The sequence below is a fragment of the Gordonibacter sp. 28C genome (assembly GCF_003339845.1).
GTDB lineage: Bacteria > Actinomycetota > Coriobacteriia > Coriobacteriales > Eggerthellaceae > Gordonibacter.
Genome location: NZ_PPTR01000003.1, coordinates 286016 through 343686, shown reverse-complemented (window position 1 = coordinate 343686; position 57671 = coordinate 286016). Strand labels below are relative to the sequence as shown.

Genomic DNA, 57671 nt, shown 5'->3' with positions numbered 1-57671 from the left:
GGCTCCCTCGATCACGGGGACGTCCTCGCCCGCGGCCCAGGCGCGCAGCGTGTCGCGGCGGCGCGCGTACTCGGCCGCGGGCGCGATGTTCGAGTTCAGATAGGCTATCGTCAGGTCGTGGCCCGCCGCGCGCAGGATGCGCGTCGGCTCGAGCGAGCACGGTCCGCAACAGGCGTGAAGTAACAATTTCATCGGGTTCGCACGCTCCTTCGTCGCGTCGTTTATACTACCACGTTGAGAGACGCGCATCTTCGACCTAAGGAAACAACGCAATGGACGAACGCAACGAGGCATCCTCCGCCCCTGCCGACACGGAGGAATTGCTGGACACCTGGAACGCATGGGCGGCTTCGAACGCCCCCACGTCGGCGGACGAAGGCGGCATCCGCGCCTACCGCGCCGTGTTCTTCGATTTGGACGGCACGCTGCTGCCCATGGAGATCGAGGAGTTCTTAGGCACGTACTTCAAGGCCATCGGGCACTACGTGGCGGAACAGGGCCTCGACGCCCAGGCGTTCTCGGCCGGCTTCAAGGCGGGCATCGGCGCCATGGCGGCCCACGACGACGGCCGCACGAACGCCGAGGCGTACTGGGAGGCGTTCTTCGAGCACGTCGAAGGCGGCGAAGACGCGTGGATGCCCCTGCTGAACGAGTTCTACGACCATGATTTCGGCGCCATCGGCAAGGGGGTGGAGGCGAACCCCGCCTGCGCCCGCGCCATCGAGACGCTGGCGGCGAAGGGCTACCCGCTCGTGCTGGCCACCATGCCCATGTTCCCGCATCGCGCCGTTGAGTGGCGCTTGAGCTGGGCGGGCGTCGACTCGGCGCGGTTCTCGCGCTTGACCTCGTTCGAGAACTCCACCTCGGTGAAGCCGAAGCTTGCCTACTACGCCGAGAACCTGGCCGCCTGCGGCCTGCGCGGCGCCGACGTGCTCATGGTGGGCAACAACACGGTGGAGGATTTGGCGGCCTGCGGCTTGGGCGTCGACGCGTTCCTCGTCACGGACCATCTGCTGGACCCGACGGACGGCTTCGACCTCGCGTCCGTGAAGCACGGCGCCATGGAAGAGTTCGCCGCTTGGGTGGAGACGCTGCCGCCCTGCGCTAATCCGGCGACCGACATCGAGGCGGGCGCCGTTCCCGCCGAGGCACGCGAGGCGGTCCTGGCGGCCGACGCCTCCGGAGCCGTCGACGCGGCCGAGGCCTCCCGCATCGCCGCACGCGCCGCGCTGGGCGGCGACGCCGACGAGACGAGGGCGTAACGTGGCCCTGTTCGACTGCGCCTGCCAGGCGCGAAGCGGCCATGCCCGCGCGCTTTCCTACGAGACGGCGCACGGTTCCTTCCACACCCCCATGTTCATGCCGGTGGGCACGAGCGCCAGCGTGAAGGGCGTCACCACGGGCCAGCTGCGCGAGCTGGACGCCCAGGTGGTGCTGGCGAACACGTACCACCTGTCGCTGCGACCCGGCGCCGACGTGGTGGCCGAGGCCGGCGGCGTTCACCGCTTCATGAACTACGACGGCCCCATGCTCACCGACTCGGGCGGCTTCCAGGTGTTCAGCCTGGCCGACACGCTCAAGCTTGACGACGAGGGCCTCACGTTCCGCTCCATATACGACGGCACGAAAGTGCGCTGGACGCCCGAGAGCAACATGGCCATCCAGGAGCAGCTGGGCGCCGACATAGCCATGCAGCTGGACCAGTGCACGCCGTATCCGGCCGAGCGCTCTTTCGTGGCGAAGGCCGTGGACCTGTCTGCCAACTGGGCGCGCCGCTGCCTCGCTGCGCACCAGCGCCCCGACCAGACGCTGTTCGGCATCGTGCAGGGCGGCATGGAACTGGATCTGCGCTTGGAGAGCGTGCGCCGGCTGCGCGAGGTGGAGGACGAGAGCCTGGCCGCGGGCGGGCGCCGCTTCGGCGGCTTCGGCATCGGCGGCTATTCGGTGGGCGAGGAGCACGACGTGATGTTCGAGACGCTGGGCCAGGTGGCCCGCGCGCTGCCGGAGGACCGGCCGCGCTACCTCATGGGCGTGGGCAACCCCACCACGCTCGTGCGCGCGGTGCGCGAGGGCGTGGACATGTTCGACTGCGTGCTGCCCACCCGCACGGCCCGCATGGGCACGGCGTTCAGCTCCACCGGCCGCATGAACATGCGCAACGCGAAATTCACGCGCGACTTCGGCCCGCTCGACGCCGCCTGCACGTGCCCCACCTGCCAGAACCACAGCCGTGCCTACATCCGCCATCTGGTGAAGCAGAACGAGATGCTGGGCGGCATTCTGCTGTCCGTGCACAACCTGCACTACCTCATCGACCTCATGCGCCGCGCGCGCGAAGCCGTTCTGGCCGACGCGTACGAGGAGTTCTACCAAGCGTGGATGGCGAGCCCGGCAGCGAAGGACTACTAGAGCGCCCTGTTCGACGGATGCTGGCAGGTTGATGCGTGGAGGCGGGCGATGCCTTCGTTTGCGCTTGAAATGTTCGCGGTCAAGTATAATTTAATGACAAGTAGTGTTCGCTGGTCGGGATTTGTGGCACAATAGGACAGTTGACGTGTCGCGGGGCTCTCCGCGCATGCGCAAGACGATGAAACGAACGAGGAGAACCTCCATGGCGACAGCCCAGAAACCGAAGAAGAAGCCCGGCCGCTCGGTCGACCGGCGCAACGTCTGGCTCCTTATTGTCACGACCCTGCTGGTGGTGGGGTCGATATTCATGTTCGCGCCTCCGCAGGAGAAGATCAACCAGGGTCTGGACATCCAAGGCGGCCTGTCGGTGGTCCTCACGGCGAAGGGCACCGACGGCCAGGCCGTCTCCGCCGACGACATGGAGAAGAGCCGCGCCATCATCGAGAGCCGCGTGAACGCGCTGGGCGCCTCGGAGGCCGTGGTTCAGGTGCAGGGCACCGACCAGATACTCGTGCAGATCCCCGGCCTCACCAACACCGAGGACGCGCTCAACACCATCGGCAAGACCGGCAAGCTGGAGTTCGCGCGCCTCGACTCGTTCACCGACAACGACGTGAAGACGAAGATCGAGAACGGCCAGTTCGGCAACGAGGCCACCGTCACCGACGAGCTGGGCAACTCGCTGCCCTCGGGCACCACCGAGCACTTGAAGGTGGAGAGCGGCACCTACACCCCGCTCGTCACCGGCAGCAACATCACGAACGTGTCCGTCGGCCAAGCGAGCCAGACGTCGACTGACTACGGCGTGAACATCCAGCTTGACGGCGAGGGCACCGCCGCGTTCGCCGAGGCCACGAAGGACCTGGTTTCCACGAAGGGCAAGATCGTCATCATCCTGGACGGCGAGGTGCAATCGGCGCCCGCCGTGCAGTCCGAGATCCCGAACGGCGACGTGCAGATCACGGGCAACTACTCGCTCGACGAGGCCAAATCGCTGCAGACCGTGCTGGAGAGCGGCTCGCTTCCCGTGAGCTTCGAGTACGCGCAGAGCCAGGTGGTGGGCCCGACGCTCGGCCAGGACGCGCTGGCGTCCGGCGTGCTCGTTGCGCTCATCGGCTTGGCCGTGGTCATGCTGTACCTGCTGTTCTTCTACCGGGGCCTGGGCATCATCACGGCGGCGGCCATGGGCATCTTCGCCGTGCTGTATCTGGGCATTCTGGCCACGCTGTCCGCGTTCGGGCTGTTCAGCTTGTCGCTCGCGGGCATCGCGGGCGTCGTGCTCACCATCGGCATGGCGGCCGACTCGTCCATCCTCACCATGGAGCGCTTCCGCGAGGAGATACGCATGGGCCGCAGCGTTCGCGCCGCGTCCATCACGGGCGTGCGGCACGCCATCGTCACGTCCATCGACGCCGACTTGGTGACGCTGGTGTCGGCGCTGTCGCTGTTCTTCCTGGCCACGGCCAGCGTCAAGGGCTTCGGCCTGACGCTCGCGCTGGGCATCGTGTGCGACATCGTCATGATGCTGCTGTTCAAGGCGCCGCTCATCCGCCTGCTGGCGCCGAAGGTCATCGCGAAGCACCCCGGCTTCTGGGGTGTGAAGGACGCCGAAGCCGCCGCCAAGGACTACGAGGCGTTGGCTCTGGCCGAGGGCACGAGCACGGCCGCGGCGGAGGCCGGCGAGGCCATGGACGCGTCCGCCAGCGAGCGCTTGGCCGAGAAGCGTTCGGGCGAGGCCGGCGAGGCCGCCGCGGAGGCGGCGCGCAAGCCGCGCGGACGCTTCATCAAGCACGACATCAACTTCCTGGGCCATCGGCGCATCTTCCTCACCGTGGCGGCGGTGCTCGTGTGCGCGTCGTTCGCCGTCGTGGGCTTCAAGGGCCTGAACTTCGGCATCGAGTTCGTGGGCGGCACGTCCATCTCGTTCCACGGCACGGGCGACGTGACCACCGAGCAGCTGCGCACCGCCTTCGACCAGGCCGGCGAGCCCGACGCCGTCATCCAGACGACGAACGCCGACGGCCAGGAGGGCTTCCTCGTGCGCACCACCACCACGAGCGCCGAGGACGCCACGACGCGCGCGAACCAGGTGGCCGACGATTTGGGCCTGTCCACCGAGAGCTTCGAGGTCACCACCATCGGGCCCGACTGGGGCGCGAGCGTCATCCAGTCGTCGCTCATCGCGTTCCTGGTGTCCATCGTGCTCATCATCATCTACATCGCCATCCGGTTCGACTACAAGATGGGCGTCACGGCCATCGTGGCGCTGTTGCACGACCTGGTGCTGGTCATGGGCATCTACGCCCTGGTGGGACGCGAGGTGAACCCCAACACCATCGCCGCGCTGCTCACCATTTTGGGCTACTCGCTCTACGACACGGTGGTCGTGTTCCACCGCATCAACGACAACATGCAGGGCGACGACATCAAGTGCACGTTCATGACGATGGCGAACCACTCCATCAACCAGGTGCTCGTGCGCACCATCAACACCACGCTCACCTCGCTCATCCCGGTGCTAGCCATGCTGTTCTTCGGCGGCGAGACGCTGAAGGACTTCGCGTTCGCCATGGCCATCGGCCTGATCTGCGGCTCCTACTCGTCGGTGGCGGTGGCCACGCCGCTGTACTCCATGTGGAAGACCCGCGAGCCGCGCTACGCGAAGCTGCAGAAGAAGTACGGTTCGCAGGTGGGCCGTTTCGAGTTCGCGAACCCGAACGCCATGGTTCCGGCCGCCGCGAAGGCGGGTAATGCCATGCCGGCCGCGAATGCGGGAAGCGCCCAGGGTACCGCGACGGCTCAGGCCCCGAACGCTGCTGCCGGGTATGCGGCTTCCGGCGACAAGCCGCACGGCGCGAGCGCTTCCAAGGCGGCGCCCAAGCCGCCCAAGGCGAAGCGCAAGAAACGCCCCGACAAGAAGTAACGCGCAGGAATCGGGGAAGGCTCCGATCGTGGGAGCCTTCCCTGCGTTGCGGGCGGAAGCGCCTGCGGTAAACGAGGAAAGCCCCGGCGAGCCGGGGCTTTCCTCGTTTATGCCTATGGGGCGTTTTCGCGGTTCGCCGCGCGGACGCTAGCTGGACTTCCTGCGGGAGGCCAGCACGCCGCCGGCGCCGAGGGCGGCCAGGGCTCCCAGGGCGACGAACGGGGCGGTGTCGCCGGTCTTCGGCAGACCGCCCTTGGACACCTGCACGAGCGGCGGCCGCTTGTCCGTCGGATCGGTCGGGTTGACGGGGTTCACGGGATCGACCGGGCGTGCCTTCACCGTGAAGCTCTGCGAGAGCGTTTCGAAGGCTCCCGTGCGCTGCCAGCCCGTGCCGGCGACGTAGCGCTCCTGGGCGTAGGATGCCGTGACGGCATAGTTGCCGGGATCGCTCATGGTCGCGCTGGAGCGATGGGGGGACGCGGCGGGGAAGTCGCCGTGGATGGACGAAGTGACCTCCCAGGACACGGGCACGTAACGCGTTTCGCCGTCAATGCTCCCTGGCTCGTCCTGGCGATGGCCTGTGGCCAGGAACGACACGTCGTCACCGGCGAGCAGGTTGTCGTTGTCGAGCTCGAGCGCGTTCTGGTGCGCGTCGGCCTGCGGGGCCCAACGAGCGACCAGGCGGGCGCCTCCGTCGGGCATGGTGAACGTCTCGCCGGCCCGGTACACGCCGCCGTCGTTCTCGTTCAGCCATCCGGCGAACGCGTAGCCGGTCCTGGTGGGCTCGTCGGGCGCCACCGTAACCGGGTCTCCCGCTGCGTAGCCGTTGGTGTCCACGGGCACCGTGCCGCCGTCCGCGCCGTTGCCGTCGTAGGTCACCGTGTACTGGGCCGCCCAGAGGGCGCGCAGCGACGCGTCTCCGTATGGCATGGCGTACGTCTCGCCGGCTTGGTAGACGGCGCCGGTTGCCATGTCCATCCAGCCTACGAACTGGTAGCCGGGTCGGGACCAGTCGACGCCGGCTCCACCTTCGGGGCCCACCGACGTGATGGCGCTCAAGCGAAGGTAGTGGCCCCCGTCGAGCATTCCTCCTGATGCGATAGTCGTGTCGCCGGGGTAGTAATTGCGGTAGTAAGACAGCTGGTAGAGCTTGTCGGGCGTCGTCGCACTGGCTATGTCGGACAGGTCGCTGCGGTTGCCGCTGCCGTCCACGGCTGCGACGCGATAGTAGTAGGTCGTGTTCGAATTGAGGCCGACGTCCATGAACTCTGCCGACGCCGAGGTGCCTATGAGCTCGTAAGGGCCCGGCTCGCTGGTGCTGCGGTACACCTCGTAGGCTTGGGCGTCGGCGACGGGGCTCCAGCTTGTTACGATGGCGTCGGACCACAGCGCGTCCGCCCTCAGGTTCACGGGCTTCTCGACGGTCGCATCCGCTCCTGCGGACGGTTCGGCATATGCGGCGGGAACGAGCATCGAAAGCGCCAGGAACAGCGCGAGGGCGAGCGCCAATGCGGCGCGCGCCGGCGAGGGGGCGGGCAGGGTGCGAATGTTGTGCATGAGGGTCTCCTTCGTGGGACGGCTGCGAATGGGGTGCAAATTCATTATCATGAATACGCCTTCCCTGGTCGCAAGCCGTTTCCGTCACGTGATGGCGGTTTATGGGACCGTTGCCGCAGCGTTGCCCGTTCGTGGACGAGCTTCGCGACGTCGGTGCGCTTTAAAGCGCGCGGGCGCTAGGAGCCTGCGCCGGAAAAGGAGAAGGCTCCGACGAATCGGAGCCTTCCTCGTGATTGCGGATGCGCACGGCGCGTCTCTGCGAGAGGGCTTTACCCTTGCTTTTTACGCAGAGCGTGCACGCCCGCTGCCCCCAAGGCGGCCACGACGCCCAGAAGGACGAACGGCACGGCCTCGTCGCCGGTCTTGGGCAGGAAGCCCGCCTTGGACAAGGCGGTCGGAACGCCCGGCTTCGCGGCTTGGTTGTTGTCCGGCGCCGGTCCCGCCTGAGGGGTCCAGCGGGCAACGAGGCGCGTGCCGCCCTCCGGCATGGAGAACGTGTCGCCGGCGCGGTATGCCTTGCCGTCGTGGTCGGCCGTCCAGCCGTCGAACGTGTAGCCGGTCCGCGTGGGTTCGTCGGAGGCCACGGTCACGGTGTCCCCCTTGGCGTAGGCGAGCGCGTCCACGGGCACGGTGCCGCCGTCCGCGCCGTTGCCGTCGTAGGTCACCGCGTAGGCGCCCGGCGCCCGCACCGTGAAGGGAACCGATATCATCTCGAGGTCGCCCACGGGGTGCCATGCCTTTATGTTCGCGTCGTACACCCGCATGACGAAGGTCGCCGTCAGAACGTAGTTGCCCGGCATGTTCATTACCATGCTGTCGGTGAAGGGATGCTGGTTCGCGAAGGGCATGTGGTTCGAGAGGAGCGGGACGATGGTCCACGAGACGGGATCGTAGCGCGTTTCCCCGTTCACGTCGCCGGTGGCCTCCTGCCTGTCGCCCGTGGCCGTGAACCGCAGCGTGTCGCCCACGGTCAGGTCGTCGTCCTCGACCACGAGCGTGTTCTTGCCCTTGTCGGCCTGCTCGGCCCACAGGGCGACGAGGGTGATGCCGTTTTCGGGCATGGCGAAGCGGTCGCCGGGCAGGTACACCTTGCCGCCCGCAGGGTTCTGCCATCCGCCGAACGTGTACCCGGTGCCGGCCCTCGTGGGCGTTTCGACGGGGATGTTCACCGGATCTCCCGCCAGGTACGTGTTGTTGTCGACGGGCACCGTGCCGGGGTCCGCCCCGTTGCCGTCGTAGGTTACCGCGTAGGCGGGCGCCCAGATGGCGTACAGCGACGTGTTTTCGTTCGGCATGGTGTAGCTGTACACCTGCCCCCAGTTGGCAGATCGGTCGGTGTTCCAACCTATGAGCTTGTAGCCGGCGCGGGTGTAATCATCGTGCGTGGTGCCCACCGAGGACACGTCGCTCAAAGGGATGGAAGTACCCGCCGGGTATTCCCCGCCGGGCGAGAAGAACGCGTCCTCGGGCGAGTGGTTGCGCAGATAGGTGAGCGTGTAGGTGCGCTCCTTCACGGTGAAATCGGTTGCGAGAGTCGCGGTGTCGCCCGTGCGCTGCCAGCCCATGCTGTGCGAGTAGTGCTCGAGGGCGTAGGTTGCCGTCAAAGTGTAGTCGCCGGGTTGGTCGATGATCGCGCTTTCCTCGCGGGGGGACGTGCTGGGAAAGTCGCCGGAAAGGCCCGACCTGATGGTCCACGACGTGGGGACGTAGCGCGTCTCGCCGTCGACGGTGCCGGGCTCGTCCTGTCGGTCGCCCGTGGCCGTGAAGGTGAACACCTCGTGCGCGTACGGCTCGTTGTTGTCCAGTTCGAGCGTGTTTTTGCCCGCATCCGCCTGTGCCCCCCAAAGGGCGGTGAGGCTCATGCCCCCCTTCACCATGCGGAACTGTTCGCCGGGGTAGTACAAGTTGCCGCTGTCCTTGTCCAGCCAACCGCCGAAGACGTAGCCGTCGACGCGAGCCCAGTTGTCGCCTGGAACGCCTACCGACGTGATGTCGCTGGCGGATACGAGGGCGTCTTCTTCGAAGCTGCCGCCGGGCGAGAAGAACGCATCATCGGGCGTGTAGTTGCGCAGGTAGGTGAGCTCGAAGGTGCGCGCCTTGACGGTGAAGTCGACCGAGAGCGTTGCGGTGCTGTCCATGGGCAGCCAACCAACGCTCGGGATGTATCGCTGCAAGGTGTAAGTGGCCGTCAAAGTGTAGTTGCCGGGCTGGTCGATGATCACGCTGTCTTTGTAGGGGGCCGGGCCGGAGAAGAAACCTGAAAGATCCGACCTGATGGTCCACGACGTGGGGACGTAGCGCGTCTCGCCGTTCACGGTACCTGCGGCGTCCTGGCGGTCGCCCGTGGCCGTGAACCCGAATCCCTCGTGCGCGTACGGCTCGTAGTTGTCCATCACGAGCGTGTTCAGGCCCGGGTCGGCCTGCTGCGCGGGGAGCGATTCCGTTCTGGCGCTGACGGGACCGCCGAAGGAGCTCGTCTCGCTGGCGTTGTAGGCGGCGACCATATAGTAGTAGGTCGTGTCCGGACTGAGCCCGGTGTTGGTGTAGCTCGTCGATGTCGTGTTTGCTATCTGCTCGTAGCTCCCCGACTCCGAGGTGCTGCGAAGCACCCGGTAGCCTTCGGCGCCGGAGGTGGCGGCCCAGCTTATCTCGATGGAGCTCGACGATGTGGCGTTGGCGCCGAGTCCTGCGGGAGGGTCGAGGGTCGCCCGAGCGGACGACTCGGCGAACGCGGCCAGGGGAAGCATGGACAGCCCCAGCAGCAGCGCGAGCAGGAAAGCCAGCGCGCGGCGTGCCGGGGGCGAAGTGGGCAAGGTGCGAAGGTGCGGCATGGGAACTCCTTCATCCATCGGGTACGGATTGGTAATGCGAGTGTCACCACCCCATTATCCAGATCGCGTAGCCGTTCTAGTTGAGCCGTTGCCGCTATGTCACGACGATTGCCAGATCGTTTCCTTGTCGTTGCCGTGGCGTTGAAAAACGGGTCGTCGAGGGACTTCTGCCGACACCGCGCAGGACCGGGCAAGGGAAGGGCCCCGGCATGCCGGGGCCCTTCCCTTGTGTAAAGATTGCCGCTGCCGTCTAGGCGCGACCCTTGCAGGAGATGGCGCTACCCCTGCTTTTTCCTGCGCAGGGACCGCACGCCCAGCGCGCCGGTGGCCGCGAGCGCGCCCAAGGCCACGAACGGCACGGCCTCGTCGCCGGTCTTGGGCAGGAAGCCCGCCTTGGACAGGGCGGCCGGCGTGCCCTTCGAGCCGCCTCCGTTCGGGCCCGGGGCCGCCTGCGGGGTCCACTGGGCCACCAGGCGCGCGCCGCCCTCGGGCATGGCGAACGCGTCGCCGGCGCGGTAGACCTTGCCGTCGTGGTCGGCCTTCCAGCCGGCGAAGACGTGCCCGGACTTCACGGGCTCGCCCGAGGCCACCGTCACGGCATCGTCCTTAGCGTAGGCGAGCGCGTCGGTGGGCACGGTGCCGCCGTCGTGGCCGTTGCCGTCGTAGACCACGGCGTAGGCGCCCGGAGCCCGCACGGTGAAGGGGACCGAGAGCGACACGCAATTGCCCGTGGGGTCCCACGTGTCGCAGCAGATGTTGTAGAACTCCTCGACGTACACCGCCGTCAAGGTGTAGGTGCCGGGGGTGCTCGTCACGTAGCTGCCCGTGAAGGGATACTGGTTTGCGAACGGCAGGTAGGGCAGGACCGATTCGACGGTCCACGAGACGGGGATGAAGCGCGTCTCCCCGCCGGCAGAGCCCTCAACGTCTTGGCGGTGGCCCGTGGCCGTGAATGTCATCGTGTCGCCCACGATGAGGTCGTCGTCATCTATCACGAGCGTGTTCTGCCCCTGGTCGGCGTGCTCGGCCCACAGGGCCTTGAGGTTGGCTCCCTCTTCCGGCATGAAGAAGATACGTTCGGGCTGGTACACCTGGCCGTTCAGCGTATTCAGCCAGCCGCCGAACGTGTACCCGGTCTTCGTAGGCATGTCGCTGGGCACAGGCACCTCTTCGCCCGTAACGTACTCGTTGTTGTCCACGGGCACGATGCCGCCGTCGGCACCGTCGCCGTCGTACGTGACCGTGTGCAGGGCACCCCAGGTGGCGTATAGATTCAAGGGCCCATCGGGCATGGGGTACTGTACCGTGAAGCCCCATGGGCTCCTGGGGTCGTCGCTCCAGCCCATGAACCGGTAGCCGCTGCGAGCCCAGTTGTCGCCGTCGGTTCCCACCGACGTGATGTCGCTCAAGGGGATGGAGACATTTGGCGCGAAGTCTCCGCCGCTTGCGGAGGCGGTGTCGCCGGAGTCGTAGTTGCGGTGGTACGTGAGCGGACTCACCCGTTCCTTTACGGTGAAAGGCTTCGAAAGGGTTGTGGTTTCCGGTGTGGAAACCCAATCGCCGACGAAGACGTCGTACACCTGCTTTTCGTAGGTGACCGTCACCGACTGGGCGCCGAGGTTCAGCGTTACAGCGCCGGCCGTGAAGGGGTACGTGTCGATGAAGGGGACGTCGGAAAACGGGTCGACGGTCCACTTGACGGGGATGTAGCGCGTGTCGCCGTCGGAAGTGCCCGTCGCGTCTTGGCGGTCGCCCGTGGCGGTGAACGAAATCGGTTCGCCCAAGTACAAATCGTCGTTGTCCAGCACGAGCGTGTTGTTGGCCGCGTCGGCCCGCTCGGGCCACTGGGCAAGGAGAATGGCGCCGTTTTCCGGCATGGGGAACGTGTCGCCCGGCTGGAGCACTTGGCCGGTGAACAAGTTGTGCCATCCGCCGAACGTGTGTCCCGGCCATACGGGCACCATGGAAGACACGGTCACGAGGTCGCCCGGAAAGTAGCCCCGGTTGTCCACGGGTACGGTGTTCTCTTCGGCGCCGTCGCTGATGTAGATTGCCTTGCGCTGGGTTTCCCAAATGGCGGAGAGGGCTAGAGGCCGATCGGGCATGAGGACCACGGTGCCGGCTGAGATCACTTGGCCGTCTCCATCCATCCAACCCATGAACTTGAGATCGGGGCGAGACCAGTTCGCGCCGGCGGTGCCAACCGACGTGATGTCGCTCAGAGGGACGCTGGCGCTGGCGAGAAAGTTTCTGCCAGATACGAATTCCGTATCGCCTTCGGGGTAGTTGCGATAGTACGTGACCGCGTGGACCTCTCCGTTCGTCGTTGCGGAGACGATGCCCGAAGGGGCGCTCGGCTCGACGCCTTTGTAGGCGACGACGTAATAGTAGTAGGTCGTGCCCGGCGCGAGGCCGTCGCTCACGTAGTTCGGAACGCTTCGAACGCCTACGAGGGAGAAGTCGTTCGAGCCTGAATCGCGGCAGTACACCCAATAAGAGTCAGCGCCGTCGACCGGATCCCAGTCAACCAAGATGGCATTTTGCATCGAAACTTCTGCGTGAACGTTGCCGGGAGGGTTGACGGTCGCGTCCGGGCCTGTGCCCTGGTCGGCGAACGCGGCCAAAGGGATCATCGAGAGCCCCAGCAGCAGCGCGAGCAGGAATGCCAGCGCGCGCCGCGCCGGGGGCGAGGTGGGCAAGGTGCGGATAGTGTGCATGGGAACTCCTTCTCGTCAGGTAACGACAAAAACACGGCGTGGTTTTTCTGTCCAAACCGTTTCTTAAGTATTTATTAATTGTTTTCGCTGTGTCACTGAGATCGTCGGATCGTTACCTCGACGTTGTCGGATCGTTGAAAAAAGAGGCTCGCGTTCTCAGAAACGATTCAATCAGCGATGCTGCGTATGGGCATGCCCTCAAGCACTCGTGCGGGTGCCGTTTTCTCAAAGGGCCATGGGTATTCTGGCGCGTTGCTCGCAAAAACGAGGAAGCCCTCGGCGAACCGGGGCTTCCTCGTGCTTAGGAGTTGTCTGCAACGTGCCTCAACAGAACGCTATTCCTGCTTCTTCCTGCGCAGAGAGCGCACGCCCAGCGCGCCGGCGGCCGCGAGCGCGCCCAGGGCCACGAACGGCACGGCCTCGTCGCCGGTCTTGGGCAGGAAGCCCGCCTTGGAAAGGGCCTTCGGTACGCTGGGCTTCGCGGCCTGGTTGTTGTTCGGGCCCGGGGCCGCCTGCGGGGTCCATTTGGCCACCAGGCGCGCGCCGCCCTCGGGCATGGCGAACTTCTCGCCGGCGCGGTAGACCTTGCCGTCGTGGTCGGCCGTCCAGCCGGCGAACTTGTAGCCGGCCCTCGTGGGCTCGTCGGACGCCACGGTCACCGCGTCGCCCTTGACGTAGGCGAACTCGTTCACGGGCACGGTGCCGCCGTCGTGGCCGTTGCCGTCGTAGACCACGGCGCACGTGGGCGCCCAGATGGCGTAGAGGTCCGTCTTGCCGTTCGGCATGGCGAAGTTCCCGGTGACGCTCCAGTCGGCGGTGCGGTCGGTGTTCCAGCCCATGAAGCGGTAGCCCTCGCGGGTGTAGTCGTCCTGCGTGACGCCCACCGAGTCGATGCTGCTCAAAGCCACGGTATCGCCTGCGGCGAAGGCGCCGCCGGGTGCGACGAACGCGTCCTCGGGCGTGTAGTTGCGGAAGTAGGACAGCTCGTAGGTGCGCGCCTTCACCGTGAAGGGTTTCGAGAGCGTCGCGGTGTTGCCCGTGGGCTCCCAGCTGTCGCAGCAGATGTTGAAGAACTGCTCGACGTAAGTTGCCGTCACGATGTAGGATCCGGGCTCGTCGATTATCGCGCTGCCCCGATAGGGAGCGTCGGGGGAGAAGGGCAGGTCGTGGAAGTTCGACTCGATGGTCCATGACACGGGGACGAAGCGCGCCTCCCCGCCGGTGGAGCCCGTCTCGCTCTGGCGGTCGCCCGTGGCCGTGAACCACACGGCGTCGCCTGCGGTTAGGTCGTCGTCGTCCAGCACGAGCGTGTTCTTGCCCGCGTCGGCACGCTCGGCCCAGAGGGCGACGAGGTAGGCGCCGCCCCGCGTTATGGGAAAGTCCTCATTCGGCTGGTGTACCGCGCCGTCCGCGCGGTTCTTCCAGCCGACGAACGTGTATCCGGTTTTCGTTGGCGTGTCGAGGGGGATATGCACCAGGTCGCGCGAGAAGTACATGCCGTTATCGACGGGCACGATGCCGCCGTCCGCGCCGTTGCCGTCGTAGGTGATTCCGAAGGGGCTATCCCATGCAGCAGACAGGAGCAGGAACGGCTCTTGCATGGGAAGGGTAGTGCCCGGGTTGTATACCGTGCCGTCGCTGCTGTTCAGCCATCCCATGAACTTGAAGTTGGGGTTGGACCAGTCTTCGCCATCGGGGTCCACCGACGTGATGTCGCTCAGGGTGACGGGGGTGCCCGAGGCGAATTGTCCGGCAATCGATGTGAGAGAGTCGCTGCCGTCGGGGTAATCGCAGGTGTAGATCAGGGGGTAGGTTTGTGCGGATGGGCTCGGGTCGGGTATCATGGCGCTGGCGACGGCGGACATGTCGCTTGCTTCTTCATTCCAAAACGTGGAGAGGCGGTAGAAATATGTCTTGCCTGGTTGAGCGTCTGCATTCGTGTACGGGGAACGTTCCGGATGGGCGATTTCTCTCCAAGGCCCCGTTAGTGAATCACCTTTGTACAGAATGTAAGAATTGGCTTGCGCGGCAGGGTCCCAAGATATCTCGATGCCGTAATTTGTGTCCCTCGCCTGGATGTTGCTCGGCGGTTCGGGGATCGCATACGGCTCTGCGGACGGCCCGGCGAACGCGGCCAGAGGGATCATCGACAGCCCCAGCAGCAGCGCGAGCAGAAACGCGAGCGCGCGGCGTGCCGGGGGCGAGGTGGGTGCGGTGCGGATAGTGTGCATGGGGTTTCTCCTTCACTTGTCGGTAGACGACAAAAGACACGGCTTGGATTTGATACCCAAACCGTGTCTCAAGTATTGACGAAACGTTTTCCCCGTGTCACAGAACTTCCGTACCGTTACCCCGGTGTCATCGTGTTGTTGAAAAGCGACCTTTTTGGGTCGATTCGCCCCCGAAAGCTTAAAAGGGCGCTCCTCGGGCGCGGACGCCGGCAAGGACCAAAATCGTTGCCGGCTCGGGCACCCGAACGCAAGCAGCCCCGGTTCGCCGGGGCTGCTTTTCTGCGGAGTTGCTAGGGAAGGGCGCAGGTTTTTGCGGGGATCGGCGCTACTCCTGCTTCTTCTTGCGCAGCACGTGCACGCCCGAGGCTCCCAGAGCGGCCACGATGCCCAAGAGCGCGAACGGCGCGGCCTCGTCGCCGGTCTTGGGCAGGAAGCCCATCTTCGATGCGCTGGCCTGCGTGCCCTTCGGCGTGTTCGCGGGCGTGCCCGGTTTCGCGGCTTGGTTGTTGTCCGGGCCCGGGGCCGCCTGTGGGGTCCAGCGGGCTACCAGGCGCGCGTCGCCCTCGGGCATGGCGAACGTGTCGCCGGCGCGGTAGACATTGCCGTCGTGGTCGGCCGTCCAGCCGGCGAACTTGTAGCCGGCCCTCGTGGGCTCGTCGGACGCCACGGTCACCGCGTCGTCCTTGACGTAGGCGAGCGGGTCCGTAGGAACCGTTCCGCCGTCCGCGCCGTTGCCGTCGTAGGTGACCGCGTGCTCGCGTGCCCATATGGCGTACAATGCGGTCTCTTCGCTCGGCATGAGGTAGTCGCCTACGACACCCTGGCTGGCGAAGCGATCGGCGCTCCAGCCCATGAACCTATAGCCGTCGCGGGTGTAGTCGTCCTGTAGGATGCCCACCGACCCGATGTCGCTCAAAGGAACCTCGGTTCCTGCTGCGAAGTTGCCCGCTGGCGAGAAAAACGCGTCCTCGGGCGTGTAGTTGCGCAGGTAGGTGAGGCTGTGGACCTGAGCCCTCACCGAGAAGGGAACCGCGATAATATCGTGATTGTCGGGGCCCATGGATTCCCACTCGTTGCAACAGATGTTGAAGTACTGCATGTCGTAGGTCACCATCACGTAGTAGCGGCCGGGCTCTCCCATTATCGCACCGCCCCGATAGGGGGAGGTGGGAGGATCGAAGGGAAGTTCGACACCGTCGAGCAGCGGCAAGATGGTCCAGGAGATGGGGATGTAGCGCGTCTCCCCGCCGGCGGTGCCTGCGACGTCCTGGCGGTCGCCCGTGGCCGTGAACCGCACCGTGTCGCCCGCAGTCAGGGTCTCGTCGTCCAGCACGAGCCTGTTGTTGCCGGGGACGGCGTGCTCGGCCCACAGCGCAGTGAGGGTGATGCCGCCTTCGGGCATTGTGAACGGGTCTCCAGGCTGGTACACCTCGCCGGTCGCGAAGTCCTTCCAACCGCCGAACGTGTACTCGGATCCGATGCGCGTGGGCGTCTCGGTAGGCACGGTGACCAGGTCCCCTGCGAGGTATGTGTTGTAGTCCACGGGCACCGTGCCCGCGTCGGCGCCGGCACCGTCGTAAGTCACATGGAACTGCCCGTACGGGGGCAAGGTAACGCTGGCGACGTTCGACGGGAGGCTCTTCATATCGGGCCCCATGGAAATAACGATATAGTAGTACGTTCCGCCAGGGGCGGCATCTTGGTCTAAACAAGAAAGGTTTTGAGCGTTCAAGTCGAAGATTATTTCAAAGGGACCGTTTTTAGCGACGCTGCGGAATACGGAGTATCCATCGACATCGGCCACGGCATCCCATGTTACGTGGACGCCGTCGCTTTCGAGAAACGCTTGAACGTTGCCCGGTGCATCGGGGCGCTGGGTTCCCCTTTCTTCCAGGTCGGCGAACGCAGTCAAGGGGAGCATTGAAGCCCCCAGCAACACTGCGAGCAGAATTGCCAGTGCGCGGTGTGGCAGGGTCGAGGCGGGTAGGGCACGAATATCGTGCATAGGAGACTCCTCCATTCGTCAGGTAACGACAAAACAATTGGGATTTGCTGTTTAAACCGTATCCTTAGTATTTACGAATTGTCTTTTACGTGTCACGCAGAGATCCGATCGTTACCTCGGTGTTATCGGATCGTTGAAAAGCGCTCCCCGTGCTGCTCGGATCGATCCTAAGAGCGCCTATTCGGTGCATTCGTTGGGCTTTGGTGCATGTGTGCGCCGAAACGCCGCCTTCTTCCGTAACCCACGGCGCGAGGCACGGGGCTCTGCAAACAACGAGGAAGGACCCGGCCCGGGTCCTTCCTCGTTGTTTGCGGGCTTGCATGTCCGCCTGTCTTCATGCGCTTCTACGAATGCTGCTTGGCCCGCCTGCGCAGGGAGTGCGCGCCCGGCGCAGGCGGGCGGCCACGACGCCCGTTATCCCGTCTATCCCGTCGTTGAAAAGCAAGCTCTTTACCGTTTGAACCGTTCTTGGGCGGCCAGCTCGCCGTACCAGCGGGCGTAGACACCGGGGCGGAAGTCCGGCTCCGCGTCGGCCCATTGCTTGGCCAAAAACGGCTTGTCCACGTAGGACAAATCGACGGTGCCCAGGTGCAGCTCCTGCTCGTCGGAGCCGGGCGCTCCGCAGGGGCCGCCGGTGTAGTAGCAGATGGCGGGAACGTTCTTGCCGGGGCCTATCACGCTGCTGCCGCCCACGAAGTCGTCGGACACGGCGCAGCCGGTGCAGTTCGCCGAGGCTATGTACACGTCGTTGTTCGCGGCCAGGTACTCGAGCGAGTCTTTTATGTTGCGGGCCGTGACACCCGTGTTCACGGCGAACGGGTTCGCTATCAGGCGGCACCCGCTCGCGCGGTAGTAGCGCATGATCTCGGAGAACACGAACGTGTCGTAGCAGATGCTCACGCCCACGGGTCCCCACGGCGTGCCGAACATGAACGGCTCGTCGCCGCGGCCGGCCCAGGTGGACTCGGCCCCCGGCAGGTGCATCTTGCGGTAGCGGCCCAGCACGCCGTCGGGCCCGCAGGCCACGGCGGCGTTGTAGACGGTGCCGTCTTCGGCGCGCTCGGCCAGGCCGAACACGGCGTACACGCCCAAGCGGTGCGTGACCTCGGCCACGGCCTCCGTCGACGGCCCCGGGATGGGCTCGGCCAGGCGGTGGTGCATGCATTCCTCGCCTTCCGGGACGGCGACCACGTCGTAGCCGGTGAGCGCCGTCTCGGGCAGCACCACCAGGTTCGCCCCGCGCGCGGCGGCGCACTCGATATAGCCCACGATGCGGTTCAGGTTCCGTTCCTTGTCGCCCCAGCGCGGCTCGAACGTGACCACGGCGACGTTAATGATGTCCTTCATGGATGTTCCTCCTTCGTTTTGGCGTTGTGTCCCAAATGGGGACTGTCCCCATTTGGGACATTTTGCGGCGAACGCGCGTTGCGAACGCCGTTTTGCGCGGCCTTGCGTTCTAGCGCAGCTTCGGCGTGACGAACGTGCACACGGCGCCCACCACGGCCAGCGGCACCATGAGGTAGAACATCACGTCCCAGCCGAACGCCTCGATGAGCAGGCCCACCAGGCTGGAGCTGAGGAAGATGCCCACCCACTGGAACGTGTTGAGCAACGCCACCGCCATGTCGCCCTGCGCGGGCGGCACGAGCTCGGCCACGGCCGAGAAGCACAGCCCCACGATGCCCATGACCGCGATGCCGAACAGCACCACCAGCACTACGAACACGCCGGTGGGGAACGTGGGCATGAGCGCGTAGGTCACGGCGCTCGCCAGCATGAGCACGCCGAGCGGCTTCTTGCGCGAGCCCATCTTGTCGGACACCATGCCCGCCACGATGCCCACGGGAATGCCCACGAGCGGCGCGATGCTCACGATGGAGCTGGCGGCCGCGGCGTCCATGCCGCGCACCTCGGCCAGGTACGTGGGCAGGAACGAGATGACGCCCTGCTCGGCGATGAGGTACACCATGAGCGTGATGCCGATAAGCCACACGCCCTTGTTCAGGAACACGTCCTTCGAGAACAGCTTGGCCGGCGCGGCCGCCGGCTCCGCTGCTTCGCCGCTCGGCGCGCCCGCCGCCGCGAGCGACGCGTCCAGGTTGCGCAGCGCGATGATCCAAACCACTAGGAACACGACGGCGTACGCGGCCGTGAACCACCACACGTTCTCCCACGCCCCGGCTTCGGCGATACGCGGTGCCAGGTTGAACATGGCTATCTGGCCGAAGGCCATGAAGCACATGAGCAGGCCCATGGCGCTGCCGCGCCGCTTGTCGTCGAACGAGCTGGCCACGGCCGCCGGCCCCAGCGTCATGAGCAGGATAAGCCCCACGCCCTCCACGATGCGGCTGCCCAACATGACGGCGTACCCCAGGTTGAGCGCGCCCACCACCGAGCCCGCCAAGATGGCCGCCAGCGCGATGATGCCGGTTTTGTAGTAGCCCAGCTTCGCGATGATCACGCCGCTGGGTATGGCCAGGAAGATGCCCGAGAACACGAACACCGACATGAGCAGCCCCGCCTGCCCGGCGCCCGAAAGCCCCATGCTCTCCGTGAGCACCGGCACGATGGGCGCCACCTTGTTCAGGCACATCGCCCCTGCCGTCATGGACATGAGCATCATGAACAGCACGAGGCCGGGAGAAATCTTCTTCCGTTCCATTCGCCTCACCCCTTTCCTCGCGGCCCGTAGGCCGGACCGCGTTCGCTTCGCGGCGGCTCCGCCTTCGCGTCCCCGAAGCGGCCGCTCTCATACCTCCCGTACTGCTTCCAGCCTACGCGGGCGTGCTCTATAGCGGAATGAACGATGCGGAGAGGGGTATCAATAGTCACGTGAGGCCGATTCTAAACGCACGCCCTGGTGCGTAGAATGAAGGAACGGAACCGACGTGCCGACGGAGAGGGCAGCGCGCTGTGCGCTTTGTCATCCTGAGCGTAGGCGGCGAAGTCGCCGTAGTCGAAGGATCCCGCGCGGCGTCAGCCGGGAGAGCTGCAAATGTCCCAATTGGGGACTGTCCCCTTTTGGGACATTACAGGGAAGGGAGGCGGCCATGGACACGCGCGATCTCAAGGTGTTCGTGGCCGTCTACGAGACGAAGAGCATCACGCGGGCCGCGAAGGAGCAGTTCCTCAGCCCGCAGGGTTGCAGCAAGATCATCCAGAAGATCGAGGGGGAACTGGGCACGTCGCTGTTCGCCCGCAACCACTTCGGCGTGAGGCCCACGCCGCAGGGCGACGCGCTCTACCGCCGCGCGCAGATGGTCATCCGCCTGCTCGAGGGCGTGAAAGACGAGGTGGAGGCCGCCCGCGCGCTCAAGTACACGCTCAACATCGCCTCGACGCAGGGGGTGTCGGAGTACCTCTCGCTCGCGTTCTTTCGCGCTTTCGCCGAAAGCCATCCGCTGGTCAGTCCGCGCGTCATGGAGAGCCCCGACGCCATCGCGAAGCAGCGTCTGGCCGACAACACGGTGGAGATCGGGGTGCTGGGCGGGCCTATCGACCTGTCGGTGTTCCATGCCGTGCCGTTCACCGTCCACCGGCCGTGCCTCGTCATCAACGAGGAGAACCCCCTCGCGCGCAAGGCGGCCGTCGACTACGCGGACCTTGACTGCCAGCCTCTCGCCATGGTCAGCCGCGAGTTCGCCTCGCACCATCTGGTGGTGAACCGCCTGTTGAACGCCGGCGTGCACGTGGACATCGTCGTGGAGGCCACCGAGCTGGACCTGTGCCATCGGCTGGCCGAGCAGGGCGACGCCATCGCCGTGTCGTTCGACTTCGCCGCCTGGGGCGGCAAGCGCGCGCATACGGTCATCCGCCCGTTTGCCGATCGGAGCTTCCTCTGGGAAACCTTCATCGTGCGCAAGGCCGGCGTCGAGCTGTCGCCCCAGGCGCAGGAGTTCTGCGACTTCGCGCTCGCCTGGGTGGGCGACCACCGCGACGACCTGTTCCAATGGCCGGGAGCGTGAGGTGCGGAAGACGTGCTAGCCGGCGGGCGTCACATGCTCGCGCAAAAGACGTTCGAGACGATCGGTACTCACATGCATTGACTCGATGTATGCCTCGCAAAGTTCCGCCGCTTCGACGTTGCGGAAGTTCAACTCCCAGCCGGCGTTTCGCGCAAGCTGGTTCGCGAAGGCCCTCTGCGCCCTTCCGTTGCCTTCCCGGAAAGGGTGGAGGGCGTTGATTTCTGCGATGAAATAGGCGAGGCGTACGATAAATGAGTCTCGGTCGAGATTCTGCAGGTAGCGTTCGGACTTGAGCTTGCCGAACAGTTCGTTGGAATAAGGGACGATGAACTCGGGCGAGCAGAAGAGGCTGGCACCCTTTGCGATGAAGCTTTTCGTGCGTATCACGCCCGCCCAAGGATACAGGTCGCCAAAGATTGCCCGGTGGATTGCGCAGAGGTGGTCGAGGTCGAACGAGCCCGGTACCGGGCTGATGTCGATTTCAGCGATTCTCGCACCGGAGAGGGCGCGCTCTATTTCCCACAGCTCTTCGCGGGATCTGATGCCGAAACGGTTTGCCAGCACATCGGTTCCGGCATAAAGGTAAGCATCCTCGGCATCGTACGCGTAGCCATACTCCCGATCAGGCATAGCGCAGGCCCGTGGTTTTCGCTTCTTCGACGTATTGCGCAATCAGATCCGAGAATGACAGTTCGCCGCGACCGATCCTGCGCAGGTTCTCCTTTTCGCGCTCGGTCATGTGTAGCCCCTCGACGGCGAGCGAGCTGGCGGCCTCTTCGATATGGATTTCCATTTGGCGGTCGGTCATGATTCACCTCGATTCCTTTCCCTCAGTTTAGCACACGCTTATGAGCGCCGTGTGGGCGGCGTAACGCGAAGGAAGCCGACCTGATGTCGGCTTCCTTCGCGTTCTCTGAGGCGCTTTGGTGCCGCTACATGATGAGCATCGCCACGGTCAGCACCACCACCAGCACGATGCCGGTGACCACGATCACCTTCATGACCCACTTGAGCATGGTGGCGTACTGCACCTTCGCCAGCGCGAGGCCCGCCAGCACGGCGCCGTTCAGCGGGGTGATGATGGCCACCAAGCCGTGAGCGGCCACGTAGATCATCACCATGACCTCGGCGGAGAAGCCCAGGCCGTTGGTCAGCGGTCCCATGATGGGCATCGCCAGCGTGGCCATGCCGGAGCTCGAGGGGATGGCGAACGACAGCACGAAGTAGAACAGGAACGTGGCGGGGGCGAAGACGAAGGCCGGCACGCCGGACAGCGCGTTCGCCGCGTTCGTGAGGATGAACGTGTCGAGCTGCGTCTCGCCCATGATGACGGCGACGGAGCGCGCCAGCGCGATGACCAGCGCGACGCTCACCATCTCGGCGCAGCCGCCGAGGAACGTCTTCACGATGTCCTTGCCCGCGAAGCGCGCGAAGACGCCGATGACGATGGCCATGAGCAAAAACCACGCCGTGGCCTCGTTGAAGTACCACATGCCCAGCGGCACGCCGGTCAGAAACGCGCTCCAGGCGCCGGACGGATCGTCCACCGTTCCGCCGGCCATGAAGAGGTCGATGCCGAAGTTCTGCCACGGCACGAAGCCCACGATCATGACGACGAACGTGAGCGCGAACAGCACGAGCACGACCTTCTGCTTGCCGGAGAGCACGGCCGAGAACGCCGGGTTCTCCGCATCCTCATCCATCTGGCCGTACTCTTTCTCGGACTCCTCCTGCTCCTGCAGCGACAGGAACGTGGAGCCCTTGTCGGCCTTGACCTTCTTGGCGTAGCGCATGACGAAGAAGATGGAGATGGCCTCGGCGATGACGAACAGCACCAGGCCGAAGCCGATGATGACGCCCTGGTCGACGGCGATGCCCATGTCGGTGAGGGCGGCCGAGGCCACGCCCACGGAGAACGGGTTCACCGTGGAGCCGATGCAGCCAGTGCCCGCGCCCAGCAGCACCACGAGCGCGCCGGTGAGCGTGTCGAAGCCCGCGGCGTACATGGTGGCGGCCAGCAGGATGTAGAACGGCACCGTCTCCTCCATCATGCCGTAGGTGGAGCCGCAGATGCCGAACAGCAGCATGAGGATGGGGATGAGCACCAGCTCGCGCCCCTTGAGCGCGCGCACGAGCGTGGCGACGCCGGTGTCGAGCGCGCCGGTCTTGTTCACCATGGCCAGAAAGCCGCCCAGCACCAGCACGAACACGCACACCTGCATGGCGCTGGCGAAGCCGAGCACCGGGGAGGTGAGGACGTCGGCGAACGAAGCTCCCGTGACCTCGCTCGTGAAGAACGACATCGCCACGGTTACCAGCGCCACGCCGATGAGGCACGCCATCAGGATGATGAAGGAGTCGGGCGCGCCCTTCTTCTTGCGCTTCTTCTTGCCGCCGGGCTCGGGGGCCGCGGCGACGGGCGCGGCTTCGGCGGCTTCGGTCGCCAGCTTCTCGTTCTCGGCCATGCTAGTTCTCCTTGTCGTCGTTCGCGCGGGCTTCCAGCCAGCGCAGGGCCATCGTCGCGGTCATCGCCGCGCCTTCCGCGAACACGCTCTCGTCGAACACCACGCGGGAGTTGTGCACGGGGTAGCGCACGCCTTCGGCTTCGGAGCCGGTGCCCAGCACGAAGTAGACGGTGGGCACGGCCTGGGAGATGACGCTCATGTCGTCGGAGCCCGAGATGGGCTTCTCGAGGATGGTGACGGGGCGGCCGGTGAGGTCCTCCACGTAGTCGATCAGCTCGTCGGTGAGCACAGGGTCGTTGTGCACACTGGGCACGCCGCGGAGGAACTGCACGTCGGCGCTTCCGCCGAAGCCTTCCGCGATGCTGCGGCACAGGGCCTCCATGCGCTCTTTGAGGTGCGCGCGGGTGCCCTCGTCGATGGTGCGCAGGGTGCCCAGCAGATGCACGTCGTCGGGCACGATGTTGGCGGCCGTGCCGCCGTTCATGGCGCCGAACGTGATGACGGCCTGGTCGTTGGGATCGAGCTCGCGCGCGATGAGGTTCTACGCGCCGAGGAAGATGTGGCAGGCGATGTTGAACGGGTCGACCAGCTGGTGCGGGCGCGAGCCGTGCCCGCCTTTGCCGTGCACGACGATGTCGATGTCGTCGATGGAGGAGAAGCCGGTGCCCGGGCGCGTGGCGATCTCGCCCCGGCGGTAGTCGAACGGCATGAGGTGGATGGCCGTGGCGGCGTCGACGTGCGGGTTCTCCAGCACGCCGGCGTTGATCATGGCCTCGTTGCCGCAGATCTCGTCGGGTGCTGTGCCCTCCTCGTCGGGTTGGAACATGAGCTTCACGCAGCCGGGCAGCTCGGCCTCGCGCGCTTTCAGGATGCGCGCGGCTCCCAGCAGCATGGCGGTGTGCGCATCGTGCCCGCAGGCGTGCATGTAATCGTTCCGAGAGGAGAAGGGCAGCCCCGTCTCCTCGCGCAAGGGCAGGGCGTCCATGTCGGCGCGCAGCATGAAGCAGCGGCCTTTCGACGGGTCGCCGACGGTGGCCACCAGGCCGCCCGGCACGATCTCTTCCGGCTCGAGTCCGATTTCCCGCAGACGTTCGGCCACGTAGGCCGTCGTTTGAGGGAGGTCGAACCCGATCTCGGGGTGTTCGTGCAGCCAGCGGCGGTCGGCGACGATGTCGCCTTCCAACGCTCGCGCTTCTTCCAAGATGGTCATACGGTGGTACCTCCTTGGTTCGTGGGGGTTGGTCGGCGCTCGCTTGCGAAGGGAGGCGCCGTTCCGCGTTCGCGCCCGTTCCGAGGCGCCTTTCGGGCGGTACAATACGGGGGTGAAGGCGATTCGATCGTCACCCCGGCGGCGTTACGAGGGTGCGAACGGTAGGTTTTAAGCGGCGAACGGCACTAAAGAAAGGTTACCGATGGGAAACGCGCACGATCCGGCATCTCGACCGCGCCGCCCGGCCGGCGGCGGCTCGGAGGACGCCGCGGCGGGCGAGCCGCCTGCCGCGAGGGCGCTTGTGGACGCGCGCGCCCTCGCGGCCGTGGCGGCGCTGTCGCTCTCGACGTTCGTGCAGAACGGGTTCCTCTATCCTCCCCTCGAGGCCCGTGCGCCCTGGGCGCTGGCCGCCTGCGGGTTGGCCTACGCGGCCGCGTTCGCGCTGTGGGCCCTTGCCGCCCATCGTCGGCGCAAGCCGCTGCCGACGACCGCGCTGTCGGCGGTTGCGTGCGCGGCCCTTGCGGCGGGCGCTGCGCTGTGGGTCGCGGCGGCGGCGATGGGCTACCCCGCCGGGCTCGCGGCGCCTGCCGTGGCGCTGTTGTCGTGCGGCCGCGCGTGGGCGGTCGTCGTGGCGGGGCTGTCGTTGACGGGCTTGCGCCCGCGCGGGGTGCTGGTGACGGTTGCGGGAGGCGTGTTCCTGTCGTACATCGCCTACCTGGCGCTCGGAGCCGTGCTGGCCGCCCTCGCGCCGGTCCTTTACGCGCTGCTTCCCATGGCGGCACTTGCGGTGACGACCGGTCCTGTGGCGAGGTCCCGCGCGTCGCTCGCCTCCGGGCCGGGCGAGCTGGCGGTGACGAACCCCGGCTCGTTCCCCGGGCCGTTCAACCGCCTGTTCGTGTGCATATTCCTGTTCGAGGTGGGCTTCGGCTTGTCCATCGAGTTCGGGGCCGACGCCGGTGCGTGGTGGACGATGGCCGTGCCGGGCGCCGCGCTGCTCGCGGTGGCGGCGTGGTGCGCCCGCACGCGCAGCACTCGGCGCGAGGACGCGCTGTTCCACGTGTCGGCGCTGCTCGTGGTGTTCGGCTTCCTCATGTCGTCGGCGCAGACCGCGCTGTTCGGCACCGTGGCCCAGCAGGCGCTCGCGGTGGGCGCGCAGACGTTCAACGTGCTCACGTGGGCCGTGCTCTCCATCGTGGCCGCGCGCAACCCGGCCGGCGGCGTCACGGCGCTGGGGCAGGGCTTCTGCGCGTCGAACCTCGGCGCCACGGTGGGCGTGGTGCTGGGGCAGGCGTCGTCGTCGGGCGACGCGCTGGCGGGCGATGTGCGGCTGCTCGTGCTGGCCCTGGTGGCGGCCGCGTTCGTGGGATACGTGTGGATGGGGCTGCGCGGTTTCAGCTTCACCGACGCCATCCAAGGCGTGAAGCCGGTCGAGGAGGTGGCGCCGCCCGCGCCCGAGTCCCGCACGGACATCGAGGCGCGCTGCGAGCGCCTGGCCCGCGCGCACGGGCTCACCGAGCGCGAGGGCGAGGTGTTCGCGCTGCTGGCCCGCGGCCGCAACGGCGCCTTCATCCAGGAGGAATGCCGCGTCACGCGCAACACCGCCAAAACGCATATCCGCCACATCTACCAGAAGCTGGGCGTGCACACCCAGCAGGAGCTCATCGATCTCGTGGAGGGCGACGCGGCGGGCGACGCGGCGTGATGCCGATATGCTATGCTGCTCAGGGAAAACAAGGACCCGCGCCGCGATGGGCGCGCGGGGTCCCGCGAGGAAGGAGACGCGCATGCGCGAGGGAAGCGCCCCGAATTTCTGCCCGCCGATCGAGGAGGGCGTGACGCTCGAGTTCGTCGACGAGAACGGCGACGACGCCGTTCTGGAGTTCTTGGGGCTCGTGCTGCACAACGACCGGCGCTACGGCTTCTTCTTCCCCGTGTCGGAAGACGAGCCGGCGGGGTCGTCGGGCGAAGTCGTGCTCTTGGAGGTGACGGAGCTGGACGACGACGGCCAGCCTTCCGCCTTCGAGCTCGTGGAGGACGAGGGCGTGGCGGCCGAGGTGTACGCCGATTTCCGCCAGGCCACGAAGGACCTTTACGATTTCGCCGACTAGCGACTAGCGACGTGCGCGGGCGCCGTGCGACGGTGCGGTGACCGCGCACGTCGCGCCATCACACGGCGCGGCCCGATGCGGCGCGTTCGGCGCGCGACGGCGCTCTCGGAGCGAATCAGCGGCCGAACTGGTCCCAGCCGTCTGCGGGCTTCACCAGTTCGGACTGGGCGATGGCCGCAAGGTACATGATCTCGTGGTTGATGGCCTTCTCGAGGCGGCAGACCTCTTCCTCGGTTTCCGCCAGGTCGAATATGCGGGCTGCCGCGGTTTTTACCGCTCCCATCTGCCGTACGTACTCCTCGTGCACCATCGTCAACCCCGTATCTCAATATCCGATCGGAAAGATAATCTATGACCAACCGGCCAGTTGTATTATCCGTGTGCTGTAAACTATAGTTTACGTTATCTCCATGGCTCGATACTAGCCTTTTCCAGCATGGAGAATAATACACTGAAAGCCCAACTTGGCGCGAATATTGCGGAATTGCGCACGCGGGCCGGTGTGTCGAAGACCACGTTCGCGCTCATGGTGGGCGTGAGCAGGCCCTATCTTGCAGCTATCGAGCGCGGCACCGCCAACCCCACCGTTGACGTGCTCAAACGCATAGCCGACGGTTTGGGCGCGAGCGTGGGGGAGCTGTTCGGCGAGAGGCGGGGCTAGGCCGTCGTGCGGACGTCCTAGAGGGCCAGGGGCTTCCACTCGTCGTGGTTGCATATCCATGCCTGCGGGTTCTCGACGGAGAAGAACACGAGCGTGGGGTCGTCCGGCCCCTCGTAGCGCTCGCCCAGCCCGGTCATATGGTCGTAGCCCGCCCGGCGAATGTCGTCGCCAACCCGGTCTTCGAGCCCCGCCTCTCCGCGCAGGATGAGCCAGCCGTGGCCGGGCCACCAGGAAGTGGCCTCGAAGCGCCGGTTGATCGTGAGCTCCTCCCACACGTCCTTCGTGGTGGCGGTGCAGAACCATATCTTGCCGTCCTGCTCGGCGGCGAAGCTGAACGGGCGCACATGGGGCTGGTCGTCCACGCTGGTGGCCAGGTACCAGGCGGGCACGGCTGAGAGATACTGGAGTACGGTTTCGGTTCCGGTCATGAGGGCTCCTGTCTGTCGGGATCGTCGTTGTTCGTCTCCGTGGGCTTTTCGGTCTAAAACAGCACGTCCGCCGCGCCCACGCACGCGGCCAGCACGGCCAGCACGGCCACGGCCGCGCCGTCGCGCACCGAGAACTTCAGGGGGTGCAGGCGGGTCCGCCCCGCGCCGCCGTGGTAGCAGCGCGCGTCCATGGCGGCGGAAAGCGTCTCCGCATGGCGAAACGCGCTGGTGAACAGGGGGACCATGAGCGAAGACAGCATGCGCATGCCCTTCACGGGGCTGCTCGCCAGCGCGGCGCCGCGGCTGACCTGGGCATGGTAGATGGTCACGAGCTCGCTTGCGAACTGCGGCAGGAACCGCAGCGCGATGCCCATGATCATGCCCAGTTCGTGGGCGGGCAGCCCGAAGCGGGCGAAGGGGGAAAGCAGCCTCTCGAGCGCCTCGGTCAGATCGAGCGTCATGGTGGTCATGGTGACCAGGCTCATGCCCAGCAGGATGAGCACGAGGCGCGCGGCGATGGTCAGGCACGACTGCACGCCCCCTTCCGAGATGCGGATGAACGCCCATTCGAATATCACGGGCCCTCCCTGCACCACGAACAGGTTCAGCAGCGAGGCCACCACCACGATGAACAGCAGGGGGGCGAGCGACTTCGCCGCGTTTTTCAAAGGGATGCGCGACAGCAGGTAGAAGCCCGCCACGAACACGGCCACCACGCCGAGCGCGGCGGCGTGGTGGGCGGCGAGCGCCACGACGATGAAGACGATGCCCAGCAGCAGCTTCGCACGCGGATCCATGCGGTGCAGGGGGCTCGTCCCCGGATAGTAACTGCCGAAGGAGAACACGTTCATCGCGCGCCGCCTTCGGAGCCGCCGCTTTCGAGGCCGCCCGCCGCGCCGCCGACGGCGGACGGATTGCCGGGGCCGCCGGCCTCCGCGCCGCTCCCGGAGCCGCGACCGTCCGCCGCCGCGTCGTCCGCCAGATCGACGAGGGCGCGCGCCAGCGACCCGCTGTCGAACAGGACGCCTGCGGGGAGGGGAAGGCCCCGTTCGCGCAAACTGTTCGCCACGCGCTGCGCGGCGGGAATGCCCAGCCCGATGCCGTTGAGCTCGCCGGCGCGCAGGAACACGTCGCCCGGCGTGCCCACCTCGAACGTCTCCCCCTCGTTCAGCACGAGCACGCGGTCGCAGCGCTCGGCCAGGTCGTCCATGCTGTGCGAGATCATGACCACCGTGCGGCCCTGCTCGTGCAGGTGGGCGATGAGGGCCAGGAAGTCGCGCCGCGCCGCCGGGTCGAGGCCGGCCACGGGCTCGTCCAGCACGAGGATGCCCGGGCGCATGGCCAGCACGCCCGCGAACGCCACGCGGCGCTGCTGGCCGCCCGAGAGCTCGAAGGGGCTCAGGCCCTGCACCTCGTCGAAGTCGAGCCGCACGAGCTCGAGCGACTCACGCACGCGCGCGTCCACCTCGTCGTCGGAGAGCTTCAGGTTGCGGGGGCCGAACGCCACGTCGTTGTACACGGTGTCGGCGAACAGCTGGTGCTCGGGGTACTGGAACACCACGCCCACGTCGGCGCGCACGCTGGCGGCCTGGGCCTTGTCGGCCACGTCGCGCCCCTCCACCAGCACGCGCCCGCAGGTGGGGTGCAGGATGCCGTTCATGTGCTGGATGAGGGTCGATTTGCCCGACCCCGTGTGCCCGGCGATGCCGAAGAACTCCCCGCGCCGGACGGAGAAGCTTATGTCGTGCAGGGCCCACACGGCGTCGGGGTCGTTGCCCCAATCGGCCCGCTTGCCCCCCTCGGCTTCGGCCTTCGCCCGCTTGCCGCGTTTGCGCTTGCCCTTGGAGGGGCTGTAGGTGAAGGACACGCTCTCGAACGCTATCGCGACGTCGTCCGAGTTGTCATCCTGAGCGGAGTGCCGCAGGCACGGAGTCGAAGGATCCCGTGCGGCGTTAGCAGGGAACGTCACGGCTGGCGCCGCACGGGATCCTTCGACTGCGCTCCCTTCGGTCGCTTCGCTCAGGATGACGGAGGGGAAACTCCCCTCGCCGATCGCGGCCGTCACGGCATCGACGAGCTGGGCTTCCTTCACGCAGGTGGGAACATCCAGGCCCAGCCCTTGCAGCTTGAGCGACAGGTCGCAGGCGAAGGGAACTTCAAGGTTGAGGTTCGCCAGCACGTCGGTGCGCACGAGCACGTCCTGGGGCGCGCCTTGGCATGCCACCTTGCCGTGGTCGAGCACCACCACGCGGTCGGCCTCGGCGGCCTCCTCCATGAAGTGGGTGATCATGACCACGGCCATGCCCTGGGCGTTGAGCTCCTTGCACACGCGCATGAGCCCTTTGCGCCCGCGCGGGTCGAGCATGGCCGACGCCTCGTCCAAGACAAGCACCTTCGGCTGCATCGCAAGCACGCCCGCGATGGCCACGCGCTGCTTCTGCCCGCCCGACAGCGCATGCGTCTCGTGCGTCTCGAACCCGACGAGGCCCACCTGTCGAAGGGAGTCTTCCACGCGTCGGACCAGTTCGGCGGTTTCAACGCCCAGGTTCTCCGGGCCGAACGCCACGTCGTCCTCCACGAGCGACGCCACCAGCTGGTCGTCGGGGTTCTGGAACACCATGCCGGCGGTGGAGCGTATGCGGTAGACGCTGCGGGGATCGGCGGTGCTGTAGCCGTCCACCGTCACGCTGCCCTTGTCGGGCAGCAGCAGCGCGTTCAAATGCTTCGCCAGCGTGCTCTTGCCGCTGCCGTTGCCGCCCAGGATGCAGACGAACTCGCCCGCCTCCACTTGGAGGTCGACCCCGGCGAGCGCGAGGCGCTCGCCGTCGTAGGTGAACTCGATGTCCGTGCAGTCGATCATAACGTGCGCTTCCTCACTGCCCGCGTACGGGTCGCAATCGGTTCAGGCTGTGGCTCTAGTGTCCTTTGACCTGGGCCTTCTTCGGGGTTATCAGGTTGGACACAGCCTTGTACACAATCAGGGTGAGCACGGCGTTCACCACGCCCTTCACCAGGTTGAACGGCAGGATGGCCGGCAGCAGCATGGGCAGGATGACGTCGACGCTGCCGTACCAGAACAGCACGCCGATGGTGAGGTTGGCGACGACGGCGCCCGCCGTGGCGGCCAGCACGCCCACCGCCAGGCCGACCACGCCGCGCTTGAACGTGCGCTTGCGGCGGTAGATGGCCGCCGCCGGCCACACGAAGCACAGGGTGGCCACGATGTTCATGAGTGAGCCCACCCATTCGCCCAGGATGAGCCCGTGGATGACCGCCGCGATGGCGCCCACCGCGATGCCCGCGCCCGGCCCGAAGGCGAAGCCGCACACCATGGCCGGCATGAGCGAGGGGTCGTAGGTGAGGAACGTCACGCCGGGTATGAGCGGGATCTGGATGAACGACAGCAGCGCCGCGATGGCGCACATGAGCGCCATCGTCACCAGCTGCCGGGTGTCCCATTTGTTCGTGTTCGTGAATTCGAGGTTCTGCGCGTTCTCTGCCATGTCGGCACCTTCTTCCCGCGAGGCTCGGATCTATCGGGTTCGTTTCCAGCCTCGCAGAAAAAGAAACAAGCCCGTATGAATTCCACTCCTGTCATACGGGCTTGTGATTCGCAGGGATCCGACCGGTCGCGGGGACGCGGTCGCAGCTTGCGACGTCTGCCTCTTCCATCCGGACTTTAACCGTTGGTCCCGGAGTTTCACCGGTGTCAGCCTGGTCGGGTGCTCGTTCGACGCGGGGCCGAGCGGGACGCGCCTTCGCAGGGTCGCGGACTCTCGGCTTGGCTCGGCGCGAACGCCGGCTGTCCGATTACCGCCAGTGAGGAATTTCACCTCGCCCTGAAACAGAATCCATCGGGGCCCATTGTAGCCGCCTCGGCACCGTCGCGCAACCATGGTGTTCGGCAAAGCCGGACAGTTTGGCAGAACTGTGGAGCGAGAGAGGGCGGCGGGGTGGAGGGCCGGAAAGTCAGGGGGCGCGGAAGCGGCTGCTGCGGGCGAGTGGAAAGAAATCGCCGAGATAGGCGGGCTTTCGCCTAGCCGTTTCGTGAAAGCAACGCAAAACGCGGTCGAGGCCGCTAGGGGGAGGCGGCCTCGACGCAGACGAGTGAGAGGAGAATCGACGAGAGAGAGGAGAAACGTCGGGGTCGATCCTTGCTCGATGATTATCTTAACGCCTAATTTATTCTTAGTCAAGTATAATTTTGATCGGGAATAGGTTTTTTGGAAAACCGCCTATTGCGACGCTTGATCGTTAGCCGGCATGCACGAGGTTTCCCTCTATATTGTCCTCGAGGTCGGATCATCATGGTGTATATTATTCCCATTGGGATATAGTGTGCTTCGTCGGTGCGGAGCGCGCTGCGGGAGATCGCGCCGCCCACGTGGGAGCAAGGGAAAGAGGATTCATGAGAGACCATTCGAACCACATCCAACTGACGCGCGAGCAGGCCGTCGAGCAGATGCTCGCGCGTTTGGGCGACGGCTTCGGCTGGGGCGACGTCGCGGCCGACGGGCCGCAGGACGCCGAGGGCCATCGGCGCGAAATCGGACGCAAGCTCGCCGAGACGGTGCCCGTCGCCGATGCCGTGGGCCGCGTGCTGGCCTACGACGTGCGCGCCCAGTGCGACGTTCCCAGCTGCCTGACCTGCGGTATGGATTCCATCGCCGTGCACTGGCGGGACTTCGAGGGGCTCGAGCCGGGCGCGCTGCCCGACACGTCGGCTTGGGTGCGCGGTACGGACTGGGAGTTCGCCAACACGGGCGTGGCCATGCCGGAGGGCTTCGACGCCGCCATCGTGGTGGAGCACGTGCGGGTGTCGGACGACGAGCGGCGCGTGGCCGTCGACGCCGCGCCGTCGCGCCGATTCGCCGGCACGCGTCCGGCGGGCGGCCAGATGAAGCGCCTCGACGTCATCGCCGAGGCCGGCTCGCTCGTCACGCCCGATCTGGCGGCGCGCATCGCGAGCGGCAACAACGCCGTCGTGCCCGTGGTTCGCAAGCCGCGCGTGGCCTTCATCCCCACCGGCAACGAGCTGGTGCCGCCCGGTGTGCCGTTCAACCCCGACAAGCCGGAGGCGTTCGCGGCGCGAGGCAAGAACTTCGAGACGAACAGCATTCTCGTGCGCGCCAAGGTGGAAGCGTGGGGCGGTGAGTTCGTGCCGTTCGGCATCGTGCGCGACGCGCGGGACGCCATCCGGCAGGCCATCGAGCGCGCCTGCGAGGTGGCCGACATCGTGGTGCTGAACGCCGGATCGTCCAAGGGGTCCGACGACTGGTCGTGCGAGGTGATGGAGGAGCTGGGCGACATCATCTGCCACCAGACGAACCACGGCCCCGGCCATCACAGCTCGTACGCGCTGGTGGACGGCGTGCCCATCGTGGGCATCTCCGGCCCCTCGGGCGGGGCTTCGTTCACGCTGAACTTCTACCTGCGCCCGCTCATGCGCACGTTCCTGGGCCTCGAGCCCGAGGTTCCGCGCATCCCGGCGCGCCTGGCGGCTCCGTTCCCGCAGGGCGGCCCCGGCTCGGCCCCCAAGCCCGAGCCGGGCGAGCCGCTGCCCGGCGAGGCGCGCCCGCTCGAGCATCCGCCCGCGCGCGCCGCGTCCGCGGGTCCCGGGGAACCCGAGTTCTTCGGCGTCAAGATGCTGAGCCTGTCCGTGGGCGCCGACGGCGTGTTGGAAGCCGCGCCTCTGGCCGGCCGGCCGGGGTCGGTCGAGGCCCAGGCTGCCAACGCCTACTACCTGCTGCCCTCCGGCCCCGGCATCGAGCCCCCGGCGGTGGGGGACGTGATCGAGGTGGAGCTGCGATAAGCAAAGCCAAGGCCTCTCCGGCGGGGATCGGGTTTCGATCTCCGCCGAACGGGGGGAAGGGGTTCCGCGACACGCTTGTCGGTGCGCGAGGGCCTTGCAGGATGCAACGAATAGCCGAAACGTCAACTTTTCTATGAAACATGCGCCCCGAGGGCTTGATTTGCCCTCGGGGCCATATTAATCTGGAACATATATATTCTTGATTGTGTATAGAATAGGTGATTGCATGTTCGTTCCCGTTACCGACGCATCCCCCCTGGCCGACGCCGAGCTCGCGCCGGGGGACATCCTGCGCAGCGAGTACGGCAGGACGGTGCGCACCGTGGTGTCCGTGGAAGGGGACGACGTGGTGGTCCGCACGCCGAAGGGCTCCATCGAGGCCATACCCCTGCAGTCCGTCAGGCGCTTCTGGCGCAAGATAGGCGCCGAGACCTAGCGGCTTCGCGCTCTCCGCGCGTTTCCGGTTGCATGCTCAGGATGGCAACCGAGAGGCGTTGCCGGCTCGGGCCGGGATGGCGGCCGTCGAATTGTGTGCGTCGGCAACAGTTTTGCGGCGTGGGGCCCCGGGTCGGGTACAATACCGCCCCGTATGTTTGAAATCCTGAACAGCATCGACGCGTTCGTCTGGGGGCCGGCTATGATCGTGCTCCTTCTGGGCACGCATGTCTTCCTCACGTTCAAAACCGGCTTCATCCAGCGCAAGCTGCCGCAGGCCATCCGCATGTCGTTCCGCAAGGACCCGGAGGGCAAGGGCGACATCTCCAACTTCGGCGCGCTGGCAACGGCGTTGGCGGCCACCATCGGCACGGGCTCCATCGTGGGCGTGGCGACCGCCATCCTGGCGGGCGGGCCGGGAGCCGTGTTCTGGATGTGGATCACCGGCGTGTTCGGCATCGCCACGAAGTACGTGGAGGTGTACGCCTCGGTGAAGTACCGCGTGCGCGACCATGCCGGCAACATGCTGGGCGGCGCCATGTACGTGTGGGAGCGTGCCTTCAAGAAGAAGGACGGGCGCACGCCCTGGTGGGCGAAGCTGGGCGCCGTGGCGTTCGCCGCGTTCGCCACCGTGGCCACCATCGGCACGGGGTCGGCGGTGCAGGCGTCCGCCATGACCGGCATCATCGCGTCGAACGTACCGGTTCCCACCTGGGTTATCGGCATCGCCATCGTGGTGCTGGTGTCGGTGGTCATCTTCGGCGGCGTGCACAGCATCTCCAACGTGTGCGAGAAGCTCGTGCCCGTCATGGCCGTGGCGTACGCGGGCGGCTGCCTGGTCATCCTGGCATTCAACGCGCCGGTGGTGGGGGAGGCCGTCGCGCTCATCTTCCAGTGCGCGTTCACCGGCAAGGCGGCGTTCGGCGGCGCGGTGGGAAGCGGCATCATGATGGCGCTGCAGTTCGGCTGCGCGCGCGGCCTGTTCTCCAACGAGTCGGGCCTGGGCTCGGCTCCCATCATCGCGGCCGCCGCCAAGACGCGCAACCCGGCCGAGCAGGCGCTCGTGGCCATGACTGGCACGTTCTGGTCCACGGTGGTCATCTGCGCGCTCACGGGCATCGTGCTCGTGTCCACCATGATCGCCAATCCCGGTATCCAGGCCGATATCTTGGCGAACCCCACGGTGTTCTCGGGCGCCGAGCTGGCCAGCGCCGCGTTCTCGAAGATACCCTACATCGGCACGCCCATCCTGGTGCTGGGCATGGTGGCGTTCTCGTACTCCACCATACTGGGTTGGTCGTACTACGGCAACCGCTGCGTCACGTACCTGTTCGGAAAGCGCGCCATCCGCCCGTACCAGGTGCTGTACGTGGTCGTGGCGTTCTTGGGCGCCATCGGCGTGGGCGACGTCATGTGGACCGTGTCCGACATCGGCAACGCGCTCATGGCCGTTCCCAACATCGTGGCCATCCTGCTGCTGAGCGGCCTGGTGGCCCGCGGCACGCGCCACTACGTGTACGACCGCCATCTGGACGAGGTGGACGAGGACCCCATCCCCGTGGTTGAAGGGAAGTAGAAAGAGGCTTTCGCGTTTCAGGGGGGACCTGGCGCGCTTCGACGCCGGATTGCTTGCCGGCAGCCGAATCCGGCTTCGCCGCGTCGTGGCGGCCGAGGGCGCGCTTTCCGCCCCGAGGGCCCGCTCCTTGCCGGACTGCGCCGATTCGCCTCTATTGGCCGATTTCATGTCACGCCGCCCCTTCGCATCCCTTGCCTTTCGTTTTTCTCCTCTTTATACTTTTACCTTATTGCGTGCGTACACAATAAGATTGCGGTTGCGCGCGAGTCGAATCGAGAAGGAGGCCCCTTTTGGTCAAAGCAAATCCGGTGACGAGGCTTGCGCGCGGAGCATTGGCGTTCGTGCTTGCGGCCAGCCTCGCCCCCATGACAGCCTTCGCCGACGAGACGCCGCCCAAAGGCGGCATCGTCGACGAATTCGCCGCTGCGAGCGCGCAGGCGGTGGCGCGGTACGCGTCCACCGGGAATCCGGACGACCTGCGCGACGTGCGCGCCTACCAGGGCAACGGGATCATGGCTTTGAACGCCGGCTTTCCCGAACGCTACGACCTGCGCGACGAAAACCTGGTCACTCCGGTGAAGCTCCAGAACCCTTGGGGAACCTGCTGGGGCTTCGCCGCCATCGCCGCCTCCGAGACCAGCATCATGTCGGAGCTGGGCGTGACCGCAGCCGACGGCGGGGTGGACCTTTCCGAGCTCCATACGGCATGGTTCTCGTACACGCCGCTGCCCGAGGACGCCGGGCCCCAGGCAGGCGAGGGCACCCACACGACGTCGAGGGAATCCGGGGCCGTGCTGGACCAGGGCGGCACGCCGTTCACGGCGACCTCGGTGTTCTCGTCGGGCATCGGCCCCGTGTACGAGGAGGACGTTCCTTACCGGAACAAAGAAGACATCAGGGTCAAGGACGCCACCGGGGCGGATTGCTACTATTCGTCCGAAGGCGATTGGTCGGTCGACGAGAACCTGCGCTTCGTTCAGGCGATAGAGCTCGAAGAGAGCAACATCCTTCCCTCTCCCGCAGGAAGAGACGAGGAAGGGAACTACGTTTACGACGAAAGCGGAACGCAGGCCATCAAGCGCGAGCTTCAGGCCGGCCGCGCGGTGGAGATCACGTACGCAGCCGACTCTTCGCAGCCCGGTCAGGAGGCGCCTGCGAAGTACATCAACCCGGAAACCTGGGCTCAGTACACCTACGAAGACGCTCAGACGACCCATGCCGTCACCATCGTCGGATGGGACGACGCGTACTCGAAGGGCAACTTCCTTGCGGAGCACCAGCCGGAGTTCGATGGCGCTTGGATCGTCAAGAACAGCTGGGGATCGAAGGACGCCGAGTTCCCGCACCGCAACCCGAAGGGGTGGGGCGTCGACGGCGGCGGCTATTTCTACCTGTCGTACTACGACAAGAGCATCAGCGTGCCCGAGTCGTTCGACTACTACGCCGAGAACTACAGACAGCCTGCCGAATACTACCTCGTCGACCAGCACGACTTCATGCCCTCGCCGGGCGTCACGGCCCGGTTGAGCGACGATCCCGTGTCCATGGCGAACGTGTTCGAGGCGAGCGAGCACCAGATGGTCCGCTCGCTTTCCTGCGAAACGGCCCAGCCCGGCACGGAGGTCGTCTACGAGGTGTACCTGTTGAACGACGGGTACGCGAACCCCCGGGACGGCAAGCTGCTCGCAAAGGCGTCCGAAACCTACGAGTACGGCGGGTACCATCGAATCCAGCTCGCCGAGGGCCTGCCCATCGAGCAGGGCCAACGCTACTCGGTGGTGGCGACGCAACAATGCGACGGGCAGTACAGCGTTCTCGTCGACCGGGCGCTCAACAAAGACGGCATGGACTTCGTCAACGAAAACAACCCCGGTCTCAACTACAACCGGTACGCCGTGGGGGTGGTGAACGAGGGGGAGAGCTTCGTCTGCGAAGACGGCGAGTGGGTCGACTGGTCCGCCATGGTCGCCCAGCTGAAGGCCGTCGCCGAGACGACCGAAGAGGGCGACATATTCGATTACGACAACTTCGCCATCAAGGCGTACGCCGACCCCATGGGCGAGCCGCCCATTCACGAGGCGGTGGTCGTTCCCGACCTGGGCGGCATGACCGAGGCCGAGGCGCTGGCGGCCCTGGAGCAGGCGGGCCTTAAGGGCGAGGCGGGCGAGCCCGAGCATTCCGATGCCGTCGAGGCCGGCCGCGTGGTTCGTCAGGGCACCCCGGCGGGCACGGAGGTCGATGCGGGCTTCATCGTCACCTACCATCTCTCGCTCGGAAAAGAGCAAGGCGGGGGGCAGGGCGGCGCCGCGGGAGGCGAGGGAGCCGGCGGCGCCGCGGGCGGCAAGCCCATGCCCGCCATGGGCGACGACACTGCTTCCGTCGCCGCCGCGGCGGTGCTCGCGCTCGCTTTCGTCGTAGCCGTCGTTGCCGGATCCCGCCTGCGCGAAGGCCGGGGCGGACGCCGACGCTGCTGACGCCGTTTTCTCATGTGATGCTCGAGGGGGCGCAGCGAAGCGGCCCCCTCGAGCATTCGCCCCCTGCTCGTGCCTCGTTTCCGGATTCGCCGTTCGCGATCGCTGCCCGTGCGAGAATCGCCCGTTCGCCCGATTGTTTTTCGCTTGTTAACAAAGTGGACGTTTTCATGTGGCTATAATCCAAGCACTTTAGTGCGGGAAAGTGCTTCTGCCGAAATGGATTGCCCCTCGTCACTCGGTTTCGGCAACGGCTCTTCCCCGTTGTTTGGGGATTCACGGGAGAAAGAGGGATTTCATGGACATCGTCCAGATCATCAGCGACATCGACGCCTTCGTATGGGGGCCGCCGATGATCGTGATCCTGCTGGGATCGCACCTGTTCCTAACGTTTCGCACGGGTTTCATCCAGCGCAAGCTGCCCACCGCCATCAGGCTGTCGGTGACGAAGGACCCGGACGCGCCCGGCGACATCAGCCAGTTCGGCGCGCTGACCACGGCGCTGTCGGCCACCATCGGCACCGGCAACATCGTGGGCGTGGGCACGGCCATCCTGGCCGGCGGCCCCGGCGCGGTGCTGTGGATGTGGCTCACCGGCGTGTTCGGCATGGCCACGAAGTACTCCGAGACGTTCGCCGCCGTGAAGTACCGCGTGAAGGACCACAACGGCAACATGCTGGGCGGCGCGATGTACGCGTGGCGCCGCGCGTTCGAGAAGGACGGCAAGACGCCGTGGTGGGGTCTTTTGGGCGCGGGCGCGTTCGCGCTGTTCGCGGCCATCGCCTCGTTCGGCATCGGCTCGGCGGTTCAGTCCAGCGCCATGACCGGCATCATCACGTCGAACGCGCCCGGCGTGCCCACCTGGGGCATCGGCCTGGCCATCGTCATCATGGTGTCCTTGGTCATCTTCGGCGGCATCAAGATCATCTCGAAGGTGTGCGAGAAGCTCGTTCCGTTCATGGCCATCGCCTACGCGTGGGGCTGCATCATGATCATCGGCATGAACTGGGATTTCGTTTGGCCCGCCATCTGCCTGATCTTCGAGTGCGCCTTCACGCCGAAGGCGGCGTTCGGCGGCGCGGTGGGCTCCGGCCTCATGATGGCGCTGCAGTTCGGTTGCGCCCGCGGTTTGTTCTCCAACGAGTCGGGCCTGGGCTCGGCGCCCATCGTGGCGTCGGCCGCCTCCACGCGCAACCCGGCCCGCCAGGCGCTCGTGTCCATGACGGGCACGTTCTGGGACACCGTCATCATCTGCGCGCTCACGGGCATCGTGCTCGTGTCCACGATGCTGGCGAACCCCGGTATCATGGAGACCGGCCAGATCTCGGCCGGTGCCGACCTGACCAGCGCCGCGTTCGCCTCGATCCCCTACATCGGCACGCCCATCCTGGTCATAGGTATGATCCTGTTCGCCTACACCACCATTCTGGGTTGGTCGTACTACGGCAACCGCTGCGTCACGTACCTGTTCGGCAAGCGCGCCATCCGCCCGTACCAGGTGCTCTATGTGATCGTGGCGTTCTTGGGCGCCATCGGCATCGGCGACTTGGTGTGGACCATCTCCGACATCACGAACGCGCTCATGGCCGTGCCGAACATCATCGTGGTGCTGATGCTCTCCGGGCTCATCGCGCGCGAGACGAAGCACTACGTGTGGGACAAGAACCTGGACGAGACGGACGAGACGCCCATCCCCGTGTTGGAGTCGAAGTAGGGCCGTTCGCTCGGCCGCGATTTTCAACAACCTGTTGAACCTTGCGCGCCGACGATCCGGCTCTCCTCGTGGATCGTATAATCGATGCCGCCCGCATGATACGCGGGCGGCATCGATTCGGAAGGAAGCGATATGTCTGGTTCTCAGAAGGCTTTGAAAGTCATCTCGATCATCACCATCGTCTACGCTGTCATCCTGCTCGTTTTCGGCGTGCTCATGGCGGCGGGCGGCTCGCTTTTGGGCGGCGAAACCATCGACATGGACGGCACGACCGCCTCGGCGGGCATCGTGGCGGCCGTTCTGGGCGTTACGCTCGTCCTGGGAGGCGTGGTCGACCTCGTCATCGGGCTTCTGGGCCTGCGCGGTGCGAAGAACCCGCGCAAAGTGGGGCCGTTCTTCGTGCTGTGCATCGTAGGCCTCGCCCTCGGCCTCGTGGGCCTGGGCATGGCCATAGCCCAGGGCTCGTTCGATCCCGCGTCGCTCGTCAACATCGTCATCATCGCCGTGTGCCTGTTCCTTGCCATGCGGGTGAAGCAGCAGGCGTAGGCAAGCGCCTGCCGTCCGGCGTGGAATCGTTTTCGCACGCCGAGGGTTTTGCAGGTTTCGCGTGAACGGCTCCCCTTCCGGGCGAAGCGGGGGCCGTTTCGCGTTCGGTGCCGTAGAATGGAGCGCGAGAAACGGGTTTCCGTCCGAGGACCGCGATCCTCGGACCGGGCAGAGAGCGAGAGGGCAGCATGGTCGATGAACCCAGGGGGCTGAGCGCCGCCGAGGTCGCCGAGCGCGTGGCGCGCGGCGACGTGAACGCCGACGTGGACGTGAAGACGCGCTCCGTCAAGCAGATCGTGCTGGAGAACATCTGCACGCTGTTCAACGCCATCAACGTGGTTCTGGCAGTGTTCGTGCTGATCACCGGCTCGTACAAGAACATGCTCTTCATGATCGTCATCGCGTGCAACGTGGTTATCGGCATCGTGCAGGAGGTCCGCTCGAAGATCACCACCGATCGGTTGAGCATCGTGGCGGGTTCGCACGCCACCGTCCTGCGCGACGGCGAGCGCGTGGAGGTGGCGCTGCACGACATCGTGCGCGACGACCTTATCGTGCTCGGCCGCGGCGACCAGGTGCCGGCCGACGCCGTGGTGGTGTCCGGCGCGGCCGACGTGAACGAGAGCCTGCTCACCGGCGAGAGCAACCTTATCAAGAAAGAGGCCGGCTCCGAGCTCATGAGCGGCTCGTTCGTGAACGCGGGCACGGTGCGCGCGCGGGTGGTGCACGTGGGGGGCGAGAACTACGCGGCGAAGATCAGCGCGGAGGCCAAGCAGCACAAAAAGGTCAACTCCGAGATCATGAACAGCCTGAACGGCATCATCAAGTTCGTGAGCGTCGTCATATTCCCCGTGGGCGCGCTGCTGTTCGCCCGGCAGTTCTTCAGCGGGGAGGGGGTGGAGCTCAACAACGCCATCCTGTCCACGGTGGCCGCGCTCGTGGGCATGATACCCGAAGGGCTCATCCTGCTCACGTCCACGGTGCTGGCGGTGGCGGTTATCCGCCTGGCCAAGAGCAAGGTGCTGGTGCAGCAGCTGTACTGCATCGAGACGCTGGCGCGCGTGGACACGCTGTGCCTGGACAAGACGGGCACCATCACCACGGGGGCCATGGAGGTGGCTTCGGTAGAGGCGGTGGGCGGTGCCGACGAGGCCGAGCTTCACCGGGCGCTGGCGTCGCTCGCCGCAGCCGACGAGGACCCGAACGAGACGGCGCAGGCCGTGGCGGCGCACTGCGCGGCGGGCGGGTTCGACCCGCTGGCGCCTTCGCGCGTCGTGCCGTTCTCGTCCGACAAGAAATGGTCGGGCGCGGCCTTCGAGGGCTGCGCCTACGTGATGGGCGCCGGCAAGTTCGTGCTGGGCGATGCGTTCGCGGCCGTCGAGGAGAGGGCCGCGGCGCTCTCCGCCACGGCGCGGGTGCTGCTGGTGGCGCGCGTGGAGGGCTTCGACGAGGACGGCGGCATCGTGGGCGAGCCCGCGCCGCTCGGCTTCGTGGCCATCCACGACCAGATACGCTCCACGGCGGCCGAGACCATCGGCTACTTCAAGGACCAGGGCGTCACCGTGAACGTCATCTCGGGCGACGACCCCCGCACGGTGGCGGGCATCGCGGCCCAGGTGGGAGTGGACGGGGCCGACGCCTACGTGGACGCTACGACGCTCGAGACGCCCGAGCAGGTGGCCGAAGCGGTGGAGCGCTACCATGTGTTCGGCCGCGTGAAGCCCGAGCAGAAGAGGCAGTTCGTCGTCGCGCTGCAGGAACGGGGCCATGTGGTGGCCATGACGGGCGACGGCGTGAACGACACGCTGGCCCTCAAGCAGGCTGACTGCTCGGTTGCCATGGCCGCCGGTTCGGACGCGGCGCGCAACGTGGCGCAGCTCGTGCTGGTGGACAACGACTTCGCCAGCATGCCGAAGGTGGTGGCCGAGGGGCGGCGCTCCATCAACAACCTGCAGCGTTCGGCGTCGCTGTTTTTGGTGAAGACGCTGCTGTCCATGTCGCTGGCCGTGCTGTTCGTGCTGCTGCCGTGGCAGTACCCGTTCCAGCCCATCCAGATGACGCTCATCTCGGCGTTCACCATCGGCATCCCCTCGTTCGTGTTGGCGCTGGAGCCGAACAAGGACCGCATACGCGGCCGCTTCCTGGAAAACGTCATCGTGAAGTCCATACCCGGCGCCGTGTGCGCGGTGTTGGCCGTGATGGCGGTGAACGTGGTGGGGCGCTTGGCTCTCGGGCTCGATTACGGGCAGGTGTCCACGCTGTGCGTGCTGCTCACGGCATGGGTGGGCGCCATGCTCATCGTGCGCCTGTCGGTGCCGTTCACGCCCATACGCACGGCGCTCCTGGTCGTGGTGGTGGGCGGCACCGTGCTGGGGGCGACGCTCTTGCACGGGTTGTTCGGCATCGTGCCGTTCACCCTGGAGATGACCGTGCTGTTCGTAGCGTGCGCCGTGGGCGTGGCGGCGGTGTTCCACTGGCTGTACGGGGTGCTCGGGCGCTGGCATGGGGCGCGGCTGGCGAAGATGGCTTAGAGGCTGATCGGTTTCAACCTGGTCGGGCCGGAGGGGCGCGGGGCGCGCCGTTCGGTCAGTCCTGGCTCGCGCGAACAGCCCGCAGGGCTGTTCGGCTCGTGCGGAATCTACGGCGCACCCCGTGCCCCTCCGGCCCTGGCCTTTTTCGGCTGACGCCATCTTCCTGCGCTTGGTGAGAGGGTGTTGTTGGGGAGTTTTCTGCTTAGCCTAAGGCATTTTGTTTGGCGGAGGTGGGGATTCTCCAGATTATGCCTTGGCCGAACTCGCAGGCGTACAGGAAGCCGTCGTGGATCGTCAGGTTCGAGACGAAGATGCCGGCGCTTTCGGGGAGACGCACGGTGGTTATGTCCCAACCGTCGGGGTCCACGACCACGACTTCGCCGGCTTTGAGGTGCGCTGCGTAGATGTTGCCGTCCGCGTCGGTCAGCAGGCCGTCGGGGCCGTGGCCGCCGGAGAGCCGGGCAGCGACGTAGGGCGTGTCCTTCGCGTCCGTGTAGGTTTTCGAGGGAACGCAGAGGATCGAGTTCGTGTTGAACTCGGCAACGTACAGGAAGTTCGCATCGGGCGAGATGGTGATGCCGTTGGGGTACGCGAACCCGGTTTTGTAGAGCTCCATCTCGGGCTCGGCGGCATCGTACTTCACGTAGTACACGTTGCCGTTCTTGTCGAGGTAGTCCGATTGGCCGGGGTCGGTGAAGTAGGCGCCGCCCTGCCCGTCGAGAACCAGGTCGTTCAGCCCCAGGAACGGCGTTCCGTTGAAATCCCCGAGCAGCACCTTGTATTCGAGCGTCTCGATGTCGAACGTGCACAGCCCTTGCGAGCGGTCGGTGATCAGCATCGTGGTGTCGTCGATGAACTTCGCGCCGTTGGGCATGGCCTTCTTGGCGTCGTCGTGGTAGACGACCACGGCCTCGCCGTCCTCTACTTTGAGGATGTTCGACATGGCGACGTCGATGAACCACAGGGTGCCGTCTTTGAAGTTCATGCCCTCGATGAGCCCGCTGTTTTCGACGGTCGCGTACTTCTCCCATTCGGCAGCCGGGTTGACGATGTAGTCGTCGGCGAACGTTTTCGGGCCGGCCTGCGCGAATTCGGATGTGGGCGATCCCTCCCCGGATCCTTCCGATCCTTGTGCTTGATTGCCGCATCCCGCCATTAAGCCGAGCGCCAACGTTCCGCCGGCGATGGCAGATCCTTTCAGAAAGTTCCTCCTATTGATGCCGCTCGTTTGCATAGTGCTCATCCCTATTCCCTCCTTCGAATGATGGAAACCCTTGCAAAACTATAGGTTGCGCAATAGGAATCCTCCAAATAGCGATTCGGAATGCAGGTATGCGGGTGTTGGATAGAACGATTCCATGTCATGTGCGCCTACGATTGTCGTTTCGAGGCGCTATTGCGATTCTGACGCTATTCCGAAACGGCATCGGATCGAAACGAATGCGCATTTCTACTATTCTGCGCGTCCGTTTTACACTTTCGCAAGAGGGGTTAGCGGATCGGCTAGGTAAGGAGAGTGAGATGCTTACAGTTGTTTCTCATGAGTACGATGAAGACACGGGGATCGATCGCTACGTGTTCGATCCCGGAGCTATGAAAGCTCAGGTCAAGGTCATGACGGAGAATGAGGGCGAGCCGCAGGTTTTGCTTGGCGTGGAAGGCATGGCCGTTCAGCAAAGCGTCACGGAGCCCACGTGGACCGTTTGCCGGAACAAGGAGATCGTCGAGATCGCGCTGGCCGACTACAAAGCGCGCCTGTAGCGACGCTTCGCCGTATGGTCGCGGAAGCCCGCCTGTTCAAGGGCGGGCTTCCGCTTTTTAAAGGGCGACGGCCCCGCGTGCTGGCGGGGCGCCCCTTTCCTTCGGCTGCGGCTCTCCGAGTCGCCGCCCTGGTGCGACCGCGCGTCTAGGCGCCGGGCGGGTCGTAGCGGTTCGAATAGTAATCCGCCGCGCCTTCTGGTTTGCCGATTTCTCCTCTGGTCATGTTGTGCAGAAACGGGGTTCCGCATTTCCGGCACGCCTTGCCTCCGGCCGGGATGGGTTCGCCGCACGTGCTGCAGCGCAGATCCAAGCGCAAAGAGAAGATGCCGCATTTGTTGCAGTGGGAGCAGGGATAGCAGGGCATGGCGGATACTTCCTTTCGAGCAGCGGACCTTCGACGTGCTTCCTTGATCGCGCTTATCCTCCATCGATGCTTTCGCGAAGCACCTCCAGGGCCTCTTCGAGGACTGGATTGGCGTTGTCCAGGCGATAAACTGCGGATATGGGGAAGAACGCATCGTCGTCGGTTATGGGCACCTGCACGCAGAAGGGGGCGATGCCCATACCGACGCGTTTGGTGAAATTGGTTCCCATGATCAGCACGTCGTCTCTGATGCTCGCCGCCGTGGTGAGCAGGTCGGTCTCTTTCATGGAGTAATGCCTGCGCGTTTTCGGCTTGAAGCCGTGCGCGTGGCAGGCTTTCTCTATATATCGCCACGCATCGCTTACGTGCGATCCCTCGATTTTGATGAGTGTTTCGCCTTGCAGCTGCGAAAGCGCTATCGATTCCTGTTGGGCCAGGTGATGGCCGCTGCTCATCAGGGCCACCCACGGGCAGCTGCCCAGCTGCACGACCTCGAGTTCGTCGTCGTCCGATATGTCGTGCTCGGACATGTAATCGAACACGACGTCGCAGCCCCCTTCTTCGAGGATCTCTCGGGGCAGTTGATGGCGGCAGGGCTTCGTTTCGAGGAAACTGAACCCGTAAACGGGCCCGAGTTCTGCAAGGATGCAGCTCAGAGCGCGCGTTACCATCTCTTCATTGACGAGTCCGCCGATGGACAGATGCACTGACGGCGCGACGCGCAGCTCTTTGGCCCTCTCGTCGAAGGCTATCTGCGCTTCGATGAGCTTGTAGGCGTACGACAGCAGCGATGCTCCGGCGGTCGTCAGGCGCATCGAGGATCCCGACCGATCGAACAGGGAGAGGCGCAGTTCTTTTTCAAGCGAGTTTATGTGCTTGCTCAGCGTTGGCTGCGACATGTTGAGAAGTCGGGCCGTTTCGGTGAAGTTCAGGTTCTTGGCCAATTCGACGAACTCGTAGACGATGCGGACATCCAAAGCTCCCACCCCCTTGACGAGAACTCTACGGATCCTCCCCTTGAAAGCGAGGACGCTTCCTTCGACTATATTAGAACACACGCGGATAATACCGCCAATTCCAAAGTGGAATGAAGTTGATGCTTGAGCGGCATGCGGCTACTCCCAATCGTCATTTTTTGTATGCATCGCCGCCTTCCTATACTTTCATCGTTCGAGGGAGCTCGAACAGGTAGGAGGAGCATATGCAACGCAGGGGTTCTCCGAAGAAAGGGGAGTAGGATGAGTACTCAAACTCAGGAAAGACTCGGGAAGATCATGGTGCCTATCATGGCGATCTTCGCCCTGGGGGCTTCGCAAGGAGGTGTCAACGCCGGTATGGCGACGATGTCGATGGCGTTTCCCGACGCCGGGGCGAACATCGCCTACATCGTGAGCATCGTGGCCCTGGGCATGATACCCTCGGGCATCATCTCGGGTGCCGTGACGGGCAAGTTCATCAAGTACCGCACGTCCATCATCGCCGCGATCGTCCTCTACGTGATATCGGGCTGCTGGCCCTTCATCGCTCAGGGAACGTCGTTCGAGGCGCTGCTCGTTTCGCGCTTCATATTCGGCTTTGCCGTCGGCTGGTCGTACCCCTTGGCGCAGGCCTTGGTGTTCAAGTCCGTGTCCGACGAGCACAAGAGGGCCTCGTGGCTGGGAGTGGGCATGTGCTGCTTCAACCTGGGCAGCATGATCATGGAGTTCGCGGGCGGCTACCTTGCCGTCATCAGCTGGCAGGCGTGCTTCCTCGTGTACCTGATCGGCATCATTCCGCTGGTCGTCGTGATATTCACGCTCAAAGAGCCCGAGACCGACGCCCAGCAGGCCGAGGACCTGGCGAAGGCCACGGGCCAGGCCGTGAAGGCGAAGATCCCGCCCATCACGTTCTGCTACATGCTCATGCTCACATTGGTGACCGGCTTCGCCATGCCGACCATCCTGTACTGCTCGTTCGTCATCGCCGACCCCATCGTCGCGGGATGGATCCTGTCCGCCATGACGCTCGTGGGCGCGGCTTCCGGCTTGACCCTCGGTCCGGTTTACAAAAAGCTGGGGAAGTGGACGCTTCCCCTCTCCATCCTCGTGCTGGGCGTTCTCTACGTGGCAGCTGCCGTGCTGTCCCAGCCGGGATCGTTCAACTTGGCGTTGTACGCCGTTGCCTTCCTTGTCGGGCACTGGGGCTTCGCCATTATCATCCCGGGCACGGGCGACATGGTCACCAACCTCACGCCCATCGCCGCGGCAACGCGGGCCATGGGATTCAACACCGCGTTCCACCAGCTCGGCTGCTTCATCGGTACGCCCATCGCGGCGCTGGTCATGAGCCTTGTCGGCGGGGCGTCCGTCATCGACGTGCTGCTGCCCACGGCCATCGCGATCATCGTCCTCGGCGTGATCGACCTCGTTCTGGTCGGCTGCACCAAAATGGAGAAGTACGGCGACGCCTACGGGAAAATCGACGCGGGATCCATAGAAGACTAACCAGACAACCGAACCATGGGCCTCTTCGAGAGGCAGAGAATCGCGCTTCCAAGAGAAGCGCTTAGAAAAGCGTTGCTTGTTTCGGTTCGTTTCCACCTATCTGGACGTTAAAGGCGAGAGGTTCGAAGAGAGGAGTTGCACATGTCGCAAGACTACTATGAGAGCCATCGAGGTGAGTGGCAGTGGCAAGACGGCGACTACACCGTCACGCGCACCACCGCTTGGTCGGGACCGGGCTGCCATGACGGCTGCGGCGTTCTGTACTACACCAAGAACGGCAAGCTGGAAAAGGTCGAGGGCGATCCCGACAACCCGTTCAACCAGGGGACGCTCTGCATGCGCTGCCTGGAAATGCCCGAGTTCGTGAACAACCCCGCTCGCTTGGGCCATCCGATGAAGCGCGTCGGCGAGCGCGGCGAGAACAAGTGGGAGCGCATCACTTGGGAAGAGGCGCTCGACATCGTCGAGGAGAAGGTGCGCGCCATCTGGGCGGACTACGGTCCGGAATCCATCGTCTGCCACATCGGCACCGGCCGCAATAACTGCGACCAGATCCCCTACCTGTGCTACGCGGCCTTCGGATCGCCGAACTTCTCCATGGGTTATTTGGCCGGCGATTCCTGCTTCTGCCCGCGCTCGGCGTCCATGGCGTCCCAGAACGGCGACTTCATGATAGCCGACTGCTCGCAGCAGTTCGAGAAGCGCTACGACGAGAGCACGGGATGGCGCTGCCCCGAGGTTATCGTGAACTGGGGCTGCAACGCCGTCGTGTCCAACTCCGACAACTTCTACGGCGGCTGGATCGTCGACTGCATGCAGCGCGGATCGAAGATGATCACCGTCGATCCGTCGCTCACCTGGTTGGCCGCGCGTTCCGAGTACTGGCTGCGCGTGCGCCCCGGCACCGACGCGGCGCTGGCCATGGCCATGCTGAACGTCATCATCTCGGAGGACCTCTACGACCACGACTTCGTGGAGTGCTGGTGCTACGGGTTCGACGAGCTGGCCGAGCGCGTGAGCGATTGGACGCCCGAGCGCGCCGCCGAGGTGTGCTGGGTTGACGCGGAGGACATCGTCGGCGCTGCCCGCATGTACGCAGAAGCCAGTCCCGCCGCCATCCAATGGGGTTTGAAACTCGATCAGACCACCAACGCCACCGCCACTGCGTGCGCCGTCAACTCGCTTTGGGTCGTGACGGGCAACGTCGACAACCCCGGCGGCAACATCATCATCCGCAACGCCTTCGACCAGAACCTGTCCTACGGCTACGGCTACCACCTGCTGTCGCCCGAGGTTCAGGCGAAGCGCCTGGGCGCCGAGTTCCCGCTGATGAGTCGCGCGGGCTACAGTTCGTCCGCCCACGCCGACTCCGTGCTGCAGGCCATCGAGACGGGCGAGCCGTATCCCATCCGCATGGTGTGGATGACGTCCACGAACCCCATCGCCAACATGGGCGCCGACGCGCCGCGCATCTACCGCGCTTTGAAGGGCGTCGACTTCGTGGTGGTCAACGACCTGTTCATGACGCCGACCGCCGTCGCCTTCGCCGACTTGGTCCTGCCGGCCGCCATGTCGCCCGAACGAAACTCCCAGCGCTGCTGGTGGGTGCCGAACCGCACGCTCACCAAGGTCACCCAGTACGAGGAGTGCGTGTCCGACGACGACCTGGTCACCATGGTGGGCAAGCGCCTGCATCCTGAGAACTTCCCGTGGGACGACAACATCGGTTGGATCAACCATATCTTCGAGTACGAGACCAACGACAAGCTGCCGTACAAGAGCTTCGAGGAAGCGCAGAAGGCGGTGTGGTCCTACCCCGAGTTCCAGTATCTCAAGCACGAGAAGGGCCTTCTGCGCCCCGACGGCCAGCCGGGCTTCAACACGCCGTCCGGACGCATCGAGCTGTACAACACGAACCTGATGCTGTGGGGCTACGATCCGCTGCCCGATTTCAAGGAGCCCAGCTGCTCGCCGGTGAGCAACCCCGAGCTCGCCGAGAAGTACCCGCTGGTGCTCACCACCGGCGCGCGCTCCTTCGAGTTCTTCCATTCCGAGCATCGTCAGGCGGGGACCGTCTCGCGCGAGCTGCACCCCGACCCCTTGTTCGAGATGAGCGCCAAAAGCGCCGCCGAGCACGGTTTGAGCGAGGGCGACTGGGCGTGGATCGAGAACCAGCGGGGCCGCTGCCGCCAGAAGCTGCACGTGAACCCGTCGCTCGACGACCGCGTCGTGCGCGCCGAGCACGGCTGGTGGTTCCCCGAGACCGAGGGGGCCGAGCCCAACCTCTTCGGCGTGTTCGACTCCAATATCAACAACCTTACCCCGCAGTGCGAGAACGGCGACACCGGTTTCGGCGCTCCGTACGCGAACCAGCTGTGCAGGGTGTACCGGTGCACCGAGGAGAACAGCGAGGTTCTGCCCGGCGAGCAGGTGACCAAGCACGGCGGCTATTCCAAGGTCATCGACGAATCCAACGGCGACGTGAAAGTAGGTGCCATCTATGGCTAACGCGCTCTTGATCGACTACGAGTTCTGCACGGGCTGCCACGCCTGCGAGGTGGCCTGCAAGAAGCACCTCGGCCTGCCGCAGGGCCAGTTCGGCATAAAGCTGCTGCAGGACGGCCCGCGCGAGCTTCCGGGCGGCGGCTGGGAGTACAACTACCTGCCCATGCCCACCAGCCTGTGCGACATGTGCGCCTCGCGCCTGGACGAGGGCAAGGACGCCGCCTGCGTCCACCACTGCCCGGCCCACGCCATGCGGTTCGGCCCCGCGGACGAGGTCGCCGCGGCGGCCGCCGAGAAGGGGCGCCGCGCGATGTTCGTGCCGACGGTCTAGCCGCTTGCCGCCATCGAATCGTCGGGGGCGTTTCGGCGCCCTCCGATCTTGGACACACGAAAGAGGAGATTATGGAAGACTATTACGAGAGCCATAAAGGCCAGGTGGAATGGCAGGACGGCGACTACACCGTCACGCGCACCACGGTGTGGTCGGGCCCTGGATGCCACGACGGGTGCGGCGTGCTGTACTACACCAAGGACGGGAAGCTCGAGAAGGTCGAGGGCGATCCCGATTGCGCCTACAACCAAGGTACGCTGTGCATGCGCTGCCTCGAGATGCCCGAGGCCGTGAACAACCCCCGTCGCCCCACGCAACCGTTGAAGCGCATCGGCGAGCGCGGCGAGAACAAGTGGGAGGGCATCACCTGGGACGAAGCCTACGACATCATCGAGGCGAAGGTCCGCAGCATCTGGGACGAGTACGCCCCCGAGTCCATCGCGTGCATGATCGGAACGGGCCGTGCGAATTGCTGGCAGGTTCCGTACCTGTGCTACTCGGCGTTCGGCTCGCCGAACTTCTGCCTGGGATTCCTCTCCGGGGAATCCTGCTTCCAGCCCCGTTCCGCCGCCATGGCCTCCATGAACGGCGACTTTCTGATCGCCGACTGCTCGCAGCAGTTCGAGAAGCGCTACGACACCGAGAACACCGAATGGCGCGTGCCGGAGATCATCGTCAACTGGGGCTGCAACGCCGTGGCCTCCAACTCCGACAACTTCTTCGGCGGCTGGATCGTCGACTGCATGCAGCGCGGCACCAAGCTCATCACCGTCGACCCGTCGCTGACCTGGCTCGCCGCGCGCTCCGAGGTGTGGCTTCGCCTGCGCCCCGGCACCGACGGCGCCTTGGCCCTGGCCATGCTGAACGTCATCATCGAAGAGGACCTGTGGGACCACGATTTCGTCGAGAACTGGTGCTACGGGTTCGACGAGTTGGCCGAGCGCGTGAAGGAATGGACGCCCGAGAGGGGCGCTGAGATCTGCTGGGTCGAGGCGGATGCTATCCGTGCCGCCGCCCGCCTGTACGCCGAGGCCAAGCCCGCCGCCATCCAGTGGGGCCTTCCCATCGACCAGGCCGTCATGGGCATCCCCACGGCGCAGGCCATCAACGCGCTCTGGGCGATCACCGGCAACACGGACGTCCCCGGCGGCAACATCATCATCCGCAACGCCTTCGACCAGAACGTGTCGTACAACTACGGTTACAACAACCTGCCGGCCGAGGTCCAGGCGAAGCGCATCGGCGCCGAGTACCCGCTCATGTCGAAGGCCGGGTTCAGCTCGACGGCCCATTCCGATTCCATCCTGCAGGCCATCGAGACGGGCGAGCCGTATCCCATCCGCATGCTGTGGCTCACCTCCACCAACCCCATTGCCAACATGGCATCCGACGCTCCCCGCGTGTTCCGTGCGGTGAAGACGGTCGACTTCGTCGTCGTCAACGACCTGTTCCTCACGCCCACCGCCGTCGCCTTCGCGGACATCTTCCTGCCCGCCGCCATGAGCCCCGAGCGCGACATGCAGCGCGTGTGGTGGGTTCCGCTGCGCGGCATGAAGAAGGTCGTGCAGTACGCCGAGGCGAAATCCGACGACACGGTGGTCACCGAGCTGGGCAAGCGCCTGCATCCCGAGAACTTCCCCTGGGACGACGACAAGGGGTGGACGGACAACATCCTGCGCACTGAGACCCCGGGCTACGACGGCGGCTACGACGACCTGTGCAACCGCGACGTCTGGGTCTACCCCGACTTCCAGTACCGCAAGCACGAGAAGGGCCTGCTGCGCCCCGACGGCCAGCCGGGCTTCAACACGCCAACCGGGCGCGTGGAGCTGTACAACTCGGTGTTCTCGCTGTGGGGCTACGACCCGCTGCCCGATTGGGCCGAGCCCTCGTGCTCGCCGTACGCTTCCCCCGAGCTCTACGAGGAGTACCCGTTCGTGCTCACCACCGGCGCGCGCTCCTTCGAGTTCTTCCATTCCGAGCACCGTCAGCCCGAGCTGACCTCCCGCGAGCTGCACCCCGACCCCTTGTTCGAGATGAGCGCCAAAAGCGCCGCCGAGCACGGTCTGAAGGAGGGCGATTGGTGCTGGCTCGAGAACCACCGCGGCCGCTGCCGCCAGAAGCTGCACGTGAACCCGTCGCTGGACGACCGCGTCGTGCGCGCCGAGCACGGCTGGTGGTTCCCCGAAAGGGAGGCTGCCGAGCCTTCGCTCTACGGCGTGTTCGACTCGAACATCAACAACCTGCTGCCGCAGTGCGAGAACGGCGTGACGGGGTACGGCGCGCCGTACAAGAACCAGCTGTGCAAAGTCTATCCGTGCACCGAGGAGAACAGCGAAACGCCGCCCTCCCTGCACGTCACCAAGATGGGAGGCTACTCCAAATGACTGTTAACGCGCTCTTGATCGACTACGAGTTCTGCACGGGCTGCCACGCCTGCGAGGTGGCCTGCAAGAAGCACCTCGGCCTGCCGCAGGGCCAGTTCGGCATAAAGCTGCTGCAGGACGGCCCGCGCGAGCTTCCGGGCGGCGGCTGGGAGTACAACTACCTGCCCATGCCCACCAGCCTGTGCGACATGTGCGCCTCGCGCCTGGACGAGGGCAAGGACGCCGCCTGCGTCCACCACTGCCCGGCCCACGCCATGCGGTTCGGCCCCGCGGACGAGATCGCCGCGGCGGCCGCCGAGAAGGGGCGGCGCGCGATGTTCGTGCCGACGGTCTAGCCGCTTGCCGAAGGGGCCGTATCGAAAGTCGCCGCCCGGCGCTCTCCGTCGGCCCCTTCCCTTTGTTTTGAAAACCAGTATCGAACGAAAGGATTTTCATATGTGCTTCAGGCCAGCAACCGTAGCTCCCGACAAAACATGCCCCGCCTGCGGGGAGATGTGCAAACCGGAGCTGGACGCGTGTCCGAAATGCGGTGCCGAGCTCCCGAAGGCGTCCATGCCGCCCATGCCCGGCGCCCCCGGCGCGGCGGGCGCTCCCGGTATGCCCAAAGCCCCCGGCGCCCCCGGCGCGCCCAAGCCTCCGAGCTCTCCCGGCATGCATTAGGCGCGTTCGTCCTGGCAGCCCGACCGAACAGTTCCGTTGGTCTTCCGATGAGTCTTTTTCCTTGAGAGGTTGCGATGGAGTATTCCAATCATCCAGCGCGGCAGTACCAGAACTGCATCGCAGTGGCGGTCCCGCTCTTTCTGGTCGCCACGGCGGTGACGGCGATTCAGTACAAGATACCCACTATCATGGTTCCCGTCATGCAGCAGTTCGGGGTGGGCGCCTACACCGCCTCATGGCTCATGTCGATCTTCACGTTCGTGGGAATAGTCTTCTCCTTGCCGGTGGGGGTGCTCGCGCGCAGGTTCCAGCCAAAGAGGATCATCCTTGCCGCCGTGGGTTTGGCGTGCGTTGCCTCTCTTGCCGGGGCGTTCGCTCAGAGCGTCATCCTGCTTCTGGCAACGCGAGCGTTGGAGGGCGTTTCGCTTGTGTGCATCATCGCGTGCGGGCCCATCGTGATCCAGCAGGGCGTCGATCCTGGCAGGAGGGGGACCGCGTCGGGCATATGGATGCTCGGTGGCATGATCGGCGCCACGTTGGCCGGCGTGACGACTCCCATGCTTTACGCGTGGATCGGTTTTTCCGGGCTGTGGCTCGCCTACGCCGCCTTCGCCGCCGTCGCCGGCGTCGTCCTTGCCGTCGTGGTGAGAACTCCGGCGGCAGACGGGGGCGAATCGCGTGCCGTGCGCGACGATCAGCCCTTCCGGGAGAGGTTCAAGGGGGAATACGGTGTGTTCGCCAAGCCGAACACGTGGGCCTTTTACCTTCCCTTCGGCATCTTCCAGATACTGCTGCTGTCGGTGCTTTCGTACGCGCCCACCTCTCTGCAGCAGCAGGGCATGGATGCGTCCTTGTCGGGATTCGTGAGCACGCTTCCCATGCTCATCGCCGTCGTGTCGTCCGTCGCGTTCGGCGCGCTGTCGGACGCGCTGCATCGCTGCAAGCCGCTGTTCGTCGTGGGGATGCTGGCGATGGCCCTTTGCACGCCGGTGCTCCTGACGTTTTCGGGGGCTCCCCTGTGGATCGCCGTCGTGGCGATGGGCCTGCTCGCCATGGGCGTGCCTACCGTTGCCATTTCCGCCTATCCCTCGATCCTGGGCGATCCGAAGCTGATGACCGTGGGCATGGGCGTGCTCATGCTGGTGCAGAGCGTGGGCCAGTTCCTCGGGTCGCTCGTTCCCGCCAGCCTGCTCGGCCCCGACTTGTCCCAATGGACGCTGTGCGCCGCCGTGCTGTGCGGGCTCGGGCTCGTCGGCACCGTCTCACTGCTGGCGTGCAAGTTCAGGTAATCGCTGCGTGTCTGAAAAGGGGTTGTTCCTGAAGTCGCCTAAACACCCTTCGCTGGGTGGGGCTCGCCTCGTCCGTTCAAGAGACGTGACTTCGCAGATTGAGCGGGCGGAGCAAGCCCCGACCCTGCGGAGTGATCGTCGAGCGCGCGTTGCGGCAAGGCAACAGGCTGTGATTGCGGTGCGCGCCGCGAAACGCTTTCCGCATGGGCGCGGTGCTCCGCTTACACTATAATGGCGGCATGAAGAAACTGGCTATCATAGGCGGCGGGGCCGCCGGATTGGCGGCGGCCGTCTCCGCCGCGCGAGGCGCGGCGGGCGGCGTCGACGTCTCGGTGTACGAGGCCGACGAGCGCGTCGGCCGTTCCATCTTGGCCACGGGCAACGGACGGTGCAACTTCTCGAACGCGCGCGTCGACGCAGGGGTGTATCGCAACGCGGAGTTCGTGGCGGCGGCGTTCGATGCGCTCGCCGGGAATGCGGCGGAGTCGGGCGACCCGGTGCACGCGTTCTTCGCCGACCTCGGCCTCGTGTGGCGCGAAGAGGGGGAGGGGCGCCTGTACCCGCTCGCCAACAAGGCGTCGAGCGTGTTGAACGTTCTGCGCTCGGCCGCGGCCGACTTTGGCGCGGTCGAGGCGTGCGATCGCCGGGCGGTGCGCCTGGATGTGCCCGAGCGTCCGGGCGGGCGCTTCCATATCCGCTTCGCCGACGGCGCGGTGGAGCATGCCGACGCCGTGGTGCTGGCCACCGGCGGCCGCACGGCGCGCGAGCTGTTGCCGGCGGGCATCGCAGTTTCCGGCACGCGCCCGGTGCTTGGGCCGTTGCGCACCGCAACCGACGTGGTGAAGCACCTGAACAACATACGCGTGCGCGGCGCCGTGTCGCTTGCCGGGCCCGGCGGCCAGGTCAAAGCGCGCGAGGTGGGCGAGGTTCTGTTCCGCGATTACGGCGTGTCGGGCATCGCGGTTTTCAACCTGTCGCGATTTGCCGAAGCGGGCGACCTGCTGCTCGTCGACCTGCTGCCCCAGGTGCCCGAGGACGGCTGCGCGGGGTTTTTGCACGCGCGCCGCAAGCGGTTCGCGGCCGACGGCCGCCCGCTTTCGCGCGAGGCGTTTTTGCGCGGCATGCTGCTGCCGGCGGTGGCGCGCGCCGTGCTGCACGAGGCCGGCCTGGCACCCGAGGCGCCGCTCGCCAATCGCGACGTGGCGCCGCTGGCCGAAGCGCTCAAGGCGTTTCCCCTGAGCGTGGAAGGCATCGGCGACGAGCGCCAGTGCCAGGTGCGCCGCGGCGGCGCGGACGTCGCCGCGTTCGACCCTCGCACGCTGGAGGCTCGCGCCGTTCCCGGTCTGCACGTGGTGGGCGAGGCCCTAGACGTGGACGCTCCCTGCGGCGGCTACAACCTGCATTGGGCCTGGGCGAGCGGTATCTTGGCGGGCTGCGCGGCTACCGCGCGCTTTCGCGGGTGAAGTTAATTCCATGATATGGTACAGAAAGTGTCGATAATTTTTCAAAAATGGCATCATTCGATGCATTTTTTCAATGCAAATTAACACTTGCTGTATACTAGGCTGAACGGTCGATGCACTGGGAGGATGCGCATGGAACGCACGGTCATGAAAAAGCTTGAAGCCTGGAAGCGCAGCCCCTTCCGCAAACCGCTTGTCGTGCAGGGCGCGCGGCAGGTCGGCAAAACGTACACCCTGCTCGAATTCGGAAAGCGCGCGTACGAGAACATAGCCTACATCAACTTCGAGACCGATCCGCGCTATCGCGAGCTGTTCGACGAAAGCATAGCTCCGGATTATCTGGTGCCGCTCTTGTCGCGGGCGTCCCAGCAGACGATCACCACCGAGAAAACCCTGATCGTGTTCGATGAGGTGCAGTTGTGCGAGCGCGCTCTCACGTCGCTCAAGTACTTCTGCGAACAGGCGCCCGCCTACCACGTTGCCGTGGCGGGAAGCCTGCTGGGCATTGCGGTGAACCGCGAGGAGTACTCTTTCCCCGTGGGCAAAGTCGACATGCTCACCATGCACCCCATGGATATGGAGGAGTTCCTCTTGGCCATGGGCGACGGCGAGCTTGCGGAGCGCATCCGACGGTGCTATGAACGCGACGAGCCGTTGCCGTCCCTTCTCCATCAGGCTGCTCTCGAACGATACCGCGAATATTTGCTGGTGGGGGGAATGCCGGAGTGCGTGCTCCAGTACGCTCAAACCCAAAACCATGTGCTCGTGCGCCATACGCAGGAAACCATACTCATGAGCTACCTGGCCGATATGAGCAAGTACAATTCGACGAGCGAGAACAAGAAGACGCGGCTCGTGTACGACAACATTTCGGTACAGCTCTCGCGCGACAACACGAGGTTCCAGTACAAACTCGTCAAGAAAGGCGGCCGCGCCGCCGAGTTCGAGAACGCCATCGAATGGCTCAAGCTGTCGGGCATAGTCGGTCAAGTCTTTCGAGTTGAGCAGGCTCGCAAGCCGCTTGAGAACTACCGCGACATAGACGCGTTCAAGCTTTACGTGTCCGACACAGGGCTTTTGGCGGCGAAGGAGAACCTCGAGCCCGTCGACGTGCTCTACGGTTCGCACGACCTTGACGATTTCCGAGGAGGGCAGACTGAAAACTACGCTTACACGCAGATGAACGCGCACGGATACTCCTGCTACTACTGGAAACCGGACAGAGGAGCCGAGGTCGATTTCGTGATCCAGCGGGAAGGCGCGATCGTTCCCGTGGAAGTGAAAAGCTCCGATGGCAAGGCGAAGAGCCTGCACCTGTTCATGGAGCGGTACCGTCCGCCGTACGCCGTCAAACTTTGCGCGCGGAACTTCGGCTTCGAGAGCGACGTGAAAACGGTGCCGCTGTACGCGGCCTATTGTTTGTGAGGGACGGCCATGCTTGAGGTATCGAACGTGAGGCTGCCGCTCGACGCGGGGCTGCCGGGTGCGGCGGGCGAGGAGCTCGTGCGCGCGGCGGCGGCACGGGCGCTGGGCGTTGCGCCGGCGGACGTGCGCGAGGTGCGCCTGATCAAACGCAGCGTGGACGCGCGCAAGAAGCGCGACGTGCATTTCGTGGCCACGGTCGGCGTGGAACTGGTCGACGCCGCCCTCGAGGACCGGGTGCTCGCGACCGCCCGGGAGCGCGGCGGTGCCGGTGCCTCGGCGGGCACGCACGTCAGGCTCAGCGAGCCGTACGAGCCGCTCGCCGTGCCCGATCTGGGCGCGGCAGCCGGTGCGGAGCCGCGTCCGGTGGTGGTGGGCGCGGGCCCCGCGGGGTTGTTCTGCGCGCTCTAC

Annotated in this window: 46 protein-coding genes and 1 riboswitch (2 of these 47 running past the window's edge); of the genes, 25 read left to right on the top strand and 21 right to left on the bottom strand. The window is 65.5% G+C overall.

Annotated features, from left to right (window positions below):
* On the bottom strand, positions 1–192 hold the start of the coding sequence (locus C1878_RS05650) for an epoxyqueuosine reductase QueH (protein ID WP_114600712.1). Its footprint begins 579 nt before the window's first position; 192 of the gene's 771 nt are visible here — the first part of the coding sequence; it begins with the start codon at positions 190–192; the stop codon falls past the left edge of the window.
* A gap of 80 nt (positions 193–272) precedes the next feature.
* Between C1878_RS05650 and C1878_RS05645 the strand changes: the two genes are divergently transcribed.
* The 3 genes from C1878_RS05645 (at position 273) to secD (ending at position 5332) form a co-directional block, all read left to right on the top strand.
* Positions 273–1262 (top strand): HAD family hydrolase, encoded by a 990-nt coding sequence (locus tag C1878_RS05645; RefSeq protein WP_241963623.1) that lies wholly within the window; start codon positions 273–275, stop codon positions 1260–1262.
* A 1-nt stretch (position 1263) separates the two neighbouring features.
* Complete coding sequence (tgt, locus tag C1878_RS05640; protein WP_114600711.1) at positions 1264–2409, top strand: tRNA guanosine(34) transglycosylase Tgt; 1146 nt, start codon at positions 1264–1266, stop codon at positions 2407–2409.
* Positions 2410–2611: 202 nt separating this feature from the next.
* Positions 2612–5332: a protein translocase subunit SecD gene (gene secD, locus C1878_RS05635; protein WP_114600710.1), complete on the top strand. Its 2721-nt coding sequence runs from the start codon at positions 2612–2614 to the stop codon at positions 5330–5332.
* 147 nt (positions 5333–5479) lie between these two features.
* On the opposite strand, the gene C1878_RS05630 is transcribed toward secD, so the two are convergent.
* The 7 genes from C1878_RS05630 to C1878_RS05600 all read right to left on the bottom strand — a co-directional run bounded on the left by C1878_RS05630 (position 5480) and on the right by C1878_RS05600 (position 19335).
* Positions 5480–6940, bottom strand: coding sequence for an InlB B-repeat-containing protein (locus tag C1878_RS05630; RefSeq protein WP_114600709.1), 1461 nt, complete (start codon positions 6938–6940; stop codon positions 5480–5482).
* A gap of 218 nt (positions 6941–7158) precedes the next feature.
* Positions 7159–9720, bottom strand: a complete 2562-nt coding sequence (locus C1878_RS05625; RefSeq protein WP_158539734.1) for an InlB B-repeat-containing protein — start codon at positions 9718–9720, stop codon at positions 7159–7161.
* A gap of 278 nt (positions 9721–9998) precedes the next feature.
* Positions 9999–12437 carry an InlB B-repeat-containing protein gene (locus C1878_RS05620; protein WP_114600707.1) on the bottom strand — a complete coding sequence of 813 codons (2439 nt, stop codon included), beginning with the start codon at positions 12435–12437 and terminating at the stop codon, positions 9999–10001.
* A 335-nt stretch (positions 12438–12772) separates the two neighbouring features.
* Complete coding sequence (locus C1878_RS05615; protein WP_114600706.1) at positions 12773–14668, bottom strand: InlB B-repeat-containing protein; 1896 nt, start codon at positions 14666–14668, stop codon at positions 12773–12775.
* A 325-nt stretch (positions 14669–14993) separates the two neighbouring features.
* Positions 14994–16313 carry an InlB B-repeat-containing protein gene (locus C1878_RS05610; RefSeq protein WP_158539733.1) on the bottom strand — a complete coding sequence of 440 codons (1320 nt, stop codon included), beginning with the start codon at positions 16311–16313 and terminating at the stop codon, positions 14994–14996.
* 810 nt (positions 16314–17123) lie between these two features.
* Positions 17124–18020, bottom strand: coding sequence for a carbon-nitrogen hydrolase family protein (locus tag C1878_RS05605; RefSeq protein WP_114600704.1), 897 nt, complete (start codon positions 18018–18020; stop codon positions 17124–17126).
* A 109-nt stretch (positions 18021–18129) separates the two neighbouring features.
* Positions 18130–19335 carry a nitrate/nitrite transporter gene (locus C1878_RS05600; RefSeq protein WP_114600703.1) on the bottom strand — a complete coding sequence of 402 codons (1206 nt, stop codon included), beginning with the start codon at positions 19333–19335 and terminating at the stop codon, positions 18130–18132.
* 388 nt (positions 19336–19723) lie between these two features.
* Here C1878_RS05600 and C1878_RS05595 point away from each other — a divergent pair, with 388 nt between their 5' ends.
* A complete protein-coding gene (locus C1878_RS05595) occupies positions 19724–20638 on the top strand; it encodes a LysR family transcriptional regulator (protein WP_114600702.1) in 915 nt (304 codons plus the stop codon).
* 15 nt (positions 20639–20653) lie between these two features.
* On the opposite strand, the gene C1878_RS05590 is transcribed toward C1878_RS05595, so the two are convergent.
* The 5 genes from C1878_RS05590 to C1878_RS16845 all read right to left on the bottom strand — a co-directional run bounded on the left by C1878_RS05590 (position 20654) and on the right by C1878_RS16845 (position 24313).
* Positions 20654–21268 carry a Fic family protein gene (locus C1878_RS05590; protein ID WP_114600701.1) on the bottom strand — a complete coding sequence of 205 codons (615 nt, stop codon included), beginning with the start codon at positions 21266–21268 and terminating at the stop codon, positions 20654–20656.
* On the bottom strand, positions 21261–21446 hold the full coding sequence (locus C1878_RS05585) for a hypothetical protein (RefSeq protein ID WP_114600700.1): 186 nt from the start codon (positions 21444–21446) through the stop codon (positions 21261–21263). The genes C1878_RS05590 and C1878_RS05585 overlap by 8 nt, the downstream gene beginning before the upstream one ends.
* A gap of 124 nt (positions 21447–21570) precedes the next feature.
* The gene (locus tag C1878_RS05580) at positions 21571–23103 is read right to left on the bottom strand and encodes a YfcC family protein (RefSeq protein WP_114600699.1); all 1533 of its coding nucleotides are present in this window, start codon (positions 23101–23103) and stop codon (positions 21571–21573) included.
* 1 nt (position 23104) lies between these two features.
* Positions 23105–23587 (bottom strand): M20/M25/M40 family metallo-hydrolase, encoded by a 483-nt coding sequence (locus C1878_RS16850; RefSeq protein ID WP_241963622.1) that lies wholly within the window; start codon positions 23585–23587, stop codon positions 23105–23107.
* Between the two features lie 57 nt (positions 23588–23644).
* Positions 23645–24313 (bottom strand): M20 family metallopeptidase, encoded by a 669-nt coding sequence (locus C1878_RS16845; RefSeq protein ID WP_241963621.1) that lies wholly within the window; start codon positions 24311–24313, stop codon positions 23645–23647.
* A 202-nt stretch (positions 24314–24515) separates the two neighbouring features.
* Between C1878_RS16845 and C1878_RS05570 the strand changes: the two genes are divergently transcribed.
* On the top strand, positions 24516–26015 hold the full coding sequence (locus tag C1878_RS05570) for a response regulator transcription factor (RefSeq protein WP_114600698.1): 1500 nt from the start codon (positions 24516–24518) through the stop codon (positions 26013–26015).
* Positions 26016–26097: 82 nt separating this feature from the next.
* Positions 26098–26421 (top strand): DUF1292 domain-containing protein, encoded by a 324-nt coding sequence (locus tag C1878_RS05565; RefSeq protein WP_114600784.1) that lies wholly within the window; start codon positions 26098–26100, stop codon positions 26419–26421.
* A 115-nt stretch (positions 26422–26536) separates the two neighbouring features.
* On the opposite strand, the gene C1878_RS05560 is transcribed toward C1878_RS05565, so the two are convergent.
* Positions 26537–26704 carry a hypothetical protein gene (locus tag C1878_RS05560; protein WP_241963620.1) on the bottom strand — a complete coding sequence of 56 codons (168 nt, stop codon included), beginning with the start codon at positions 26702–26704 and terminating at the stop codon, positions 26537–26539.
* Between the two features lie 153 nt (positions 26705–26857).
* On the opposite strand from C1878_RS05560, the gene C1878_RS05555 reads away from it, so the two are divergent.
* Positions 26858–27082, top strand: coding sequence for a helix-turn-helix domain-containing protein (locus tag C1878_RS05555; protein WP_114600696.1), 225 nt, complete (start codon positions 26858–26860; stop codon positions 27080–27082).
* Positions 27083–27099: 17 nt separating this feature from the next.
* On the opposite strand, the gene C1878_RS05550 is transcribed toward C1878_RS05555, so the two are convergent.
* The 4 genes from C1878_RS05550 to C1878_RS05535 are packed head-to-tail and all read right to left on the bottom strand — an operon-like array spanning position 27100 to position 31013.
* Entirely contained in the window at positions 27100–27510 is a 411-nt protein-coding gene (locus tag C1878_RS05550) for a pyridoxamine 5'-phosphate oxidase family protein (RefSeq protein WP_114600695.1), read from the bottom strand.
* Positions 27511–27563: 53 nt separating this feature from the next.
* Entirely contained in the window at positions 27564–28361 is a 798-nt protein-coding gene (locus tag C1878_RS05545) for an energy-coupling factor transporter transmembrane protein EcfT (protein WP_114600694.1), read from the bottom strand.
* The gene (locus tag C1878_RS05540; protein ID WP_114600693.1) at positions 28358–30370 is read right to left on the bottom strand and encodes an energy-coupling factor transporter ATPase; all 2013 of its coding nucleotides are present in this window, start codon (positions 30368–30370) and stop codon (positions 28358–28360) included. The genes C1878_RS05545 and C1878_RS05540 overlap by 4 nt, the downstream gene beginning before the upstream one ends.
* A gap of 55 nt (positions 30371–30425) precedes the next feature.
* Positions 30426–31013 carry an ECF transporter S component gene (locus tag C1878_RS05535; RefSeq protein ID WP_114600692.1) on the bottom strand — a complete coding sequence of 196 codons (588 nt, stop codon included), beginning with the start codon at positions 31011–31013 and terminating at the stop codon, positions 30426–30428.
* Positions 31014–31166: 153 nt separating this feature from the next.
* A riboswitch (FMN riboswitch) is annotated at positions 31167–31361 on the bottom strand.
* 557 nt (positions 31362–31918) lie between these two features.
* Here C1878_RS05535 and C1878_RS05530 point away from each other — a divergent pair.
* The 7 genes from C1878_RS05530 to C1878_RS05500 all read left to right on the top strand — a co-directional run bounded on the left by C1878_RS05530 (position 31919) and on the right by C1878_RS05500 (position 42595).
* Positions 31919–33322 carry a molybdopterin-binding protein gene (locus tag C1878_RS05530; RefSeq protein WP_114600691.1) on the top strand — a complete coding sequence of 468 codons (1404 nt, stop codon included), beginning with the start codon at positions 31919–31921 and terminating at the stop codon, positions 33320–33322.
* 226 nt (positions 33323–33548) lie between these two features.
* Positions 33549–33758: a hypothetical protein gene (locus C1878_RS05525; protein WP_114600690.1), complete on the top strand. Its 210-nt coding sequence runs from the start codon at positions 33549–33551 to the stop codon at positions 33756–33758.
* Positions 33759–33911: 153 nt separating this feature from the next.
* A complete protein-coding gene (locus tag C1878_RS05520) occupies positions 33912–35333 on the top strand; it encodes a sodium:alanine symporter family protein (RefSeq protein ID WP_114600689.1) in 1422 nt (473 codons plus the stop codon).
* 290 nt (positions 35334–35623) lie between these two features.
* Positions 35624–37807: a lectin like domain-containing protein gene (locus C1878_RS05515; RefSeq protein WP_114600688.1), complete on the top strand. Its 2184-nt coding sequence runs from the start codon at positions 35624–35626 to the stop codon at positions 37805–37807.
* Positions 37808–38102: 295 nt separating this feature from the next.
* Positions 38103–39518: a sodium:alanine symporter family protein gene (locus C1878_RS05510; protein ID WP_114600687.1), complete on the top strand. Its 1416-nt coding sequence runs from the start codon at positions 38103–38105 to the stop codon at positions 39516–39518.
* 132 nt (positions 39519–39650) lie between these two features.
* Positions 39651–40064, top strand: a complete 414-nt coding sequence (locus C1878_RS05505; protein WP_114600686.1) for a hypothetical protein — start codon at positions 39651–39653, stop codon at positions 40062–40064.
* A 188-nt stretch (positions 40065–40252) separates the two neighbouring features.
* Entirely contained in the window at positions 40253–42595 is a 2343-nt protein-coding gene (locus C1878_RS05500) for an HAD-IC family P-type ATPase (RefSeq protein WP_114600685.1), read from the top strand.
* Positions 42596–42797: 202 nt separating this feature from the next.
* On the opposite strand, the gene C1878_RS05495 is transcribed toward C1878_RS05500, so the two are convergent.
* Complete coding sequence (locus C1878_RS05495; protein WP_114600783.1) at positions 42798–43838, bottom strand: SMP-30/gluconolactonase/LRE family protein; 1041 nt, start codon at positions 43836–43838, stop codon at positions 42798–42800.
* Positions 43839–44116: 278 nt separating this feature from the next.
* Here C1878_RS05495 and C1878_RS05490 point away from each other — a divergent pair, with 278 nt between their 5' ends.
* Positions 44117–44356, top strand: a complete 240-nt coding sequence (locus C1878_RS05490; RefSeq protein WP_114600684.1) for a hypothetical protein — start codon at positions 44117–44119, stop codon at positions 44354–44356.
* Positions 44357–44501: 145 nt separating this feature from the next.
* On the opposite strand, the gene C1878_RS05485 is transcribed toward C1878_RS05490, so the two are convergent.
* Positions 44502–44720 carry a hypothetical protein gene (locus C1878_RS05485; protein WP_114600683.1) on the bottom strand — a complete coding sequence of 73 codons (219 nt, stop codon included), beginning with the start codon at positions 44718–44720 and terminating at the stop codon, positions 44502–44504.
* Between the two features lie 53 nt (positions 44721–44773).
* Positions 44774–45697 (bottom strand): LysR family transcriptional regulator, encoded by a 924-nt coding sequence (locus C1878_RS05480; RefSeq protein ID WP_147272912.1) that lies wholly within the window; start codon positions 45695–45697, stop codon positions 44774–44776.
* A 261-nt stretch (positions 45698–45958) separates the two neighbouring features.
* On the opposite strand from C1878_RS05480, the gene C1878_RS05475 reads away from it, so the two are divergent.
* From C1878_RS05475 to C1878_RS05430, 10 genes are all read left to right on the top strand, one after another.
* Positions 45959–47203, top strand: a complete 1245-nt coding sequence (locus C1878_RS05475; protein WP_158539732.1) for an MFS transporter — start codon at positions 45959–45961, stop codon at positions 47201–47203.
* Positions 47204–47344: 141 nt separating this feature from the next.
* Positions 47345–49711 carry a molybdopterin-dependent oxidoreductase gene (locus C1878_RS05470; protein ID WP_114600680.1) on the top strand — a complete coding sequence of 789 codons (2367 nt, stop codon included), beginning with the start codon at positions 47345–47347 and terminating at the stop codon, positions 49709–49711.
* Positions 49704–50039 carry a 4Fe-4S dicluster domain-containing protein gene (locus C1878_RS05465; protein WP_114600679.1) on the top strand — a complete coding sequence of 112 codons (336 nt, stop codon included), beginning with the start codon at positions 49704–49706 and terminating at the stop codon, positions 50037–50039. The genes C1878_RS05470 and C1878_RS05465 overlap by 8 nt, the downstream gene beginning before the upstream one ends.
* A 71-nt stretch (positions 50040–50110) precedes the next feature.
* Complete coding sequence (locus C1878_RS05460; RefSeq protein ID WP_114600678.1) at positions 50111–52426, top strand: molybdopterin-dependent oxidoreductase; 2316 nt, start codon at positions 50111–50113, stop codon at positions 52424–52426.
* Positions 52423–52761, top strand: coding sequence for a 4Fe-4S dicluster domain-containing protein (locus C1878_RS05455; protein ID WP_114600677.1), 339 nt, complete (start codon positions 52423–52425; stop codon positions 52759–52761). Before C1878_RS05460 ends, C1878_RS05455 begins: the two co-directional genes overlap by 4 nt.
* A gap of 100 nt (positions 52762–52861) precedes the next feature.
* Positions 52862–53086: a hypothetical protein gene (locus C1878_RS16540; protein ID WP_158539731.1), complete on the top strand. Its 225-nt coding sequence runs from the start codon at positions 52862–52864 to the stop codon at positions 53084–53086.
* A 74-nt stretch (positions 53087–53160) separates the two neighbouring features.
* Complete coding sequence (locus C1878_RS05445; RefSeq protein WP_114600675.1) at positions 53161–54375, top strand: CynX/NimT family MFS transporter; 1215 nt, start codon at positions 53161–53163, stop codon at positions 54373–54375.
* 239 nt (positions 54376–54614) lie between these two features.
* Positions 54615–55838 (top strand): aminoacetone oxidase family FAD-binding enzyme, encoded by a 1224-nt coding sequence (locus tag C1878_RS05440; protein WP_241963618.1) that lies wholly within the window; start codon positions 54615–54617, stop codon positions 55836–55838.
* Between the two features lie 147 nt (positions 55839–55985).
* Entirely contained in the window at positions 55986–57263 is a 1278-nt protein-coding gene (locus C1878_RS05435; protein WP_241963617.1) for an ATP-binding protein, read from the top strand.
* Between the two features lie 9 nt (positions 57264–57272).
* Positions 57273–57671, top strand: partial view of an NAD(P)/FAD-dependent oxidoreductase gene (locus C1878_RS05430; RefSeq protein ID WP_114600672.1) — the start only. Its footprint extends 1476 nt past the window's final position; the window shows 399 of its 1875 coding nt (coding positions 1–399); its start codon is at positions 57273–57275; its stop codon lies off the right edge, out of view.

Bases quoted from the DNA above. Each gene is read 5' to 3' on its own strand.
- C1878_RS05645 (WP_241963623.1), top strand. From the start codon at position 273: ATGGACGAACGCAACGAGGCATCCTCCGCCCCTGCCGACACGGAGGAA.
- secD (WP_114600710.1), top strand. From the start codon at position 2,612: ATGGCGACAGCCCAGAAACCGAAGAAGAAGCCCGGCCGCTCGGTCGAC.
- C1878_RS05630 (WP_114600709.1), bottom strand. From the start codon at position 6,940: ATGATAATGAATTTGCACCCCATTCGCAGCCGTCCCACGAAGGAGACC.
- C1878_RS05625 (WP_158539734.1), bottom strand. From the start codon at position 9,720: ATGCCGCACCTTCGCACCTTGCCCACTTCGCCCCCGGCACGCCGCGCG.
- C1878_RS05620 (WP_114600707.1), bottom strand. From the start codon at position 12,437: ATGCACACTATCCGCACCTTGCCCACCTCGCCCCCGGCGCGGCGCGCG.
- C1878_RS05615 (WP_114600706.1), bottom strand. From the start codon at position 14,668: ATGCACACTATCCGCACCGCACCCACCTCGCCCCCGGCACGCCGCGCG.
- C1878_RS05610 (WP_158539733.1), bottom strand. From the start codon at position 16,313: ATGAAGAGCCTCCCGTCGAACGTCGCCAGCGTTACCTTGCCCCCGTAC.
- C1878_RS05605 (WP_114600704.1), bottom strand. From the start codon at position 18,020: ATGAAGGACATCATTAACGTCGCCGTGGTCACGTTCGAGCCGCGCTGG.
- C1878_RS05600 (WP_114600703.1), bottom strand. From the start codon at position 19,335: ATGGAACGGAAGAAGATTTCTCCCGGCCTCGTGCTGTTCATGATGCTC.
- C1878_RS05595 (WP_114600702.1), top strand. From the start codon at position 19,724: ATGGACACGCGCGATCTCAAGGTGTTCGTGGCCGTCTACGAGACGAAG.
- C1878_RS05590 (WP_114600701.1), bottom strand. From the start codon at position 21,268: ATGCCTGATCGGGAGTATGGCTACGCGTACGATGCCGAGGATGCTTAC.
- C1878_RS05585 (WP_114600700.1), bottom strand. From the start codon at position 21,446: ATGACCGACCGCCAAATGGAAATCCATATCGAAGAGGCCGCCAGCTCG.
- C1878_RS05580 (WP_114600699.1), bottom strand. From the start codon at position 23,103: ATGGCCGAGAACGAGAAGCTGGCGACCGAAGCCGCCGAAGCCGCGCCC.
- C1878_RS16850 (WP_241963622.1), bottom strand. From the start codon at position 23,587: ATGAACGGCGGCACGGCCGCCAACATCGTGCCCGACGACGTGCATCTG.
- C1878_RS16845 (WP_241963621.1), bottom strand. From the start codon at position 24,313: ATGACCATCTTGGAAGAAGCGCGAGCGTTGGAAGGCGACATCGTCGCC.
- C1878_RS05570 (WP_114600698.1), top strand. From the start codon at position 24,516: ATGGGAAACGCGCACGATCCGGCATCTCGACCGCGCCGCCCGGCCGGC.
- C1878_RS05565 (WP_114600784.1), top strand. From the start codon at position 26,098: ATGCGCGAGGGAAGCGCCCCGAATTTCTGCCCGCCGATCGAGGAGGGC.
- C1878_RS05560 (WP_241963620.1), bottom strand. From the start codon at position 26,704: ATGGGAGCGGTAAAAACCGCGGCAGCCCGCATATTCGACCTGGCGGAA.
- C1878_RS05555 (WP_114600696.1), top strand. From the start codon at position 26,858: ATGGAGAATAATACACTGAAAGCCCAACTTGGCGCGAATATTGCGGAA.
- C1878_RS05550 (WP_114600695.1), bottom strand. From the start codon at position 27,510: ATGACCGGAACCGAAACCGTACTCCAGTATCTCTCAGCCGTGCCCGCC.
- C1878_RS05545 (WP_114600694.1), bottom strand. From the start codon at position 28,361: ATGAACGTGTTCTCCTTCGGCAGTTACTATCCGGGGACGAGCCCCCTG.
- C1878_RS05540 (WP_114600693.1), bottom strand. From the start codon at position 30,370: ATGATCGACTGCACGGACATCGAGTTCACCTACGACGGCGAGCGCCTC.
- C1878_RS05535 (WP_114600692.1), bottom strand. From the start codon at position 31,013: ATGGCAGAGAACGCGCAGAACCTCGAATTCACGAACACGAACAAATGG.
- C1878_RS05530 (WP_114600691.1), top strand. From the start codon at position 31,919: ATGAGAGACCATTCGAACCACATCCAACTGACGCGCGAGCAGGCCGTC.
- C1878_RS05525 (WP_114600690.1), top strand. From the start codon at position 33,549: ATGTTCGTTCCCGTTACCGACGCATCCCCCCTGGCCGACGCCGAGCTC.
- C1878_RS05520 (WP_114600689.1), top strand. From the start codon at position 33,912: ATGTTTGAAATCCTGAACAGCATCGACGCGTTCGTCTGGGGGCCGGCT.
- C1878_RS05510 (WP_114600687.1), top strand. From the start codon at position 38,103: ATGGACATCGTCCAGATCATCAGCGACATCGACGCCTTCGTATGGGGG.
- C1878_RS05505 (WP_114600686.1), top strand. From the start codon at position 39,651: ATGTCTGGTTCTCAGAAGGCTTTGAAAGTCATCTCGATCATCACCATC.
- C1878_RS05500 (WP_114600685.1), top strand. From the start codon at position 40,253: ATGGTCGATGAACCCAGGGGGCTGAGCGCCGCCGAGGTCGCCGAGCGC.
- C1878_RS05495 (WP_114600783.1), bottom strand. From the start codon at position 43,838: ATGAGCACTATGCAAACGAGCGGCATCAATAGGAGGAACTTTCTGAAA.
- C1878_RS05490 (WP_114600684.1), top strand. From the start codon at position 44,117: ATGCTTACAGTTGTTTCTCATGAGTACGATGAAGACACGGGGATCGAT.
- C1878_RS05485 (WP_114600683.1), bottom strand. From the start codon at position 44,720: ATGCCCTGCTATCCCTGCTCCCACTGCAACAAATGCGGCATCTTCTCT.
- C1878_RS05475 (WP_158539732.1), top strand. From the start codon at position 45,959: ATGAGTACTCAAACTCAGGAAAGACTCGGGAAGATCATGGTGCCTATC.
- C1878_RS05470 (WP_114600680.1), top strand. From the start codon at position 47,345: ATGTCGCAAGACTACTATGAGAGCCATCGAGGTGAGTGGCAGTGGCAA.
- C1878_RS05465 (WP_114600679.1), top strand. From the start codon at position 49,704: ATGGCTAACGCGCTCTTGATCGACTACGAGTTCTGCACGGGCTGCCAC.
- C1878_RS05460 (WP_114600678.1), top strand. From the start codon at position 50,111: ATGGAAGACTATTACGAGAGCCATAAAGGCCAGGTGGAATGGCAGGAC.
- C1878_RS05455 (WP_114600677.1), top strand. From the start codon at position 52,423: ATGACTGTTAACGCGCTCTTGATCGACTACGAGTTCTGCACGGGCTGC.
- C1878_RS16540 (WP_158539731.1), top strand. From the start codon at position 52,862: ATGTGCTTCAGGCCAGCAACCGTAGCTCCCGACAAAACATGCCCCGCC.
- C1878_RS05445 (WP_114600675.1), top strand. From the start codon at position 53,161: ATGGAGTATTCCAATCATCCAGCGCGGCAGTACCAGAACTGCATCGCA.
- C1878_RS05440 (WP_241963618.1), top strand. From the start codon at position 54,615: ATGAAGAAACTGGCTATCATAGGCGGCGGGGCCGCCGGATTGGCGGCG.
- C1878_RS05435 (WP_241963617.1), top strand. From the start codon at position 55,986: ATGAAAAAGCTTGAAGCCTGGAAGCGCAGCCCCTTCCGCAAACCGCTT.